52 protein-coding genes (1 of these 52 only partly in view) are annotated in these 56,724 nt (G+C 59.6%); 28 read left to right on the forward strand and 24 right to left on the reverse strand.

From position 1 onward, the window contains the following. Window positions 1-211: 211 nt before the first annotated feature. The 7 genes from dapB (at window position 212) to HMPREF2896_RS08430 (ending at window position 10,039) form a co-directional block, all read left to right on the forward strand. The gene (gene dapB, locus HMPREF2896_RS08400; RefSeq protein ID WP_070644986.1) at window positions 212-958 is read left to right on the forward strand and encodes a 4-hydroxy-tetrahydrodipicolinate reductase; all 747 of its coding nucleotides are present in this window, start codon (window positions 212-214) and stop codon (window positions 956-958) included. Continuing rightward, a complete protein-coding gene (thyX, locus tag HMPREF2896_RS08405) occupies window positions 958-1,707 on the forward strand; it encodes an FAD-dependent thymidylate synthase (RefSeq protein WP_070513046.1) in 750 nt (249 codons plus the stop codon). Before dapB ends, thyX begins: the two co-directional genes overlap by 1 nt. A 72-nt stretch (window positions 1,708-1,779) precedes the next feature. Further along, window positions 1,780-2,688 (forward strand): 4-hydroxy-tetrahydrodipicolinate synthase, encoded by a 909-nt coding sequence (dapA, locus tag HMPREF2896_RS08410; RefSeq protein ID WP_070719116.1) that lies wholly within the window; start codon window positions 1,780-1,782, stop codon window positions 2,686-2,688. Between the two features lie 2 nt (window positions 2,689-2,690). Continuing rightward, window positions 2,691-4,760 (forward strand): ribonuclease J, encoded by a 2,070-nt coding sequence (locus tag HMPREF2896_RS08415; protein WP_070719120.1) that lies wholly within the window; start codon window positions 2,691-2,693, stop codon window positions 4,758-4,760. Between the two features lie 43 nt (window positions 4,761-4,803). Continuing rightward, window positions 4,804-5,445, forward strand: coding sequence for a TIGR03085 family metal-binding protein (locus HMPREF2896_RS08420; protein ID WP_070719122.1), 642 nt, complete (start codon window positions 4,804-4,806; stop codon window positions 5,443-5,445). Between the two features lie 77 nt (window positions 5,446-5,522). Continuing rightward, the gene (locus HMPREF2896_RS08425; protein ID WP_070719125.1) at window positions 5,523-8,741 is read left to right on the forward strand and encodes a DNA translocase FtsK; all 3,219 of its coding nucleotides are present in this window, start codon (window positions 5,523-5,525) and stop codon (window positions 8,739-8,741) included. 179 nt (window positions 8,742-8,920) lie between these two features. After that, window positions 8,921-10,039 carry a TerC/Alx family metal homeostasis membrane protein gene (locus HMPREF2896_RS08430; protein ID WP_070644975.1) on the forward strand — a complete coding sequence of 373 codons (1,119 nt, stop codon included), beginning with the start codon at window positions 8,921-8,923 and terminating at the stop codon, window positions 10,037-10,039. Between the two features lie 17 nt (window positions 10,040-10,056). Here HMPREF2896_RS08430 and HMPREF2896_RS08435 read toward each other — a convergent pair whose 3' ends face one another. Next, window positions 10,057-10,347, reverse strand: a complete 291-nt coding sequence (locus tag HMPREF2896_RS08435) for a YciI family protein (RefSeq protein ID WP_010190299.1) — start codon at window positions 10,345-10,347, stop codon at window positions 10,057-10,059. A 47-nt stretch (window positions 10,348-10,394) separates the two neighbouring features. Between HMPREF2896_RS08435 and pgsA the strand changes: the two genes are divergently transcribed. The 4 genes from pgsA (at window position 10,395) to HMPREF2896_RS08455 (ending at window position 12,802) form a co-directional block, all read left to right on the forward strand. Continuing rightward, complete coding sequence (gene pgsA / locus HMPREF2896_RS08440) at window positions 10,395-10,985, forward strand: CDP-diacylglycerol--glycerol-3-phosphate 3-phosphatidyltransferase (protein ID WP_210386014.1); 591 nt, start codon at window positions 10,395-10,397, stop codon at window positions 10,983-10,985. After that, on the forward strand, window positions 10,982-11,467 hold the full coding sequence (locus HMPREF2896_RS08445) for a nicotinamide-nucleotide amidohydrolase family protein (RefSeq protein ID WP_070644971.1): 486 nt from the start codon (window positions 10,982-10,984) through the stop codon (window positions 11,465-11,467). The genes pgsA and HMPREF2896_RS08445 overlap by 4 nt, the downstream gene beginning before the upstream one ends. A gap of 45 nt (window positions 11,468-11,512) precedes the next feature. Continuing rightward, a complete protein-coding gene (locus HMPREF2896_RS08450) occupies window positions 11,513-11,860 on the forward strand; it encodes a helix-turn-helix domain-containing protein (RefSeq protein ID WP_049157573.1) in 348 nt (115 codons plus the stop codon). 105 nt (window positions 11,861-11,965) lie between these two features. Continuing rightward, a complete protein-coding gene (locus HMPREF2896_RS08455; protein WP_070446724.1) occupies window positions 11,966-12,802 on the forward strand; it encodes a PspA/IM30 family protein in 837 nt (278 codons plus the stop codon). A gap of 3 nt (window positions 12,803-12,805) precedes the next feature. On the opposite strand, the gene HMPREF2896_RS08460 is transcribed toward HMPREF2896_RS08455, so the two are convergent. From HMPREF2896_RS08460 to HMPREF2896_RS08470, 3 genes are read right to left on the reverse strand one after another with little or no spacing between them, the layout of a single operon-like run. Beyond that, complete coding sequence (locus HMPREF2896_RS08460) at window positions 12,806-13,420, reverse strand: energy-coupling factor transporter transmembrane component T family protein (protein ID WP_070446725.1); 615 nt, start codon at window positions 13,418-13,420, stop codon at window positions 12,806-12,808. A gap of 3 nt (window positions 13,421-13,423) precedes the next feature. Further along, window positions 13,424-14,116, reverse strand: coding sequence for an energy-coupling factor ABC transporter ATP-binding protein (locus HMPREF2896_RS08465; RefSeq protein WP_070719128.1), 693 nt, complete (start codon window positions 14,114-14,116; stop codon window positions 13,424-13,426). Window positions 14,117-14,121: 5 nt separating this feature from the next. Next, on the reverse strand, window positions 14,122-14,694 hold the full coding sequence (locus tag HMPREF2896_RS08470) for a biotin transporter BioY (RefSeq protein WP_070719129.1): 573 nt from the start codon (window positions 14,692-14,694) through the stop codon (window positions 14,122-14,124). Between the two features lie 228 nt (window positions 14,695-14,922). On the opposite strand from HMPREF2896_RS08470, the gene HMPREF2896_RS08475 reads away from it, so the two are divergent. The 6 genes from HMPREF2896_RS08475 (at window position 14,923) to HMPREF2896_RS08500 (ending at window position 20,667) form a co-directional block, all read left to right on the forward strand. Beyond that, on the forward strand, window positions 14,923-15,327 hold the full coding sequence (locus tag HMPREF2896_RS08475) for a hypothetical protein (RefSeq protein ID WP_070719132.1): 405 nt from the start codon (window positions 14,923-14,925) through the stop codon (window positions 15,325-15,327). A 267-nt stretch (window positions 15,328-15,594) separates the two neighbouring features. Beyond that, on the forward strand, window positions 15,595-16,728 hold the full coding sequence (gene recA, locus HMPREF2896_RS08480) for a recombinase RecA (protein ID WP_070446729.1): 1,134 nt from the start codon (window positions 15,595-15,597) through the stop codon (window positions 16,726-16,728). A gap of 9 nt (window positions 16,729-16,737) precedes the next feature. Beyond that, on the forward strand, window positions 16,738-17,337 hold the full coding sequence (recX, locus tag HMPREF2896_RS08485; RefSeq protein ID WP_070719134.1) for a recombination regulator RecX: 600 nt from the start codon (window positions 16,738-16,740) through the stop codon (window positions 17,335-17,337). 8 nt (window positions 17,338-17,345) lie between these two features. Next, complete coding sequence (gene miaB / locus HMPREF2896_RS08490; RefSeq protein WP_083311473.1) at window positions 17,346-18,896, forward strand: tRNA (N6-isopentenyl adenosine(37)-C2)-methylthiotransferase MiaB; 1,551 nt, start codon at window positions 17,346-17,348, stop codon at window positions 18,894-18,896. Window positions 18,897-18,917: 21 nt separating this feature from the next. Further along, window positions 18,918-19,550 (forward strand): Rv2732c family membrane protein, encoded by a 633-nt coding sequence (locus HMPREF2896_RS08495; protein WP_070719138.1) that lies wholly within the window; start codon window positions 18,918-18,920, stop codon window positions 19,548-19,550. A gap of 28 nt (window positions 19,551-19,578) precedes the next feature. After that, window positions 19,579-20,667, forward strand: coding sequence for an alkene reductase (locus tag HMPREF2896_RS08500; RefSeq protein WP_070719140.1), 1,089 nt, complete (start codon window positions 19,579-19,581; stop codon window positions 20,665-20,667). On the opposite strand, the gene HMPREF2896_RS08505 is transcribed toward HMPREF2896_RS08500, so the two are convergent. Next, window positions 20,649-21,725: a GNAT family N-acetyltransferase gene (locus HMPREF2896_RS08505; RefSeq protein WP_070644959.1), complete on the reverse strand. Its 1,077-nt coding sequence runs from the start codon at window positions 21,723-21,725 to the stop codon at window positions 20,649-20,651. The genes HMPREF2896_RS08500 and HMPREF2896_RS08505 overlap by 19 nt on opposite strands. A 15-nt stretch (window positions 21,726-21,740) precedes the next feature. Continuing rightward, the gene (locus tag HMPREF2896_RS08510) at window positions 21,741-23,057 is read right to left on the reverse strand and encodes a DUF349 domain-containing protein (RefSeq protein ID WP_070644957.1); all 1,317 of its coding nucleotides are present in this window, start codon (window positions 23,055-23,057) and stop codon (window positions 21,741-21,743) included. 131 nt (window positions 23,058-23,188) lie between these two features. On the opposite strand from HMPREF2896_RS08510, the gene HMPREF2896_RS08515 reads away from it, so the two are divergent. The 3 genes from HMPREF2896_RS08515 to dapF are packed head-to-tail and all read left to right on the forward strand — an operon-like array spanning window position 23,189 to window position 25,595. Next, a complete protein-coding gene (locus tag HMPREF2896_RS08515; RefSeq protein WP_070719142.1) occupies window positions 23,189-23,821 on the forward strand; it encodes a hypothetical protein in 633 nt (210 codons plus the stop codon). Beyond that, window positions 23,821-24,747: a tRNA (adenosine(37)-N6)-dimethylallyltransferase MiaA gene (gene miaA / locus HMPREF2896_RS08520; RefSeq protein ID WP_070446946.1), complete on the forward strand. Its 927-nt coding sequence runs from the start codon at window positions 23,821-23,823 to the stop codon at window positions 24,745-24,747. The genes HMPREF2896_RS08515 and miaA overlap by 1 nt, the downstream gene beginning before the upstream one ends. Window positions 24,748-24,758: 11 nt before the next feature. After that, window positions 24,759-25,595, forward strand: coding sequence for a diaminopimelate epimerase (gene dapF / locus HMPREF2896_RS08525; RefSeq protein WP_070719144.1), 837 nt, complete (start codon window positions 24,759-24,761; stop codon window positions 25,593-25,595). Between the two features lie 18 nt (window positions 25,596-25,613). On the opposite strand, the gene HMPREF2896_RS08530 is transcribed toward dapF, so the two are convergent. Together HMPREF2896_RS08530 and HMPREF2896_RS08535 are read right to left on the reverse strand one after the other, a co-directional pair. Then, a complete protein-coding gene (locus HMPREF2896_RS08530) occupies window positions 25,614-26,147 on the reverse strand; it encodes a hypothetical protein (RefSeq protein WP_070446737.1) in 534 nt (177 codons plus the stop codon). Window positions 26,148-26,167: 20 nt separating this feature from the next. Then, window positions 26,168-26,950, reverse strand: coding sequence for a hypothetical protein (locus HMPREF2896_RS08535; protein WP_070719146.1), 783 nt, complete (start codon window positions 26,948-26,950; stop codon window positions 26,168-26,170). A 122-nt stretch (window positions 26,951-27,072) separates the two neighbouring features. Here HMPREF2896_RS08535 and hflX point away from each other — a divergent pair, with 122 nt between their 5' ends. Then, complete coding sequence (gene hflX / locus HMPREF2896_RS08540) at window positions 27,073-28,551, forward strand: GTPase HflX (RefSeq protein WP_070446739.1); 1,479 nt, start codon at window positions 27,073-27,075, stop codon at window positions 28,549-28,551. A gap of 34 nt (window positions 28,552-28,585) precedes the next feature. Continuing rightward, window positions 28,586-29,866, forward strand: coding sequence for a uracil-xanthine permease family protein (locus HMPREF2896_RS08545; RefSeq protein ID WP_070711315.1), 1,281 nt, complete (start codon window positions 28,586-28,588; stop codon window positions 29,864-29,866). Between the two features lie 98 nt (window positions 29,867-29,964). Here the strand turns inward: HMPREF2896_RS08545 and HMPREF2896_RS08550 are convergent, their stop codons facing one another. The 4 genes from HMPREF2896_RS08550 to HMPREF2896_RS08565 form a co-directional block, all read right to left on the reverse strand. Then, window positions 29,965-30,243 carry a hypothetical protein gene (locus HMPREF2896_RS08550; RefSeq protein WP_070719148.1) on the reverse strand — a complete coding sequence of 93 codons (279 nt, stop codon included), beginning with the start codon at window positions 30,241-30,243 and terminating at the stop codon, window positions 29,965-29,967. 193 nt (window positions 30,244-30,436) lie between these two features. Beyond that, entirely contained in the window at window positions 30,437-30,706 is a 270-nt protein-coding gene (locus tag HMPREF2896_RS08555; protein ID WP_010190265.1) for an HPr family phosphocarrier protein, read from the reverse strand. 58 nt (window positions 30,707-30,764) lie between these two features. Then, window positions 30,765-32,849, reverse strand: a complete 2,085-nt coding sequence (locus tag HMPREF2896_RS08560) for a PTS fructose transporter subunit IIABC (protein ID WP_070719150.1) — start codon at window positions 32,847-32,849, stop codon at window positions 30,765-30,767. 23 nt (window positions 32,850-32,872) lie between these two features. Then, window positions 32,873-33,844: a 1-phosphofructokinase family hexose kinase gene (locus HMPREF2896_RS08565; RefSeq protein ID WP_070719152.1), complete on the reverse strand. Its 972-nt coding sequence runs from the start codon at window positions 33,842-33,844 to the stop codon at window positions 32,873-32,875. Window positions 33,845-34,082: 238 nt separating this feature from the next. Here HMPREF2896_RS08565 and ptsP point away from each other — a divergent pair, with 238 nt between their 5' ends. Then, a complete protein-coding gene (ptsP, locus tag HMPREF2896_RS08570; protein ID WP_070719154.1) occupies window positions 34,083-35,777 on the forward strand; it encodes a phosphoenolpyruvate--protein phosphotransferase in 1,695 nt (564 codons plus the stop codon). Between the two features lie 82 nt (window positions 35,778-35,859). Here ptsP and HMPREF2896_RS08575 read toward each other — a convergent pair whose 3' ends face one another. Continuing rightward, the gene (locus HMPREF2896_RS08575) at window positions 35,860-36,642 is read right to left on the reverse strand and encodes a DeoR/GlpR family DNA-binding transcription regulator (protein WP_070446745.1); all 783 of its coding nucleotides are present in this window, start codon (window positions 36,640-36,642) and stop codon (window positions 35,860-35,862) included. Between the two features lie 367 nt (window positions 36,643-37,009). Beyond that, window positions 37,010-37,732, reverse strand: a complete 723-nt coding sequence (lexA, locus tag HMPREF2896_RS08580; RefSeq protein ID WP_070644943.1) for a transcriptional repressor LexA — start codon at window positions 37,730-37,732, stop codon at window positions 37,010-37,012. 750 nt (window positions 37,733-38,482) lie between these two features. Here lexA and nrdR point away from each other — a divergent pair. Next, a complete protein-coding gene (gene nrdR, locus HMPREF2896_RS08585) occupies window positions 38,483-38,941 on the forward strand; it encodes a transcriptional regulator NrdR (RefSeq protein ID WP_010190258.1) in 459 nt (152 codons plus the stop codon). Here nrdR and hrpA read toward each other — a convergent pair. Then, complete coding sequence (gene hrpA / locus HMPREF2896_RS08590; RefSeq protein ID WP_070719156.1) at window positions 38,938-42,813, reverse strand: ATP-dependent RNA helicase HrpA; 3,876 nt, start codon at window positions 42,811-42,813, stop codon at window positions 38,938-38,940. The genes nrdR and hrpA overlap by 4 nt on opposite strands. Before the next feature lie 108 nt (window positions 42,814-42,921). Here hrpA and HMPREF2896_RS08595 point away from each other — a divergent pair, with 108 nt between their 5' ends. After that, on the forward strand, window positions 42,922-43,989 hold the full coding sequence (locus tag HMPREF2896_RS08595; RefSeq protein WP_070719157.1) for a hypothetical protein: 1,068 nt from the start codon (window positions 42,922-42,924) through the stop codon (window positions 43,987-43,989). Between the two features lie 106 nt (window positions 43,990-44,095). On the opposite strand, the gene HMPREF2896_RS08600 is transcribed toward HMPREF2896_RS08595, so the two are convergent. Next, entirely contained in the window at window positions 44,096-45,055 is a 960-nt protein-coding gene (locus HMPREF2896_RS08600; RefSeq protein WP_070644939.1) for a hydrogen peroxide-inducible genes activator, read from the reverse strand. 173 nt (window positions 45,056-45,228) lie between these two features. Between HMPREF2896_RS08600 and HMPREF2896_RS08605 the strand changes: the two genes are divergently transcribed. Together HMPREF2896_RS08605 and HMPREF2896_RS08610 are read left to right on the forward strand one after the other, a co-directional pair. Continuing rightward, window positions 45,229-45,822: a peroxiredoxin gene (locus HMPREF2896_RS08605; RefSeq protein WP_010190254.1), complete on the forward strand. Its 594-nt coding sequence runs from the start codon at window positions 45,229-45,231 to the stop codon at window positions 45,820-45,822. 44 nt (window positions 45,823-45,866) lie between these two features. Further along, a complete protein-coding gene (locus HMPREF2896_RS08610) occupies window positions 45,867-46,400 on the forward strand; it encodes an alkylhydroperoxidase, AhpD family (protein WP_070446750.1) in 534 nt (177 codons plus the stop codon). A gap of 128 nt (window positions 46,401-46,528) precedes the next feature. Here HMPREF2896_RS08610 and HMPREF2896_RS08615 read toward each other — a convergent pair whose 3' ends face one another. The 5 genes from HMPREF2896_RS08615 to HMPREF2896_RS08635 form a co-directional block, all read right to left on the reverse strand. Further along, entirely contained in the window at window positions 46,529-47,239 is a 711-nt protein-coding gene (locus HMPREF2896_RS08615) for a VIT1/CCC1 transporter family protein (RefSeq protein ID WP_070719158.1), read from the reverse strand. A gap of 142 nt (window positions 47,240-47,381) precedes the next feature. Next, window positions 47,382-47,759 (reverse strand): hypothetical protein, encoded by a 378-nt coding sequence (locus HMPREF2896_RS08620; protein ID WP_070446752.1) that lies wholly within the window; start codon window positions 47,757-47,759, stop codon window positions 47,382-47,384. Window positions 47,760-47,787: 28 nt separating this feature from the next. After that, window positions 47,788-48,813: a PTS sugar transporter subunit IIC gene (locus HMPREF2896_RS08625; protein WP_371325889.1), complete on the reverse strand. Its 1,026-nt coding sequence runs from the start codon at window positions 48,811-48,813 to the stop codon at window positions 47,788-47,790. A 181-nt stretch (window positions 48,814-48,994) separates the two neighbouring features. Next, window positions 48,995-51,568: a DEAD/DEAH box helicase gene (locus HMPREF2896_RS08630; protein ID WP_070719163.1), complete on the reverse strand. Its 2,574-nt coding sequence runs from the start codon at window positions 51,566-51,568 to the stop codon at window positions 48,995-48,997. Between the two features lie 102 nt (window positions 51,569-51,670). Further along, window positions 51,671-52,690: a PAC2 family protein gene (locus HMPREF2896_RS08635; RefSeq protein ID WP_070446755.1), complete on the reverse strand. Its 1,020-nt coding sequence runs from the start codon at window positions 52,688-52,690 to the stop codon at window positions 51,671-51,673. A 352-nt stretch (window positions 52,691-53,042) separates the two neighbouring features. On the opposite strand from HMPREF2896_RS08635, the gene HMPREF2896_RS08640 reads away from it, so the two are divergent. Beyond that, the gene (locus HMPREF2896_RS08640; RefSeq protein WP_070719165.1) at window positions 53,043-54,191 is read left to right on the forward strand and encodes a DUF4192 domain-containing protein; all 1,149 of its coding nucleotides are present in this window, start codon (window positions 53,043-53,045) and stop codon (window positions 54,189-54,191) included. Here the strand turns inward: HMPREF2896_RS08640 and galE are convergent. The 3 genes from galE to HMPREF2896_RS08655 form a co-directional block, all read right to left on the reverse strand. Next, window positions 54,148-55,131, reverse strand: a complete 984-nt coding sequence (gene galE, locus HMPREF2896_RS08645) for a UDP-glucose 4-epimerase GalE (protein ID WP_070719166.1) — start codon at window positions 55,129-55,131, stop codon at window positions 54,148-54,150. The two genes, HMPREF2896_RS08640 and galE, sit on opposite strands and share 44 nt — an antisense overlap. 4 nt (window positions 55,132-55,135) lie before the next feature. Continuing rightward, entirely contained in the window at window positions 55,136-55,816 is a 681-nt protein-coding gene (locus tag HMPREF2896_RS08650; protein ID WP_070446758.1) for a metal-dependent transcriptional regulator, read from the reverse strand. A gap of 287 nt (window positions 55,817-56,103) precedes the next feature. Next, window positions 56,104-56,724, reverse strand: partial view of a sigma-70 family RNA polymerase sigma factor gene (locus HMPREF2896_RS08655; protein ID WP_046648202.1) — the 3' portion only. 375 nt of this gene lie beyond the right edge of the window; only the last 621 of its 996 coding nucleotides appear in the window; its start codon lies beyond the right edge, outside the window — the gene reads right to left on this strand; it ends in the stop codon at window positions 56,104-56,106.

Here is a 56,724-nt window from a genome sequence, read left to right on the forward strand (position 1 = left end):
CATGTCAAGTTGTCACTATAAACGGGGGTAGTCACCATGGGTTAGCCAGGACATTCGATGCCGAATGATTTGAGTGGTGTCGCCTGTGTCCGCAACGAAAGGAAGAAGATGCGTATTAAAGGCAGCCTTTTGAGCCCTGTCTGAAACCTCGCCGGTGTCAGGGATAGACTGGGCACAGTTAACCGCACGAACACGTATGAAGGGATTGTCAATGACTATCAAGGTAGGCGTCTTGGGGGCTAAAGGGCGCGTGGGCCAAGCAATCGTGGAAGGCGTTAATGCGGCAGAGGATTTGGAGCTAGTTGCTTCCATCGACCGCGAGACCCCGTTGGAGAAGCTGGTTGAATCTGGTGCCGAGGTCGCCGTCGACTTCACCCAGCCGGCATCGGTCATGGATAATCTAGAGTTTTGCATCGCACATGGCATCCACGCTGTTGTGGGGACCACGGGATTCGATTCAGAACGCCTAGCCAAGGTGGAGGAGTGGACTAAGAAAGAGGGCGCCGGCAACGTTCTCATCGCCCCGAACTTCGCTATTTCAGCTGTACTGACCATGGTGTTTGCCGCACAGGCGGCGAAGTTCTTTGACAGTGCCGAGGTAGTCGAATACCACCACCCGAACAAGCTCGATGCACCTTCCGGTACTGCGGTCCATACTGCGCAGGGCATTGCAAAGGCTCGCCAGGAGGCAGGCTTGGACGCTATGCCGGACAAGACCGAGCAGTCTCTCGATGGAGCGCGCGGCGCAGACGTCGATGGTGTTCACGTCCACGCAGTCCGTATGCAGGGAATGGTGGCTCATGAAGAAGTTATCTTCGGCACTCAAGGCCAGTCCTTGACCATCCGTCAGGATTCCTATGACCGCTCTTCCTTTACCCCCGGTGTTCTGCTGGGTGTACGAGAAATTGCATCCCACCCAGGCTTGACCGTGGGACTTGAGAAGTACTTGGGGCTGTAATGGCAAAAGTCTCTGAGCTTGATGTCCAGCTCATTGCGGCAACCGCTTTCCATGCGCCGCGAGGAGTGGACTGGGAGGTTGATGAGGGGGCGTCGGAAAGCGAGGCTCTAGTCGAATTTGCCGGGCGCGCCTGTTATGAGTCCTTCGACAAGCCGAATCCCCGTACCGCCTCAAATCAGGCCTATCTGCACCACATTCTGGAGGTAGGCCACGATGCATTGCTGGAGCATGCCACGGCGACGCTCTATATACGGGGACTGTCGCGGTCGGCGTCGCATGAGCTGGTTCGCCACCGTCATTTCTCCTTCTCGCAGCTCTCGCAGCGCTTTGTGCATTCCGAGGAAGCAGAGGTAGTTCTGCCCAAATTCATTGCGGAGGATGAACAGCTCACGCGGTTGACCTTGCAGGCGGCCGACGAAGCCAGGTTTGTCTACGAGGAGCTCCTTGACGCTCTCGAGTCCAAGTTGGAAGAGGAGCCAAATGCATTGCTGCGCAAGAAACAGGCTCGACAAGCAGCGCGTGCGGTATTACCCAATCTCACGGAATCCCGCATCGTCGTGACGGGAAACTATCGTGCGTGGCGCCACTTTATTGGCGCGCGGGCGACTGAACAGGCCGATACAGAGATGCGCCAGCTCGCCGTCACGTGTTTAAAGCTCTTGCGGGAGCAATCGCCGGTGCTTTTCGACGACTTCCATATCACCACCCTTGCTGACGGTACCGAAATGGCCTCGAGTCCCTACGCTTAAAGCACTCAGTAGGAGACTCGCGCACGACCCCGATGCGGCCAATGGGGGCGAAAGCAGGTAATCTTGACGCCTATGAGCACAGGTATGACAGCACAGGCAGGCGTCGACACCTTCGGACGCGTAGGCGTAGCTATGGTCACTCCATTTGACCAGGACGACGGCTTGGACGTGTCCGCTGGTCGTCGCCTAGCAGCTCATTTGGTTGATAGCGGCGTAGATTCGCTCATTTTGTCTGGGACCACGGGCGAATCACCGACGACGTCGTTGGATGAGAAACTGGAGCTGTTCGCAGCTGTAAAGGAAGAGGTAGGCGGCCGCGCTAAGTTGTGCGCTGGTGCGGGAACTAATAACACCGCCACCAGTATTGAGGCAGCGCGTGCTTTCGCTGATGCGGGAGCAGACAGCCTTCTGGTCGTGACCCCGTATTACTCCAAGCCTTCCCAGGCTGGTGTGTACGCGCACTTTAGCGCTGTGGCTGACGCCGTGGACCTCCCAATTTGTCTGTACGACATTCCTGGCCGCTCGGGCATTCCGATTGAGACGGAGACCCTTCTTCGCCTCGCGGAGGTGCCGAACATCAAGGCTGTTAAGGACGCCAAGGGCGACCTTGTAGCAGCCGCACCGCTTATCCAGGAAACCGGTTTGGCATGGTACTCCGGAGATGACGGACTGAACTTGCCGTGGCTGGCCCTCGGTGCTTCGGGCGTTATTTCCGTGATTGGCCATATTGCTCCGCGGGCCCTGGCTGATCTCTGCGTAGCCTTCGATGAAGGCGATATTGCACGTGCACGAGAGATTAACGCGAAAACTTTGTCCCCGCTCGTCGAGGCACAAGGTCGCCTCGGAGGAGTAACTCTTGTTAAAGCTGCCCTGCGCCTGCAGGGTATTGAAGTTGGAGAACCTCGTCTCCCAGTTACCGCGGCTGACGCGGAGGAGATCGAGGCTCTCCGCCACGATTTGGAAAAGGCTGGAGTCCTTTAAGAATGACTGAATCCCGTAATCGCTCCCGCAAGGTAACCCGTAAGGCGGGTCCGCCTTCGGAGACTGAGACCGCCTCGAATGAGGCGGCTTCGCCGGTTTTCCAAGCGCCGAACGAATCGGCTGCTTCCGGCGCCACCTCTAAGGAATCTGGAAACTCTGACGACGGCAACCGTCGTTCCCGTTCTCGTGGTTCCCGTGGCGGCCGTGGTCGCGGCCGCGGCGGCAACAACAACCACAACAACGGCAATAGCAACAACGGTGGTCGTAACAACCGTAACCGCAACAACAACCGCGGTCGCCGCAATGTGCCCAAGTCCATGCAGGGCGCGGACTTGACTAAGCGTCTGCCAGAGCCGCCGAAGCAGCAGAAGGATTCGCTGCGTATTTATGCTCTGGGCGGTATTTCTGAGATCGGTCGAAACATGACCGTCTTCGAGTACCAGGACGAAATGCTCATCATCGACTGTGGTGTGCTCTTCCCGTCCTCCGGTGAGCCGGGCGTGGACCTGATTCTCCCGGACTTTGGCCCGATTGAGAAGAAGATTCACAAGGTCAAGGCGCTCGTCGTCACCCACGCACACGAGGACCACATCGGTGCGATTCCGTGGCTGCTGAAGCTGCGCCCGGATATCCCGATCGTGGCTTCGCGTTTCACCATTGCGCTGATCGCGGCCAAGTGTAAGGAGCACCGCCAGAAGCCGAAGTTCGTAGAGGTCAACGAGAAGTCCGATGTGAACTACGGTCCGTTCCGCTGCCGTTTCTGGGCAGTGAACCACTCCGTCCCGGATGCGCTTGGCGTCATGCTGGGTACCCCGGCCGGCAACATCATCCACACCGGTGATATCAAGCTGGACCAGACCCCACTGGATAATCGTCCGACGGATCTGCCGGCCCTGTCGCGTTACGGCGATGAGGGCGTGGACCTCATGCTGTGTGACTCCACCAACGCCAACATTCCGGGTGTGTCCGCCTCTGAGGGCGACATTCCGGCAACATTTAAGCGGCTGGTGTCTGGGGCCAAGCAGCGCGTGATCATCGCCACCTTCGCCTCCAATGTTTACCGCGTGCAGGCGGCTATCGACGCCGCCGTGGCCGCCGGCCGCAAGGTTGCCTTCAACGGTCGCTCCATGATGCGCAACATGGAAATTGCGGAGAAGATGGGCTTCCTCAAGGTGCCGCGCGGCACCATTATCCCGATCGATGAGGCAGCCAAGATGGCTCCGCACAAGGTGCTGCTCATCACCACCGGTACCCAGGGTGAGCCGATGGCGGCGCTGTCCCGCATGGCACGCCGCGAGCACCGCCAGATCACGGTTCGCGATGGTGACCTCATCATCTTCTCCTCCTCCCTGATTCCGGGTAACGAGGAAGCCGTGTTTGGCGTTATCAACATGCTCTCTCAGATTGGTGCTGAAGTCATCACCAACAAGGAAGCTAAGGTTCACGCCTCCGGCCACGGCTACGGGGGCGAGCTGCTCTTCCTTTACAACGCTGCCCGCCCGAAGAACGCGATGCCGGTGCACGGTGAGTGGCGCCACCTCCGCGCGAACAAGGAGCTGGCTATTTCCACCGGTGTGGCCCGCGACCGCGTGGTCTTGACTCAGAACGGTGTTGTCGTCGATCTGCGCAACGGCCGCGCTGAAGTTGTCGGCCAGATCCCTGTGGGCAACCTCTACGTCGATGGTGTGTCGATGGGTGATGTCGACGCAGATACCCTGGCGGACCGCACCAACCTGGGTGCTGGCGGCGTTGTTTCCATCACCTGCGTCATTGATAACCGCACCTCGCGCCTGCTCGAGCACCCGACGGTGTCCACAACGGGCTTCTCCGACGATGACCGCGGAATCGTGCCCGAGGTGGCTGAGATGGTGGAGAACACCATGAATGACCTCGCAGCGGAGGGTGAGAACGATACCTACCGCATGGTGCAGAAGCTGCGCCGCAAGGTGTCGAAGCTCATGGATTCCAAGTACAAGCGCGAGCCGGTGATTCTGCCGACCATTGTGCCGACGAACTCGGATATCTTGCTGCCTGACGACGACGAAGTTCACGCTTCCCGTGAATCGCTCTAGGCTTTAGGCCAACAGCGCCCCAGCGTTCCCGTCTTTGGTGGGTATGCTGGGGCGCATGTCGTTTTCCTCAAGCGAGCGCGCCAAAATGGTGGCGTTATTTCATGAACTTGGTCCCGACGCACCGACGTTGTGCGTGGGCTGGTCGGCCCATGACCTCATAACGCATTTGTGGGTTCGTGAGAACCGCCCTGATGCTGCGATCGGGGCTTTTATCCCGGCACTGTCTTCTCATGCTGATGACATCGCTAGGAAGATTCGTGCGCAGAAGGCATATGAGGAGCTTGTTGATTCCTGGGGTAGGGGAGCGGGCAGACTGAATCCTTTGCGCTATGCGGACTCGGTGTTCAATGCTGCGGAACACTTTGTCCATCATGAGGATCTTCGCCGCGCCAATGGTCACACTGAACCGCGGGATTTGTCACGAGCCGCACACGCCGAGCTTCGTGCGCCGTTGAAACTACTAGGCACACGGCTGTTATCACGTTCTCGCCGTCCTGTCGTGCTGGAACCACAGGGCTTTCCACCGATCGTGGCCGCGGATAAGCGGCACGTTTCGGAGCAAGGCGATGCAGTGGTGCGGGTGCGTGGCACCGTGGCCGAATTGCTTTTGTGGGCTTTCGGCCGCGAGGCCGCGCGGGTTGAGATCGAGGGCGATACCTCCGCCATCGTTAGGTCAAGCCTGTAGGCTGAACTGCGAAAATTCTTTAGCATGCGCGTGTGGCGCATGTGGTTAATGGTGCGTTTGCTACTAGAGTGGCAGGCATGTCTGTCAAGAACGCTCCGTCTCGCGCCTCCGGTCGAGGTCGCACCGTAAATCGGGCGCGGCCGTCGGGCCGCACAAGCTACTCGCTGACGTCTGCAACCCGCGCTGCCGAGTCCTCCGAGGAGAGGACCGGCAGCGCCTTTCGTGCCGTTGGCCGCGGACTCGGCAGCGTTTTTGGCGCCACCGCCAAGGGCATGGGAAGCATGGCGCGGGGAGTCGGGCATGGCCTCGCTGGGCTTAAGCCAGCTGAAGCGGGAAGCCGGGACGAGGATCTCTACGATTCTGCTTATGATGCGCCCCATGATGAGGGGGCAATTGATGATTACGACGAGTTGAGGGAGCCAGGGGAAATTTCTGGACGCGCGAAGAATAAAAAAACTAGCAAGAGGGCAGAGGGCGCTGCTTCGTCGAAGAGCAAGGTGACCCGGGCCCATGACGTCGACGGTGATATGCCGACGACCGTTATGGAGCGCCCTACTCGCATGGAGAAGAGCATTCGTGTCTCTAATCCAGATGCGGTTGCGCTCGTGCTGATTGGTGTGGCCATCATCCTTGCCTGTGCAACGTGGTTCCAAGTCGCCGGCATTATCGGTGAATACCTCACCAATGCTGTTCGCTACGTCATTGGTGCTGGCGCCTATGTCCTTCCCGTGGCATTGATTGCGGTTGCCATCGCGCTCATGATGGACCTGTCCGGTCCTGCGGGCCATTTCAAGCCGCGCGTCGTGGGTGGCACCGCCCTCATCGTGGTGTGCATGCTCAGCCTCATTCATATTTTCGCTGGGCTCCCGAAGCTGACCTGGAAGGACAATGCCGCCGGAGAGGCCGGTGGTGGCATCGGGTATCTAGTAGGCGAGCTATTGGTAGCGGCCTTCTCCAGCTATGTGGCGGTGCCACTGCTTTTCCTGCTCATCGTGTACGGAGCGCTCAATATCACTGGCATCACCCTGCGCGAGGCATATGACTTCGTGGCCGCCCAGTTTTCCGCGCTCCTCGGCGGACTCCGCGATCGGAAGAACCGCTCAGATGAGGAGCTGCTTGACGACGCCCCCGCGGACGATTACGGCTACGCCAGCGAGGACATCGACGCCATCGCCGAAGGGCGCGAGCGTCCCGCACGCCCGGCGTATACTCCGCGCCCGCGCCCGAAGCTGACACCGAAGCAGCCCCCGAGGCAGATGCCGGATGAGAATGCCACGGTTTCCTTTGACTCCGCGGCACAGCCAGTATCCCAGGAGCCGGTACAGCACGGCCGCCCAAGCTTTGATAGCCGAGTCGATGACACAGATGAGATCCCTGTCGTGTCGGAACCGGAACCTGCTCCGCAGTCGGAGCAGACGGCGGCACCGCAGCCAGTATCCAAACCAGCACCGAAAAAGCGTCCCCGCGTGGACGTCGGTGGTGCCGCCGGTGCAGCACTGGGAGCGGCGGCTGCCGAGGCGTCGGCAAGCGCAGCGTCGGCTGGCTCAGCGGGAGAGGACGTGGTCTCCGCCGCTCATTCCGAGGCAGTGCGCATGTTCCAGGAACGATCCGGACGTGATGCGCGAACGGGTGCCAAGATTGAGGATGAAGCCCAGAGCGTAGCCGAAGAAACACCCGCAGCTCCGAGTGGTGCGGAAGACACTGCCCTGGGCGGCGGCTACGATGTGCCGACGACGGACCTGCTCACCGCCGGCAAACCTGCGAAGGCACGCACGGAGGCTAACGATCGCATCATCGAGGCCATCACCGAGGTCTTTGAAGAATTCAAGGTCGATGCCCAGGTAACCGGTTTTAGTCGTGGTCCGACAGTCACGCGCTATGAGATCGAGCTGGGCCCTGGCGTCAAGGTCTCGAAGATTACAAACCTGCAGTCCAACCTGGCCTACGCCGTCGCGACGGATAACCTGCGCCTGCTCACCCCGATTCCGGGCAAGTCCGCAGTTGGCATTGAGGTGCCCAATGCGGACCGAGAGATGGTGCGTCTGCGCGATGTCTTGGATTCCCCGGCACTGCGCGCCGACCATGACCCCATGCTGATTGGCTTGGGCAAGGATATCGAAGGCGAGTACACCTCCTTCTCCGTGAAGAAGATGCCGCACCTGCTCGTGGCCGGCGCAACCGGTTCGGGTAAATCGGCGTTCGTGAACTCCATGCTGGTCTCGCTGTTGACCCGCGCGACGCCGGAAGACGTCCGCCTCATCCTCGTCGACCCGAAGATGGTGGAGCTCACACCGTACGAAGGTATCCCGCACCTCATCACTCCCATCATCACGCAGCCGAAGAAGGCTGCGGCGGCCCTGCAGTGGCTGGTGGAGGAGATGGAGCAGCGCTACATGGATATGCAGGCTGCCCGCGTGCGCAAGATCGAGGACTTCAACCGGAAGGTCCGCAGCGGCGAATACCAGGCTCCTGCCGGCTCCCAGCGAGAGATGCGCCCGTACCCGTACATCGTGTGTGTCGTGGACGAGCTCGCAGACCTCATGATGACAGCCCCGAAGGAGATCGAGGACTCTATCGTCCGCATCACCCAGAAGGCGCGCGCAGCCGGCATTCACCTTGTGCTCGCAACGCAGCGCCCGTCCGTGGACGTGGTGACCGGTCTTATTAAGACCAACGTTCCTTCTCGTCTGGCTTTTGCGACGTCCTCGCTTACGGACTCTCGAGTCATCCTGGATCAGGGTGGAGCCGAGAAACTCATTGGTATGGGCGATGGCCTCTTCATCCCGCAGGGCGGCCGCCCAGTGCGTATGCAGGGTGCGTTCGTCTCCGACGAGGAGGTGCAGGCGGTTGTCGACGCCGCGAAGGCACAGGGCTCGCCGAACTACACCGAAGGCGTGACGGACGATAAGGCCTCGGAGGCGAAGAAGGAGATCGACGAGGAGATCGGCAAGGATATGGACGACCTCTTGGAGGCCGTCGACCTTGTGGTCACTTCCCAGCTGGGTTCGACGTCGATGCTCCAGCGCAAGCTGCGCATCGGCTTTGCCAAGGCCGGTCGACTCATGGACCTCATGGAGTCGCGCGGTGTGGTCGGGCCTTCCGAAGGCTCCAAGGCCCGTGAGGTATTGGTCAAGCCGGAGGAGCTCGACACCATCATCTGGATGATCAAGGGCGCTGACCCAGCAGAGGCCCCGAAGGAGGTCCAAGACGCTGAAGATGCCGGCGGGGTAGATGACGCTGAAGCCGATACCCGCACCGTAGAAATCTCCGCTAACCCCTCCACAGGTGCGTTCTAAGCTCCGTGTAGGATAGGACGAGTCTTGGAGGGGAGTACCCCAATCCACGGCGTCGATCGTCAACACGGCAACTGCGGTACAGTTCCCGGTCGCGCCGGCTAGCGGGACTGTGCATAGAGCCTGCTAGCGGGGGAGACCTCCGGTCTTTATTGTCGCGTCGACCGGAGGGATAACTCATTATGCATGTGCCACTATGGGTCTGGGCCATCACCATCGCGGTGATCTTGGGCTTTTTTGTTTTCGATTTCTATAGCCACGTCCGCTCACCCCACGAGCCCAGCATCAAGGAATCCGGTGGGTGGACACTGTTCTACATGGCCGTCGCCGTTGTCTTTGGCGGAGTTGTATGGGTGCTGTGGGACAGTGAACATGCGGCACAGTTCTACACCGGTTGGGTGACGGAACAGGCGTTGAGCGTGGATAACCTGTTCGTGTTCTCGCTCGTCATGGGCTCCTTCAAGATTCCCCGCAGGTATCAGCAGAAGGTCCTGCTCATCGGTATCGTCCTAGCGCTGGTTTTCCGCCTTGTCTTCATCTTGATGGGCGCGGCCATTATTGCGGCATGGTCGGATGTCTTCTACCTGTTTGCCATCTTCCTTATTTACACCGCAGTCAAGCTGCTCATCGATGAGATCAACGGGACGCCCGAGACCGACCCCAACGACATGCTGGTAGTCAAGTGGCTGCGCAAAGTGGTCCATGTGACCCCGCGCTACCACGGTGACAAGCTCACCCACCGTGAGGAATCCGGTGAGAAGAAGGGCAAATTCGCCCTGACGCCGCTTTTCGTTGCTTTGGCGGCTATCGGGCTGATCGACGTCATGTTTGCCTTCGACTCCATCCCAGCTATCTACGGCATTACCTCGGAGCCTTTCCTCGTCTTCACCACCAATGCCTTCGCTCTCATGGGGCTGCGCCAAATGTTCTTCCTCATTGATGGCCTGTTGGACCGCCTGGTCTACCTGCCTTATGGCCTGGGTATTATCTTGCTGTTCATTGGTGTCAAGCTGCTCTTCCACGCTCTGCACGAGAACAACTTGCCCTTCATCAATGGAGGTGAGAATGTCAGCGCAGTACCGGAGATTACGACCCTTGTGTCGCTACTGGTCATCGTCGGCGTCCTCCTGGTTACGGTGTTGCTGTCAGTGTGGAAGGACAAACGCGACCAAGCCCAGGGTGGCGTGGTGGTTTCTCACAACCACTATGATTGGGACGATTTTGGCAACAAGATCGTACGCAACAAGGAGGGCGAGCTCGTCGGCAAGGCGGACGAACTTCCCAAGTCCGAGCTGCCTTAAACTCGGGCTGCGGGGATTTAGAAGGAATTAATAACGGGATTCCACTCGCGGAAAGCGCGCCCAGTAACAGCGCCTTCGGTGTAGAAGGGATCCTGGTCCATGAGGGCGATGACATCGGCCACCTTTACGGACTCATCCTCAAATTGCAGGACGATGAGCGCCCCGCCCTTGGAATCGGTGTAGGGGCCAGAGCCACAGATCTGGCCCTTGTCGTGGAGTGCGCCGATGAATTCGCGGTGCTTCGGGCGAACCTCAGCAATAACCGGGTTAGATGGATTGTATTCATAGGAAACTGCGAAATACTTCATACCGACCATGGTAGTGCTCGCCCGAGGGGCAGGCAGGCCACGGTAGGATGAAGAGCGTGAATGATTCTCAGGCTGCGCACAAGCAATCTCAAACTACGGATGTTAACCCCGAGGTCTCCAATTGGAACCTGCCCAACATCCTGACCAGTTTGCGCATCCTCTTTATCCCCCTGTTTGCCTGGCTGGTGCTCGCCGGCCATGAATGGTGGGCTTTCCTCTGCTTCGCGCTCTTGATGCTCACGGATAAGTTGGATGGCGATATTGCACGCGCGCGGGGACTCATCACTAACTTTGGCAAGATTGCGGACCCGATCGCGGATAAAGCCCTGATGACCGCGGCCCTCGTGTGCCTCAATATCACCGGGGCTTTGCCGGTGTGGATCACCGTGCTGATTCTGTTTCGCGAATTCGGCATTACGATTTGGCGCTTCTTCTTGCTGCGTCAAGGGAAGGTGGTGCCGGCTTCCCAAGGTGGAAAGCTCAAGACAGCGTTGCAGACTGTGGCGGTGGCGTTGTATCTTTGTCCGCTGCCAGGGTGGATGGACCTTCCGAGCCTCCTCGTTATGTTGGCCGCCGCCTTCGTTACCGTCCTGACCGGCATCCAGTACCTCATTGATGGCCATAGGGAGAACCAATGAGCATCGAGGCGCAACTAGTATCCACGCTCAGCGAACGCGGTGAAACTGTGGCGTTCTGTGAGTCCCTTACTGCTGGTCTAGCCGCTGCGACTGTGGCGTGCATCCCGGGAGCCTCGGCGGTGCTGCGGGGTGGGCTGGTGACGTATGCGACAGAGGTCAAGGCTCATTTTCTCAACACCACCGTGGAAGAACTTGAGGAGCAAGGCGTGGTGTCTGCTGCGACTGCTGCGCAGATGGCTGAGGCGGCGGTCGTTGAAACGCGTGCAGATTGGGGGGTAGGGCTGACTGGTGTAGCCGGGCCGGACCTCCAGGAAGGCAAACCCGCGGGCACGGTGTACGTGGGGTTATGCGGGAGGGGTGGCGGGGGCGTCGCCAAGCGCGGCGTCCTTTATGAGCTTCCTGCTGAGGGGCGCAACGCGATTCGTTTCGCTGCCGTTGAGGCGGCATTGAGTCTTCTCCTATCAACTCTTGAAGAAAATTAGTTGATTGTGGGAACAAGTACGACTGCTGAGCCGTTGTACGGGGTGATGAACACTTCAGTTGCACTACTCGATAAACCCACCCAGTCCCCGGCGCGGTCGACGCGGACTCCTGAACCGCTGCTGCGTGAGGCCCTCGGATTAACGCTTCGCGCCTTCCGCGCGGATAAAGGCGTGACCCTCCGCGAACTCGCCGGTGTGGCGCGTGTTTCCCCGGGATATCTTTCGGAGCTGGAGCGTGGCCGCAAGGAGGTTTCCTCCGAGCTGCTGGCCTCTGTCTGCCATGCACTCGATGTCAGCGTCTCCGATGTCCTCATTGAGGCGGCCGGCTACATGGCGTTGCCGTCGATGGATGAGGAACTTGCATCCACTGCGCCAGCTGCATCCGAGTTATAGAACTGCGGCGTAGCTCTCCTTGCTTCGCTAATATTAGGCAGGCAGAGAATACTCTGATTACCCATTTATCCACACAACGAACTGCTGAGAAAGGCACCTTCTGTTATGGCGAATCCATTCGTAAAGGCCTGGAAGTACTTGATGGCTCTCTTTGACTCGAAGATCGAAGAGAACGCTGATCCGAAGGTGCAGATCGAGCAGGCGATCGAGGACGCGCAGCGCCAGCACCAGGAGCTATCCCAGCAGGCCGCTGCGGTGATTGGTAATCAGCGTCAGCTGGAGATGCAGCTCAACCGTCGTCTTAGTGAGATTGAAAAGCTGCAGCAAAACACCCGCAACGCTCTCAGCTTGGCGGACAAGGCCCGTGCTGAGGGTGACGTGCAGAAGGCTACCGAGTATGAGAACGCAGCGGAAGCCTTTGCCGCCCAGCTGGTAACCGCGGAGGAGTCTGTTGAAGACACCAAGAAGCTGCATGATCAGGCACTGCAGCAGGCGGAGCAGGCTAAGAAGGCCGTCGAGCGCAATGGCATGGCTTTGCGTGAGAAGGTTAACGAGCGCTCGAAGTTGCTGTCCCAGCTCGAGCAGGCCAAGATGCAGGAGAAGGTCTCCGACTCCCTTAACTCGATGAACGAGCTCACCGCGAATGGCAACACGCCTTCCCTAGATGCCGTGCGCGATAAGATTGAGCGCCGCTACTCCAAGGCTTTGGGTCAGGCGGAGCTCGCGGAGAACTCTGTGTCGAACCGAATGCATGAGATTGAGCAGGCCGGTGTGCAGCTGGCTGGCCACTCCCGTCTTGAGCAGATTCGCGCCGAGATGAACAATCCGAAGGCTGTAGAGGGCAACTCCCAGCAGGCAATCGGTTCGGCTGAAGCTAAGGCTCAGCCGAACGTGCAGGATGATGCCGTCCAGGCTCGCCTGCGTGAGCTGCGCGGTGAATAAAGTTTAGTCTCCGACGCCGCGCGCTTGCAGGGCCTCGCCCATGGCGCGTGCGCGACGGATCGAGCGAATGATAACCGGGGTGCCAAAGGCGGTTAGTGATGCCGTGGCACCCCGGGCTTTTCGTGCGTCCAGCACCTCGACGACCGTTCCTAGCATCAGGGGAAGTAAACGAATGGTCAGGGACATCGCTAGCGTGATGTTCTCAACGGGGACCCCGAGGCGCCCCAGAGGAGCCAGGGCGCGATCCAGGGAGTCCATCATCTCCGAGACCTTTGTGGTGAGTGTTAGCAGCACCGCCGCGCTAATGGCGGCGTAGATGGTGAGGAACATGATGGCAGCCGCCGTCAGGTCTTTCTGCCACCACTGGAACGCGGCGAGCGCGAGGAGAAGGTAGAGCGGCGGTGCGAGTTGGCCAAACGCAACGCGGAAAGGAACTCGGGCAATAGGGAAGAGGCCAAGGGGGAGAGCCAGGCTCACCGCCGCCCAAGGGATCGTGTGCACCGCCAGCGATGTTACGAGAATGAAGGCGATGAGTAGTAGGAACTTCACCGCGGCGGGGATGCGGTGAATGATGGTATCGGCGTCGACATAGAAGCCGAGTGGGATGTTCTTGGGCATGAGTTAGAGCGGGCGGGATTCCATAAGGTTCGTGTAGAAGGGGATGACCTCCTCGGGTGCTCCATCGGCAACGACGCTGTGGTTGTCTATGCACAGAACGCGGTCGAAATCGGAGAGGAAGTCTAGATCGTGAGTGACGACGATGAGCTGTTGTTCCAGACGTGCGAACTCGCGGCGAATGCGGTCGCGGTTGCGCAGGTCGAGCAGGGTGGTTGGCTCGTCAGCGATGATGATGGTCGGTTCGATGACCAGTACTGAGGCCAGTGCAAGGAGCTGTTTCTGCCCACCTGAGAGCGTGTGCGGAGACTGCTCTGCTAAGGGGCCTAGGCCGAAGCGTTCGAGGGCGGCGTCGACACGCTTGGTACGTTCTTCCCGAGACAACTTGAGACGACGCAGGGAGAACTCCACGTCATCGCGTACCTGCGGCATGACGATCTGGTTCTCGGCATCAGAAAAGACGAAACCCACGCGGCGTCGGATTTCCTTGCCGTGCTTGGCGACGTCCAGGTTGTCCACCACTACCTGACCGCTGGTGGGGTCACCGAGTCCGTTGATGAGCCGAACGAGCGTGGACTTGCCGCCACCATTGGCACCGATAATGCCGATGCGCTGTTCGCTCAAGCAAAGTGAAATGTCTTTGAGTACGGGGGTTTCGTCGAAGGTGACGGAAACATTGCGGAAATCGATCTGCGGCACGGGAGCTACTTCGCTTGGGCGCGTCGACCCATCAGATCGGGGAATGCTGCATGAACACCGACCGCGATAATGACCATGACGGCGACCTTGATGAGATCGGGGATGATGAATGGGCCTTGGGCAATGATGGCAGCCCCGAAGGACATGTCAGAGCGGAACATTAGGCCCAGGCTTCCACAGAAATATTGCACAGCTAAGCCAACAAGACCAGCAATGGCGAGGATGGCGGTCATGCCTCCCTTGTCGCGCGGCGCCCGGTAGGCGATAAGACCGGTGATGGCCGGAGCGACCACATATCCAACGAGGTAGCCCACCGTGGGGCCGGCGATAGCACTTAACGCGCTGCGCCCGCCAGCCAGGATGGGAAGACCAACGAGGCCGAGAGCTATGAAAAGCAGACCCACGAAGAGGCCGCGCCGGCCGCCGAGAACCAGGCCGGCCAGGATGATAACGGCATTTTGGAGAACGATGGGCACACCCGCGGTGGGGGTGGGGATGGAGACGAAAGCAAAGACTATGATGAGCGCGGTGAAGACCGCGACGTACGCGATGTCAGCCGCGACGGAATTCTTTTTCATGGGCCAAAGTTTATCCAGCGGGGTAACGGTGCAGCAAATGAGCCCTTTTGAACACCGTTCAAGCATGGGCTTTGGATCCCACGATCACCCCGAACGGGGTACCCTCGGGGCATGGCAGATAGGCAGGGACAAGCACGGTTTAACGATGTGATGCACCTAAGCGTGCGCGGGGGTGCAATAACACTTCTCTCCGGCTTGGTCATAGGTAGTCTGACTGGATGTTCGTTGATGAATTCCGCGAATGTCATTGAAAATATCGATAGGGCAGCCGGGGTGAAGGAGGGGGATCCTGGCAGCGTGGACATGCAGATCGGTGACATCTTTGATTCCGAGTATGAACGGGTGATCTTAATTTGCCCCGGTGCTTCCGAAAAAGATGTCCTAGCGGCGAGCGAAGGTACCTGGCAGGGCGGTAGTGATGAGGACGATGAGTGGGTGCCGCCTGCTGCGGGGCAGGTTGAGCTCTACCGGGATGTGCAAAGGCCCGGGTATTCCTCATTCATGAGCAGTAGGGCTGACCTTGACGAGCTAGACATGTGTGGTCAACTAGGGGAGGAGGTGGCCGTTCTTCCAGCTTCTGAGAAGGTGACTTTCTCTCGGCAGGAGCAGGGTGGCCCGTGGGTGCTCCAGTAACGGACTTGGCGCCCTGGACACGCGTCACGGCAGAATGGCCAATCGAACACTTGTGTGTGTATTGTGGGGACGTGGTCCGGTGAGCGCGTTAAGGTGCTTTCGTGGCTTGTGGTGAGGGTGAAAGGCTAATTGAGTCAAAGCCTGGGAACCAAAGTCACGAGGCGGCAGTCTAACTAGGTGCCACCTTTAATTAACACTCAAGCATTAACACGCACGTATTAACGAGCAAGAATGCACAACAACTGACGCACGATAGTGAGGAAATGAATGGCTACGAAGAAGAAGTCCTCGACGGCGAACAAGGGCGATGATCGTCAAAAGGCCCTTGATGCCGCAATGGCGATGATTGAGAAGGATTTTGGTAAGGGCGCCGTCATGCGTTTGGGCGATGATGACCGCCCGCCAATCCAAGCCATTTCCTCCGGCAACACAGCTATCGATATCGCATTAGGCGTCGGCGGTTTCCCGCGTGGGCGTATCGTGGAGATTTATGGCCCGGAATCCTCGGGTAAGACCACCGTTGCGCTGCACGCCATTGCATCGGCGCAGAAAACTGGTGGCATCGCCGCATTTATCGATGCTGAGCACGCTCTCGATCCGGAGTATGCACGCCTGCTCGGCGTGGATACGGACAACCTGTTGGTTTCCCAGCCAGATACCGGTGAGCAAGCTTTGGAAATCGCCGATATGCTGGTGCGTTCCGGTGCCATTGACATCATTGTCATTGACTCGGTCGCGGCGCTGACACCGAAGGCTGAGATTGAGGGCGAGATGGGAGATAGCCACGTTGGCCTTCAGGCGCGCCTCATGTCCCAAGCGCTGCGCAAGATGACCGGTGCTCTGTACAACTCGGGCACCACCGCCATCTTCATCAACCAGCTGCGTGAAAAGATCGGCGTAATGTTTGGCTCGCCGGAAACCACGACGGGTGGTAAGGCGCTGAAATTTTACGCCTCGGTGCGTTGCGATATTCGCCGAATCCAGACCCTGAAGGATGGTCAGGATGCCATTGGTAACCGCACCAAGCTCAAGGTTGTGAAGAACAAGGTTTCCCCGCCGTTCAAGATCGCTGAGTTCGACATCATGTACGGCGAGGGCATTTCGCGCGAGTCTTCCATCATTGACTTGGGCGTCGAACACGGCTTCATCAAGAAGTCTGGCTCGTGGTTTACCTATGAGGGCGACCAGCTGGGCCAAGGCAAGGAAAAGGCCCGTAACTTCCTCAAGGACAATCCAGATCTCGCGGATGAGATTGAAAAGAAGATCTTCGTCAAACTCGGCGTTGGTGCCGCCGCTGCCGAAGCGGGCGAGGATGTAGCGATGGACGTGCCGGGCGCGGACGATCCGCTGACGGATGAGGCTGTGGATCTCGTACCGAACGTCGATTTCGACGACGACTAATCGGAATCAATGCCACAACCTTCACCAGAGAAGCTCGAAAAGCTGCGTCGCGCTCTCGAAGCCTACGAGTCGGGTGACGTCGGCGGGCAACTCATTGACGCGGAAGCCGAAGCGGCGAAGGCACCCGTGCGTTCCCGTGCGCTAGGTCTACTGGATCAGCGGGCGCGTTCCCGCAAGGAGCTGCGTGACCGGCTCGTCGCTGCGGACTTTGAGCCAGAGGTCGTTGACACTGTCGTCGATGATTTAGCAGGGGCAGGGCTTGTTGATGATGAAGCCTTTGCCAAGGAGTGGGTGCGTCAGCGTCACGCCCGGCGAGGAAAATCGGCCCGGGCCCTCAACCTCGAATTGAAGGAGAAGGGCGTCGAGGCTGCCGACCGTGCCATAGCTTTAGAGCAGGTCACTGAAGAATCTGAAGAGGTTGTCGCCCGCCAGGTAGCTGAGAAGAAGGCGCGAACCCTCAAGAGGGTTCCCGCTGACCGGCATGAGAGGGACAAGTTCTTGCGTCGCATCGTTGGCACGCTCGCGCGGCGCGGCTATAACCAGGAACTCGTTATGCGTATCTCCATTGAGGTCTTGGACGCACGCATTGCTGAACTTAAGGCATTATGAGTAGTCGGATGGGCCAGTTAGAATGTCCCCCCGTGAACTCCCCCGTAATTAATTCCCAGCCCCGCACCTATGAGGTGCGGACTTTCGGCTGCCAAATGAACGTTCATGACTCAGAGCGCATCTCCGGCCTGCTTGAGGAAGCCGGCTATTCGGCGGCACCGGAGGGCACTGAGCCTGACCTCATCGTTTTCAATACTTGCGCCGTGCGCGAGAACGCCGATAAGCGCCTGTACGGCACGTTGGGTGCGTTAAAGAAGACGAAGGAAAACCACCCGGGCATGCAAATCGCGGTGGGTGGCTGCTTGGCGCAGAAGGATAAGGACATAGTCCTTGACCATGCGCCGTGGGTAGACGCTGTTTTCGGAACCCACAACATGGCTGCCCTGCCGGCATTGCTGGAGCGTGCCCGCCACAACGATGAGGCCCAGGTCGAGATCGTCGACGCCCTGGAGGCCTTCCCGTCCGTGCTGCCGGCAAAGCGCGAATCCGCTTATGCCGGGTGGGTATCGGTATCCGTGGGCTGCAATAACACCTGTACCTTCTGCATTGTTCCTTCGCTGCGCGGCAAGGAAGAAGACCGCCGCCCAGGCGATATCCTCGCAGAGGTTCAAGCACTGGTGGACCAGGGCGTGTCCGAGGTGACCTTGTTGGGGCAAAACGTCAACGCCTATGGTGTCAACTTCGCCGACCCGGATCTGCCGCGGGACCGCTTCGCTTTCTCCAAGCTGCTGCGGGAAGTGGGCAAGATTGAGGGCCTTGAGCGCCTCCGCTTTACCTCCCCACACCCTGCCGAGTTTACGTCCGATGTTATCGATGCCATGGCGGAGACCCCAGCGGTGTGCCCACAGCTGCACATGCCGCTTCAGTCTGGTTCGGACAAGGTGCTCAAGGACATGCGCCGTTCCTATCGCACGAAGAAGTTCCTGGGCATTCTCGATGAAGTGCGAGAGAAGATGCCGCATGCTGCCATTACGACGGATATAATTGTGGGCTTCCCTGGCGAGACAGAGGAAGACTTCGAGGCCACTCTAGAGGTGGTGCGCCGCGCCCGCTTCGCGTCCGCCTTTACCTTCCAGTACTCGCCGCGCCCAGGCACCCCGGCTGCGGAAATGGAGAATCAGATACCGAAAGAGGTCGTGCAGGAGCGCTTCGAGCGCTTGCTAGCGCTGCAAGACTCCATCCAGGCTGAGGAAAACGCGAAGCTCGTCGGTTCCGATGTGGAGCTTCTGGTTCAGGCGGAAGGTGGTCGTAAGTCCGCCGAGACTCACCGCCTTACCGGCCGTGCCCGCGACGGTCGCCTCGTTCACTTCGCTCCCGTCGATCCTGCGGGCAAGGACATTTCCGCGGAGATTCGTCCCGGTGATGTCGTGCACACCACCGTGACGGGTGCGGGCTCCTTCTTCCTGGTTGCTGACTCCGGCGTCAGCGAGCACCGCCGCACGAAGGCCGGCGATATGTCGGCGGCAGGGCAGACACCTACGACGGCTCCGATTGGGGTGGGGCTGGGGCTGCCGGGCGTCGGCAAGCCCAGCGCGCCGGCTGATTCTTGCGGCTGTTAGAAGAGAGTAGGCTCCGGTTCTATGAGTGATGACTTGAAGCAGGTGCGCGACGCCGTCGCGGCAGAGAAGCGTGCAGCGAGGACCATTGAACTGGGAAAGCACAAATACGCGCTCATCGTATCCGTCCTGGCGTGGGTAGCGTACCTGGTGCTTCCTTATGCTGGCGAGGCTCGCGGATGGGAAGCGCTCTTCGTCGGAGGAACCGTTGAGGGAGTCCGGATCTCGCTTATGGAGACCGTCAGCGCCTGGCTAGCGTTGGGTGGCGTGGGTATTCTGACCACGGCCACACTCCTCACGCGGCGGACGTCTGTAGCTCTCGCCGCATGGATGATGGTGACCATCTCCTTTTTCGTCAACTTATGGGGCTTCTGGTACCGCGGCGGCGCCGCTGAGGGTGCTTCCATCGGCATGTACGTGGGTGCTATCTCGACGTTGGTGGCCTTTCTTGTGTACTGCCAAGTTGCGTTGCGCCGCAACCCTGAGCAGCTAGCCGCCGCTGAGCGTGTCCGTGAAGTCTCGGGGCAGCTTGACCACGTGGGTGTCTTGCAAAACGAAGCCGCGACTGAGCTGCCAGCGGAGCAGAACCCGCTGCTTATCGACGACCGCCGCGCACGCGCCGTCTCACGCCACCGCCGTCAGCAGGGCGAGGAATAAGCGCTACGAGATTCGTGTTGTGGAGTGCATGACTACACTCTTCGGCTCACTTGAATTGGGACGGCTAACCCTGCCAAACCGCGTGACCATGGCAGCTTTGACCCGCTCACGTGCAGGCCGTGACGGTGTCCCCACACATGTGCACGAGACGTACTACACGCAGCGCGCTTCCATGGGCCTTATCGTGACAGAGGGCGTATTCCCCTCGGTGACGAGCCGCGCCTTTCCTGGCCAGCCCGGTGTCGAAACTCCAGAGCAGATTGCCGGGTGGCGTCGCGTGACGGAGTCCGTCCATGAGGCCGGCGGACGCATTTTCATGCAGGTAATGAATGGCGGGCGCCTGTCTCATGTCAGTCTCCTCGAAGGGGCACAGCCGGTAGCGCCCTCCGCAGTGGCCTCGGGGACTGCGGTCAGAGATTTTGAGTCCCGCAAAGAGTGCCCGGTTCCCCGAGCCCTCGACGTTGAAGAGCTACCTCGCATCATCGGAGAGTTCCGTCAGGCCGCTCGCAACGCCATCGACGCAGGGATGGATGGCGTAGAGATCCATGGCGCCAATGGCTACCTTCTGCATCAATTCCTTTCCCCGAGCTCCAATCACCGAGAGGATGCTTATGGTGGAAGCCCAGAGAATCGCTATCGCCTCGTGGAGGAAATCCTCCGTGCTGTGGCCGAGGAGATCGGTGCAGACCGTCTCGCACTGCGGCTGTCGCCACAACACAATATTCAGGGCATCGAGGAAACTGACGCCGCGGATGTGCTTGCCACGTATGGAGGGCTGCTCCGTGCAAGTGAAGACCTCGGTCTGGCCTATGTTTCCTTCCTCCACGCAGAGCCTACCGGTGAGCTCATTACTGAGCTGAGCACCCTTGCACGCGCTAACGGGCGCACCCGCGTCATCCTGAATTCGGGATTTGGCCAGGTCACCCAGCGCGCCGAAGCCGAGGAGCTGGTTCAGCATGGTGATGCGGTGGCCGTGGGCCGCTTGGCCATCTCGAACCCGGACCTCGTTCGCCGCTGGCAGGAGCAGCTTCCAATCACCGCGCCGGACGAAGGAACGTTTTACACAGGTGGGGAGCGCGGCTACACCGATTATCCGCTCTACACGGTGAGCTCGTAGGCGCTGCTGGCGGAGATGATATGCGCGCCGAGGCGCGCGTAGAGCGCATTCATCGCTGGATCAGCTTGGGCCACAGAACAGTACGCCCGGCGAACGGTGGGCCAGTGGTGCGTCACCGCGTACTGAGCATGCTGCTTGGCGCGCGTGGCCAGTCCGCGCCGGCGGTAGGCGCGGTCGGTGACTGTGAGAGTCCACTCGCACACTTCAGGGTCTGCATCGCCGTGGCGCGACAGCTCCGTGAGTGCGACGACTCGACCGCGCTCGAGAATGCCGACGAGCAACGTGTGAGCCTTCCGGGAGCGTAGCCGGGCGTAAGCTTCGTTGAGGCGCTGCCGCGTCCACACGATGGGCTCAACGCTCAAGTCACCGTACACGGCGTCGGCGGAGGCAATGGTGAGCAAGCGGAGGACATCATCCAGAAGCTCTTTCGGGATGTCATAGTCCGGCCACACCTGCGCACCGAGCACCGGGGCAGTGGGCTGGATGTCGACGTACATCTGACGCTCGGCGTGCTTCTGGCGAAACCCCAGTTCGAGGTAGGCCTGCGACATTGGATCGTAGGTATGGTCCGCGTCCGGTGGATACAGCATGCCAACCTGGGCATTCTTGCGGCCCAGTTGGCGGGTAAGCCGGAGTGCCTCGCGGGCGAGGGCTCGCGTAACGTCGAGAGCCTCTGGCTCTAGTTCCTCCCCAGGCAAGGGCAAGAGATCCGCGGCGAGAACGCATTCGATATCGGCGTTGTCCGTTTCCTCCAAGAGAGGAAGTGAGATATGGATGAAACCGTCGAAGTCGATTTCTGGGCTGGGCTCGGCTGCTGAAATGACCGGCAGCCCCAGTTCTCCTGCAGTGCCCATAGCAGTGGTAGTGAGCCCGAAAAGGTAAGTCACGGACTCTGCGGAGCCTTGCAAGCGCTGGAGCACACGGCGTGGAGAGCCACTGGCCGCGGGATCACCGCTGGCTTCCTGTGCGGCAAGGTTAGCGTCGAAGACAAAGCTGCGGAGGCAATCCGCCGGCTCAGCGTGTGCCGAGCCCGGCGGGGCGACTATCTGAACGAACACTCAGACTGGGAGCCGCTACTTATCGTTGACAGCAGCCGCAGCGGCATCCGCGAACTCCTGCCATTGCTGCGCCTGGGCGCGCAGTTCCTCTGCCTTTTTGGCATTGCCCTTGGCGTCTGCGGCCTCCGCCTGTGCAGTGAATTCATCCACCTTGGCTTGGAACTGGGCCACGCGGGCTTGGGCCTCTGGGTCCGTCCGGCGCCATTGTGAATCCTCGGCGTCGCTCACGCGCTTTTCCAACGCCGAGATCTTAGACTCGTATTCGCGCACCTGCTTGCGCGGGACGAAACCAATCTCTTCCCACTTTTCCTGCAGCTCCCGCAGCTTGGCCTTTGCAGCGTCGATGGACTTGGATGGATCAATCTGGGAGTCATATTCCGCAATGAGCGCGTCCTTGGCGGCGGCGTTTTCTGCGAATTGCTTATCCCGTTCGTCGTTGACCGCGTTGCGGGCGTTGAAGAAGTGGTCCTGCGCGGCACGGAAGCGGGCCCAGAGTTTATCGTCGATCTCGCGGGGAGCGCGGCCAGCGGCCTTCCACTCCGTCATGAGGTCACGGTAAGCACGCGCCGTTTCACCCCAGTTGGTGGATTCCTTAATAGCCTCCGCGCGCTCCACTAGCTCTTCCTTCTTGGCGCGGGCTGCAGCGCGGTTGCGATCGAGCTCGGCGAAATGCGAGCCCCGACGACGGTTAAAGGAATCGCGGGCGCGGGAATAGCGCTTCCACAGTGCATCATCCGTCTGACGGTCGATGCCACGAATCTGCTTCCACTCCTCGAGGATGGCGCGAATGCGGTCGCCGGCGGCCTTCCACTCCGTCGAGTTGGCGGCGATGTCCTCGGCCTCGGCCGCCAGCTTTTCCTTCTTGGCGATTGCCTCTTCGCGGCGGCGAGCCTTGTTAGCCTGCGCCTGCTCGCCGGCCTCCACGGAATGCTCAATGACGGTGCTCAGGCGCTTGTCCAAGGCGGCAATATCACCAATCACTGCCTGCGTGGGCAGGGAGTCCCGGAGCTCTGCCGCGGTTGATTTGATCGACGCTGCATCGTCCGGATGCGCCTGCAGGCGGGATTCCAGCAGCTCGATTTCGGTAGACAGATCGTCGTAGCGGGCGCCAAAGTGCGCCAAGCCTTCTTCTGGGGTGCCTGCCTGCCATTCGCCGATCTTGCGTTCACCTTCGGGCGACTTCACAAAGACCGAACCATCAGCATCAACGCGGCCCCATTTAGCGGGATCATTCTTTGCCGGCTGCACCGGTCGTGCGGCGGGGGCGGAAGCCGACGGGCCGGGACGAGCGCCCTTGCGGGGCATGGCTCCAGGAGAAGGAATAGCGGACATGGTAGGAAACCACCTTCGGTACTATCGCGCCGCGCGACACGGCTGCCAAAACTTATGTGACACAACACTACCGTTTCCGCCGTGCAGCCGCGTGTTAACCCCGAAAAACAAACCTTATAGGATGGGAGTTGATGCAGAATCTCATGGTTATGCCAGCCTCCCCGGCTCTGGCGGAAGAACTCTCTCCCGGCGATGACGCTTCGCGCGCGCTGCTCGGCGCGGCCTGCGAGCTCGCTCGCGATGCCGCACGCATAAGCGGCGGAGGCCCTCTCAAGGTAGATATCGTGGGATCGCGTGATACTCGGTGGAGCACCGAGCATACGGGAAGCTTGCGAGCATGGGGAGCGCCGCAGGTCGACGTCGGCGGAGGCAACTTTCTGCCAGAAATCATGGCCCGCTACGTGCTTTGTCGCGCGCTTGCCCACACACCCGATGAACCAGGCTTCGTGGTGGAAGATTCCCGCGCTGAACTCGGTGAGGTCCATCCCGCCCGCCTGACCGTTGTCTGTGTTGATGGCTCAGCAGGCCTGACCAAACGCGCGCCACTAGCCCTCGTCGACGGCGCACGGGATGCCCACCTGTGGTGCGAAAGCGTTCTTGCCGGCGGGGAAGCACACTGCGACGAGGCACGTCTGCGGTCCGCAGGTGTGCTCGAGACGAACCTCTGGGCACAGCTGGCAGGCGTGCACCCACGGCACGCGGAGCTTCGGGCAGCGGATTCAACCCTCGGGGTAGGGCGCTATGTGGCGGGGTGGCAGTGCTGATGACTCATACTCACCCGCACGCACCAACCCCCATTGCAGTGGTTGGCCCGACGGCCTCCGGAAAGTCGGCTCTCGGCGTAGCTCTTGCACACGAGCTTGACGGGGAAGTTGTCAACGTTGATTCGATGCAGCTCTACCGTGGCATGGACATCGGCACCGCCAAGCTAACGATGGAGGAACGCGAAGGTATCCCACACCATCAGCTCGATGTGTGGGACGTGACGGAAACGGCGTCGGTAGCACGCTATCAGTCCGCTGCCATCGCGGATATCGAGAGTATTCGAGCGCGTGGCAAGACTCCGATCTTGGTGGGCGGCTCCATGCTTTATGTCCAATCACTCGTGGATGATTGGCAATTCCCGCCCACTGATCCGCAGGTGCGCGCTCGCTGGGAAGCCCGGCGCCAAGAGATTGGTACCGATGCCTTGCACGCAGAGCTTGCCAGCGTGGACCCGGCAGCCGCGGCCATCATTGAAGATAAGGACCCGCGCCGTACCGTGCGCGCGCTGGAAGTCATCGAGCTTACAGGCAAGCCTTTCAAAGCCAGCCAGCCACCGAAGAACGCCCCGCCCCGGTGGGGCACGAGAATCCTCGGGTTGCGCACGGAAGCCAGCTGGTTGAACCCGCGCATCGAGCTGCGTAGCCGCCTCATGTTCGACAAGGGGCTGGTGGAGGAAGTGGAGAGCCTCCAAATCCGCGGCTTGAAGGCTGAGTCCACAGCCGGGCGGGCGATTGGCTATGCCCAAGTTCTCCAAGCACAGCGCGGAGAGCTGACATGGGAGGAGGCAGTGGAGCGCACTATCACCGGAACCCGCCGCTATGTGCGCCGCCAGCGCGCCTGGTTCAACCGCGATAAACGGATCCACTGGTTGGATGCCGCGGCTGACACGACCACGCAGGCTTTGCGTGTCCTCGAAGGGCGTTAGACTCTACAGCTATGAACTTTGCTAAAGGCCACGGAACTGAGAACGATTTCGTCATTGTGGAGGGAACCGAGCCGCTACCGCCGGAAAAGGTGGCGGCACTGTGTGACCGTCGAGCCGGAATCGGCGCCGACGGTGTACTGCGCGTCATCCGCGCTGGTGAACTGCTCGCTTCTGGAGAAATCGATGAGCTCGCGCCGGGTATTAACGCCGATGACTGGTTCATGGACTACCGCAACGCGGATGGCTCCGTGGCGGAAATGTGTGGCAACGGCACCCGCGTCTTCGCGCATTGGGTCCGTTCCCGTGGGTTGGTGGAAGAAGACACCTTCACCGTGGGCACGCGCGCCGGCGCCAAGCAGGTTACCGTGCACTCTTTCAGCGAGACTGAGGCCGAAGTTAGCGTGGAGATGGGACCAGCACAGGTGCTCGGTGTCTCCACGGCTGCGATGGCGGGGGAGAGCTTCGCCGGGCTAGGAGTGGACGTGGGAAACCCCCATTTGGCGGCTGTAATCCCGGGGCTTAGCGCAGAGGCCTTGGCTGGAAAGCGCCTTGAGCAGTCTGTCTTTGACACTGATTTTTTCCCGGCAGGCGTCAACGTAGAGCTGGTGACACCTTTGCGCGATGGTGTGATTCACATGCGCGTCTTCGAGCGCGGCTCGGGGGAGACTCGCTCGTGCGGCACCGGAACGGTGGCGGCAGCGTGCGCCGCGCTTGCCGATGCCTCCCAGGTCACCGGCCACGTCCGCGTCATTGTTCCGGGCGGCGAGGTAGAGGTGGACATCACCGAAGACGGCTCCACGCTGACGGGGCCTTCGCGCATCGTGGCAACTGGTGAAACTTCACTATAGGGCTTTTCGGGACGGCGTTTAGCGTCCGTCCTCTTTTTTGTAGTTGGTGCCCAAGGCCAAGGCGGCGCGGCGGGCCGCGAGCCAGGCTTCTTTGAGTTCTGCGGCGCGCTCGTCGGCCACTTTAAGCAGGGATTCCAGCTCACTGGTTTCAACGTGCGGTGAGTTCACCCGCGCATCGAGGCGGCGTAAGAAGCGTTGCGCACCATGCATCTCGTAGTGGAACGCTTCGATGACGGGGTTTGCGCAGTCGACGTCGACAAGCGCGGGGCGGTGCAATGTTCGGTCGGCTAAGGACTCCGCGTCATCGCTCGTAGCAAACGTGGCATAGTCCTCGAGGACACCCGTGATGTCCTCCACCGTGAGCGCAATGGAAGCCCGCAGTGCCGCATGCTCCGAGGCGTTGGGGCGGGCATCGGCGAAAAGCCACAGCGCGCCGCAGACGAAAGCAGCGAGGATGACTCCCGGCAGCTTCAGCGTCACAATCAACACCGCAGCGGTAACTGCGGCGAGAAGCAGCGCTAGACCGCGACGCTGAGATGCGGAAAAAATCATGGTGACAACTCTCCGAGACCTTAGTGGCCTCCGCAGCCTCCAGAGCCACAAGCGCAGCCGCCTTCGCCGCCACAACCACCGGTGGGCAGCGCAATCGAGGCCGTCAACATCGCCGAACCCGCAAGAACGGAATCCTTCGGTGGCAGCTCACCAAAGCTCTCCGGCAGACACAGATCGAAGGGGAAGGTGCCATCCATGACGAGGTGCATGAAGCGCTTACCTGTGAGCTGGTTGTGGCGCCACTCGGATTCCATGACCCGTGCGGAAAAAGTGCAGCCCGGCGTGGGGGATTCGGAACCGGAACCGGCCGCAACAATTGCCGCGCCAGTGGATTCAAACGTGGCTGGGTAGGCACCCTTCTCGGCTTCGTAGGCTTCAGTGCTGTCGAAGGCGGTGACGTCGAGGCCCATCGCGGTGAGCTCTACCTGTTGCCACTGCTGGGTGTCCTCATCTGCCAAGAGCGGGCCCTGCGCCAGGTTCGCCGTTGCTTGCGCGAGAACGTTTCCGAAAGGATCGATGATGTCCAGGTAAGCCAAGACATCGTTGATCATAGAGACGTGAGCGAATCCTTGGGTGACGCCCTCGAAGCCGATAAAGGTGGCGAAAGGTTCGATGGCAAGGATATTGAGTTGCGCCCCGGAAGGATCCGAGAACTGAATGAGTTGTCCTCCGCGAACCTCCCCGGTGACTGCCAGCTGGTTGGTGGAAATGGCGGCTTCGACGGCGTCCTGCCAGCGCTCGTAGTTGAGGCCAATGGCCTGCATCTCTGGGTGGGTGGTCTCTTTGACGGTCATGCGGCCCATTGTATCTGGCGCCGCGATGACTCAAAAATGTTGTCGGTGAGCCTTGCCGCCGGGATCGGCACAAGGTCGTGTGCAACGGAGATTCCCTGTTAAGAGGCGTGACGTGCAAGAATAGAAAACATATGACACAAGAAACCCATGATGATCTCCTCGCGCAGGCTTTTGGTGAGCCCGCGCCCATGCCACAGGTGCCGTCCACCGGTGATTTCGACCTCGCGGAGCGCAATGCCTTCCGGCGAGTGAACCGTAAGACCACAATCCGCTCAGAAGACAGCACCGACATCTACGAGGTGGAGTACCGCAAGCTCCGCCTTGAGCAAGTGATCTTGGTGGGCGTGTGGACCGAAGGCACCGTGGCCGAGGTTGAGGCCACGATGGCGGAGCTTGTCGCGTTGACGGAGACCGCGGGTGCAGAGGTCATCGAAGCCCTGTATCAGAAGCGCGACAAGCCGGATCCTGGAACCTATATCGGTTCCGGCAAGGTGAAAGAGCTCAAGGATATCGTGACTGCCACCGGCGCGGATACCGTGGTATGCGACGGCGAACTTACCCCGGGCCAGCTCACGGCATTAGAACGAGCGCTCAACACCAAGGTTATCGACCGCACCATGCTCATCTTGGACATCTTCGCGCAGCACGCCAAGTCCAAGGAAGGTAAGGTCCAAGTCTCGCTCGCACAGCTGGAGTACCTCTACACCCATACACGCGGTTGGGGCGGTAACCTCTCGCGCCAGGCGGGTGGCCGAGCCGGATCCAACGGCGGTGTCGGCTTGCGCGGACCCGGTGAAACCAAGATTGAGACGGATCGTCGCCGCATCCGCACGCAGATGGCGCTGCTGCGCAAGGAACTTAAAGGGATGAAGACGGAACGCGAGATCAAGCGCTCGCGCCGCGCATCCTCAACGATTGCGCAGATCGCTATTGCTGGCTACACCAACGCTGGCAAGTCTTCGCTCATCAACGCGATGACGGGCGCTGGCGTGCTGGTGGAGGACGCGCTGTTCGCTACCTTGGATCCCACTACGCGCCGCGCCGAGCTGGCCGATGGCCGTCAGGTCGTCTTCACCGATACCGTCGGCTTTGTGCGCCACCTGCCGACGCAGCTGGTGGAAGCCTTCAAATCCACCTTGGAGGAAGTCCTCGCAGCGGACTTGATGCTTCATGTGGTGGACGGCTCTGATCCTTTCCCGCTCAAGCAGATTGAAGCGGTCAACAAGGTCATCTATGACATTGTGAAGGACACCGGTGAGGAAGCCCCGCCGGAGATTATCGTCATTAATAAGATTGACCAGGCTGACCCCCTGGTACTCGCGGAGCTGCGCCACGCCCTCGACCGCGACAATGTCGTCTATGTCTCCGCCAAGACGGGGGAGGGCATCGATGAGCTCACTGCGCGTGTGGAGCTGTTCCTCAATTCCCAAGACGAGCACGTGCAGCTGCTCGTGCCGTTTACCCGCGGGGACGTGGTCGATCGCATCCATACCCAGGGCACCGTGCGCAGTGAGGAGTACACGGGTCAGGGCACGCTTGTCGACGTTCGCCTGCCCGCCTCTATTGCCGCCGAACTCAGGGAATTTCGCGTGGCCGGTGAGGACGCTTAGGTTTCAGTGCTCCCGTGAGCCATAATTATGGTTCGTGAGTAATTTTGGCTGGGCCGTCCACGGGGACGGAAAAACGATTAAGCCGGGCGCGGTCGTCGCACCCGAAGAACGATTGAGCTGGGGCCGCACTATCGGCATTGGCATGCAGCACGTCGTGGCCATGTTCGGCGCGACACTGCTGGTGCCCACCCTGACCGGATTCCCGGTCAATACGACGTTGCTGTTTTCAGGCCTGGGAACAATCCTATTCCTCCTGATTACCCGCAACCGCCTGCCTTCCTACCTGGGATCCTCTTTCGCGTTCATTGCGCCGCTGAGCGCCTCCCAGCAGTACGGCATTGGCGCACAGGCGGGTTCCGTCTTAGTGACTGGCCTGGTCCTGGTGGCGATTGGTTTCGCGGTGAAGGCGGCGGGCCGGAAGGTCCTTGACGCCGTCATGCCGCCGGCTGTGACCGGCGCCATCGTGGCACTGATTGGCCTTAACTTGGCGCCCAATGCTGCCACCAATTATTCGAGCCAGCCTCTAGTTGCCACGGTGACGCTGGCGGTCATCATCCTTGCCACCGTCGCCGGTCGCGGCATGGTGTCGCGCCTGTCGATTCTTATCGGCGTCGTCGTCGGCTGGGCTTTCGCGGCCGCTACAGGCAACCTTGGCGAAGGCGCTGTGGAGTCCATCCGCGAAGCAGCCTGGATTGGCTTCCCGCAGTTCCATGCGCCGGAGTTCCACGTTTCCGCCATCGCGGCAGCCCTGCCGGTGCTGGTTGTGCTGATTGCTGAGAACGTCGGTCACGTCAAGGCGGTCTCGGAGATGACCAAACGCGATCTCGATGATTTGGCCGGTGACGCTCTCATCGCTGATGGCCTGGCTACCTCCCTAGCCGGTGGGTTCGGCGGCTCCGGCACAACAACCTATGCGGAGAATATCGGCGTGATGGCCGCGACCCGCGTCTACTCCACGGCCGCCTACTGGGTAGCTGCTATCACAGCCATCGCTCTGGCCTTCATCCCGAAGTTTGGCGCGCTCATCTTTACCATCCCCACCGGCGTGCTGGGCGGCGCTTGCATTGTCCTCTACGGGCTCATCGGCATGCTCGGCGTGCGCATCTGGATGGACAACAAGGTCAACTTCAATAACCCGGTGAACCTCACTGCTGCGGCGGTGGCGCTCATCGCGGGTATTGGCAACCTCACCCTCGACGTCTTTGGCGTGACGCTTGAGGGCATTGCCTGGGGCTCTGTCGGCATCATCGTGCTCTACCCGGTGATGAAGAAGCTCTACGGCTCCATTGGTGAGGGCCGCGGCGCGAAGTACTAGACATACCCTCGCCGCCTGAACGGAGTAAAGGCACCATCTGGAGGCTTTGATTTAGAAAACCCCAGGTGAATGTGTGCAGAAGTCTGCATAAGGTGCTTTTACTTCGGTCCCTTTAGAGCTCTCCCCACGAACTCATCATTCAGCCAGACATCATCACTGTCGGAATGAGCCTGTGCGTAGTCCAGCAGCTCTTCCACCGTGTGTATGTATACCTCGTCGTCGGTATGAGTTGGCCACGAAATGGTTTCGGGGTTGGCGAAGTCTGCTTTTCCAATCGGATAATCTCCCGCTAATTGATCCGCCCAGAGGCGCGAGGCGACTCCGTGGTAGAGGGTTTCGGTATCGAGGTCGCCGCGGAACCGGGTCAACGCTCCCATGACCTCGTAGCCGACGTCTGGGGGGCGTTGTTGGCTGGCCAGTCATGTCTTTGACTCTACACAGTAGGTCACTTCAGTCGAGGGGAGAAGACGAGAGAAAGAGTCCGCGCAGACGAGGCGAATCAAAAAGCTCCCGCCACCCTCAGTACAAGAGGGAAGCGGGAGCTCTGCCGTTCTATAGACGGAAAGTGCTTTAGGAAGCGTCGAGGTCCTGCTCGATGAGACCGGCGATCTTCTCCACAGCGGCCTCGTTCTCAGAAGTCACGGTGACTTCGTCGCCCTGCTCGGCGCCGAGAGCCATGATCATGAGGGAGGAAGCAGCATCGGTCTCGTCCTCGTCCTCGTCACCGACGAGGGTCAGGAAGATGTCCTCGTCGAACTCAGCGGCGGCATCGGCAATGATGGAGGCCGGACGTGCGTGCAGTCCGACGGAGGAACCAACCTTGACGGTCTTAGAAGCCATGATAATAATCCTTTCGAATTACGGAGTTTCGTGCTTACAAGTGTACGCGGCTTAAGCGCTAGGCGGCGGCCTTGGCCTTGTCTGCCTTCGCAGCAGCCTCTTCCGCAGCCTTGTTAGGCCAGAATTGCTTCATCGCGATGACCGCAATGGCGGACACGATGACGCCGGCAAGGATAGCCACGAAGTATGCCCACGCAGGTTCGATAGCGAAGATAACAAAGATACCGCCGTGCGGGGCGCGAGACATGACGTCCAGGGACATCGACAGAGCACCTGTTACTGCGCCACCGAGCATCATCGACGGGATGACACGCAGCGGGTCGGCAGCAGCGAACGGGATAGCGCCCTCGGAGACGAAGGACAGCCCCAGCAGCCAGGCGGACTTACCGTTTTCCTGCTCCGCAGGCGTGAACAGGTTCTTGCGTACGAAGGTAGCGATGGACAGTGCGATCGGCGGAACCATGCCGGAGGCCATAACGGCGGCCATGATCTTCATGGAAGCCTCATCACCCGTGGACAGGCCAGCAGTAGCGAAGAGGTAAGCAGCCTTGTTGACCGGGCCACCCAAGTCGGAGCACATCATAAGTCCCAGGATGATGCCCAGAAGGACCGCGGAGGAACCGGACATAGAGGACAGCCAGTTCTGCAGGCCTTCCATGATGGCGGCCAGCGGTGCACCGAGCAGCAGGTACATGAGCAGGCCGGTAATCATCGTGGCGAGCAGCGGGATGATGACCACAGGCATGAGGGAGCCGATCCAGCGCGGGACCTTCCACTTGCCAATCCACATCGCAACAAAGCCAGCGATAAGGCCGGTGACCAGACCACCGATGAAGCCCGCACCGAGGGTGACCGCAATGGCACCACCGGCGAAGCCCGGCGCGATGCCCGGGCGGCCCGCCAGCGCGAAGGCAATGTAGCCGGAGAGCGCCGCGACGATGAATCCCATCGATGCTTGACCGATGGCGAAGAGCACGGCGCCGATGTACAGGGCGAACCCTGCCTTCTTGAAGGTCATCATTTCGCCATCAACCATGACGTCATGGCCCGGCAGGTTGGTCAACGAGTAATCGCTGGTAATGGCCTGCCAACCGTTGGCCATGTCGTAGCCACCGAAGAGGAAGCCCAAGGCCAAGAGGAGGCCACCGGCAGCGACGAAGGGCACCATGTAGGACACACCGGTCATGATGGCCTGCTGAATGCGCTTGCCCCAGCCCAGTCCTTCGCCTTCTTCTGCGGAACTAGAGGAGGCTGCGCCTGCCGTGCCTGCGACCTTGTGTGCGTTGGGGTTCTTGGACGCAGCGATAGCTTCATCGAGCATCACGCCCGGCTCGTTGATGGCGCGCTTGACGCCCGATTCAATAACGGGCTTTCCGGCGAAGCGCTCCCGGTCGCGAACACCGACATCGGTAGCGAAGATGACGGCGTCGGCAGCCGCGATGGTGTCTGTAGAAACAGCGGTGTTATTGGAGGATCCCTGGGTTTCTACGGTGAGCTCGACATCGTGGCGCTCCTCGGCGGTTTGGGTGAGGGCGTCGGCTGCCATGTATGTGTGGGCAATGCCGGTCGGGCATGCGGTCACGGCCACGATGCGGGTCTTCTGTGAATCCGCAGCCTTGCTCGCCGCAGGCGCTGCAGTCGCAGCTGCAGGTGCTGATTCGCTGGCCGTAGCCTTCTTCTTCGGTTTTTCGGCGTTAACCACGTCGAGTACCAGGGAGACGATTTCCTCCTTGGTCTGCGCGGTGCGCAGAGCCTCCAAGAAGTCCTTCTTCACCAGCGCGCGAGCCAGCTTGGAAAGGATCTTCAGGTGTGCTTTACCGCCACCTTCCGGGGCGGCGATGAGGAACACCAGGTGGGCGTCGCCATCGGGGCCGGAGAAGTCCACGCCGCGCGAGAGGCGGGCGAAGACCAAGGTGGGTTCCGACACAGCGGCGGAGCGGCAGTGTGGGATGGCAACGCCACCGGGGACACCGGTGCCAGCCTTTGCTTCACGCTCGATGGCGGGGCCAGTCAGTTCTTCCACGGAGGTGGCGCGGTCGGTGTCGTGGACAAGCGTGGCCAGGTTGGTAATGACTGATTCGATGCTGTCACCAAAGTCGGCGTCGAGCGCCACAAGATCGGTGGTGATGAGTTCTGATGACATCGGGTACGTACTCCTCAGTACTGCTAAAAGTCGGTGACGGCCTGAACCGTCGTGTGTTCGATATCTAGTTCTTCAGGGGTTGGTATCTGGGTTCCCGGGAGTGATGCGGCAGCCGAGCCGTAGGCCACCGCTTGGCGCAGGGCGTCCGAGTAGGAGGCACCCGAGCGGCGGGCGAGGATATAGCCGGAGAGCGAAGAATCACCGGCACCCACGGTAGAGCGCAGGGTAATCGGCGGGGGAGTAGCGGCCCACGCTTCATCGGCAGTGACCAGCACTGCGCCAGCGCCACCGAGGGTGACGAGAACCTCGGGGATGCCGCGCTTGACGACGACCCTCGCGGCCTTGACCACACCGCTAAAATCACCGTTCTCGGCGGCAGCTTCGAGGGCCTGACCATCCACGTTGGCTAGCTGGCCAAGCTCAAGACCATTCGGCTTGATGAGGTCGGGGCTGGCGGTTTCGAGGTTTTCTCCGAGAGCCACCATAGGGGCATCGGAGGTGTCGACGGCTACACGGATGGCGGGATTGGCTTCGCGCGCGACACAGATGAGCTGCGTGTACCAATCTGTAGGAACGCCTTGGGGAAGAGAGCCCGCCATGACGATCCACTCGGCGTCAGCGCAGTGTTCAGCAACGGCCTGTGCCACGTCTTGCTGAACTGAGTCATCCAGCGTGGGGCCGGGGCCGTTGAGTTTGGTCGTACGGCCATCCGGTTCGGTCAGGGTGGTATTGGTGCGCACCGCGCCATGCGTCGGCACGGCGTGTACGGGAATAGACGCGTCAGCGGCGAGGGCTAAGAACGGGTCTGAGGCCACAGCCGGTAGAAGGGCCAGACTGTCGACGTTAGCGAGCGTTACGGCGTGCGTAACGTTGACGCCTTTACCACCGGCAACGCTGGAGACAGACCCTGCGCGGTGTACAGCACCAGGCTCGAGTTCCTCGTTCAGGCGCACGGTGGCGTCGATGCTTGGGTTGGGGGTCAAGGTAAGGATCATTGTGGACAATGTCCCCTTTCGCGGAGTGCGTATATTGGGGGCAAACGCGCCTCGGCGGCTTAAACAAGAACTCCCGTGCGGATTGCCCGTGGTCAGCGTGAAAGTAATGTTGCTTAATGTTGATTATTGCCCGTTTGTGTCCGAATGTCAACGGCGTCACTGTGGTTTTCGTTGCATTTTTGACCGACTTGTGATGATCTGGATAGAGAAAAACATCGTCTCCGTAAGGAAATGTGTCATGGAAAACGCATCCCCATCCACCATTAAAGGCACCGGCGTCGTCGCCGGCGTTGCATACGCTGAGGCGGTGTGGGTTCGCCCACGCCCAGAACTGCCCACGGCTGGAGAAACCGTGGCGGAAGAGCAACGTGATGCTGAATACGATCGCTTCCTCGAAGCCGCCGACATCGTTGCCAGCAGGCTAGAACAGCGTGCCGCTGGTGCTGAAGGTCAGGCAGCAGAAGTTCTGGGCGCTACTGCTGGAATGGTCAAGGACCGAGGTTGGCACAAGGCAGTGCGCAAGGGCATTCGCAGCGGCAAGAACGCCGAATATGCAGTTGTTGGTGCCACAGACAGGTTTGTCACCATGTTTGAGGCCGCCGGCGGCGTAATGGCCGAGCGCACGACTGACCTCAAGGACGTGCGCGACCGCGTCATCGCACAACTGCGTGGTGAGCAAGAGCCGGGCCTGCCCATGGTTGAAGGGGAGGCGGTGCTGCTGGCGGATGACCTTGCACCGGCGGATACCGCAACCTTGGACACCACCCATATCAAGGCGCTTGTGACCGAGCTGGGCGGTCCCACCAGCCACACGGCAATTATCGCTCGTCAGCTCGACCTTCCGTGCATCGTGGCGGTCGGCGCTGAGCTGCGCACGATTGAGGCGGGAACCCAGATCTTCGTCGATGGCTCCGTGGGAACAGTGGCCCTTGGTGCGGATCGCGCTGCCTCGCTCAAGGTTGTAGAGGAATACCGCGAGAGGGCGGCACGAGTGGCCGAGTGGCGGGGTCCGGCCCAGACCAAGGATGGACACCGCGTGCAGTTGCTCGCCAATGTTGCCGACGGCAACGCAGCTCGCATCGCCTCTGATTCGCAGGCAGAAGGTATCGGTTTGTACCGTACAGAGCTGTCCTTCCTCTCCGCGAGCGAAGAGCCCACCGTGGAGGAGCAAGCGCGCATCTACGGCAAGGTTTTCAACGCTTTCCCGGACTCCAAGGTCGTTGTTCGAACACTCGATGCCGGTTCTGATAAGCCGATCTCCTATGCCACGTTAGACTCTGAGGAGAACCCCGCCTTGGGCGTCCGCGGCCTGCGCATCGCCCGCGATAACGAGGCACTTTTGACCCGTCAGCTCGATGCCATCGCGCAGGCCGCAGAAAAGCGTGCCGAAAGTGCCACGACGTGGGTTATGGCACCGATGGTGGCCACGGCAGTCGAGGCAAAGTGGTTCGCCGAACTCTGTCGCGAGCGTGGGCTCACGGCTGGTGCGATGATTGAGGTACCGGCTGCAGCCCTGATGGCGGATACTATCCTGCCGCACCTCGACTTCGTGTCCATCGGTACCAATGACTTGACGCAGTACACTATGGCCGCTGACCGCCTATCGCCCCAGCTGGCCTACTTGACTGATCCGTGGCAACCGGCCGTGTTGCGTTTGATCCAGCACACCTGCGTGGTCGGGCGCGATAATAATGTTCCGGTGGGCGTCTGCGGCGAAGCAGCAGCAGATCCCATGCTCGCCTGCGTGCTAACTGGCCTTGGTGTGACTTCACTGTCTGCGGCGTCGACTGCGGTCGCAGGTGTTGGCGCACAGCTTGCTGAGGTCACTCTTGAGCAATGCCAGAAGATGTCGGACGCAGCAGTAAACGCTGAGGGCCCAGCTGATGCCCGCGCCGCGGTGATTGACCTATTGGAGCAATTCCAAGCGTCCTAGATTATTGTGAATGCGCAGGAGGTGTGTGCCCCTCACCATGAAGGGGTGCACACCTCCTGAAACGATCTAGGGGCTAAAGCGCCTACTTCTCTGCAGCAATGATCACCTCAATGCCGTGCTCACGCAGCGCTTCAACGTAGGAAGCGGGCGCGCCGGCATCGGTGATAACGACATCAATTTCATCGAGGGACGCAAAGCTCACGAGGTAGTCATTGCCCAGCTTTGAAGAATCGCACAGTACGACGACGCGGTGCGCATTGGTGACGAAAGCGGACTTGATCGCAGCCTCTTGCGAGTCTGCCGTTGAGAGACCGTGATCAATGGTCAGTGCGTTGGTGCCGACAAAAGCCACGTCGGCACGCATGAGCGCCATGGTGCGAAGGGCGGTATCACCAACCACGGCCTGGGTAATTGCCCGTACTGTACCACCAAGGAGCTGGACTTCGGATACCCCGTTGCTGGCTAGCGAAAGGGCGATCGGCAGGCTGTTGGAGACGATGCTGAACTGACCTGCCGAATAGCGCTGGCCAATGAGATCGGCAAGCGCATTCGTCGTGGTGCCGGCGTCGAGGAAGATGCTGCCGCCATCGGGGAGCTGTTCCAGCGCAGCGCGCGCAATGGCCATCTTGGCGCCCGTGGCCGAGCGTTGACGGGTATCAAGGGTTAACTCCGCGGTTTGGAAGGATTGGGAGGCAACCGCACCACCATGGACTCGGTGCACGACTCCTTCCCGGTCCAAAACCGCGAGATCGCGGCGAATCGTCTCAGCGGTAACATCGAAGCGTTCAGAAAGTTCGGTGACATTGACACGGCCTTCGACGGCGGTCAATGAGGCAATTTGTCGGCGACGCTCTTCTGCGTACATAGTTCCTCCCGGTGAAGTCTGCCTGTGGTGGTCACTGCGCCCGCCGCGGAAAGGAAACGGGGCTGGGGCGTGTGAACGAAAAGAGCAACGAATGTTGCGGCGATGCTTCTATTGTCCCACTGAATGTGAAGAAAACGGAACGAAACAAAGAAAAACTCACATTGCGATTGCCGTCTTAGTGCAAAAATTCAGTTATAACCTGCACATATGCAAATGTGTGATGTCGGACGCTAAAGCGGTAGGAATCGGGCATGTACACACACAAGGGGGTAGAAAGAAACAATCCCCCGGCCCTTTACGCCCGCACCGAGTGGACTGGCACTGCGGGGTGGGTAGGGCCCTGGGGGTGGCTGCGAAGTGATGATTCCTAGAGCTTGCGGAAAACTGACACTACCTTGCCCATGATCTCAGCTTCGTCGCCCTTGATGGGGGAGTAGGCATCATTATGGGGGAGAAGCCAGACGCCGGAAGAGTCGCGGTGAAATTCCTTTACGGTAGCTTCTTCGCCGTCCAGGAGAGCGGCGACGAACTCGCCTTCCTCTGCGACGGATTGTGAGCGAATAATCACCCAATCGCCGTTGAGGATTCCGGCGTCCTGCATAGAATCGCCCACGACCTGCAGCATGTAAAGTTCGCCGCTGCCAAGGATTTCGCCCGGCATGGGGAAATAAGCGTCAACGTTTTCTTCGGCGGTAATTGGGGAACCTGCGGCAATGCGGCCGACAACAGGGATATAGTTCGGCGTCGCTGCGTCCTCAGGGATATCGGGGGTGGAAAGATCCGGAGACTTGTTTGCCTGGCTTGTCTTGCGGCCGGGCTTCTTCGAGTCTTCGGCACCGGGGAAGTGGCGGACATCAACGGCGCGCGGCTTGTTTGGATCGCGGCGCAGGAAGCCCTTCTCCTCAAGCTGCTTCAGCTGGTAGGCCACGGATGATGTGGACTGTAGGCCGGTGGCATCACCGATCTCACGAATGCTTGGCGGGTATCCGCGGAGCATTACGGCATCATGGATAACCTCCAGGATGCGGCGCTGGCGGGCGGACAGGGTGTCGAGGGAAGGGTGGTCGCTTCGCTTGGATTTGCGGGCCATTCTTTCTCCTAAAACTATTGCGATGTGCACATTCGTGGTTGAGGCTTTGGCGTGCCAGGCATGTATGGGACTGCCGGTGGTGCTTCCGCTTTCCTTTTTAGCACGACAGGAAAAAATGTTCGACTGGCGTCGCCGAATTGTGGACAAATTTTCGAGACGGTGCTATAAATCGAACATACACGCTAAATCGAACGGTTGGTCGATGGTGATGTTCGAAAGTGTCTACCTGGATTCTTATACTTCGGATATTGCGTCGATGGAGAAGGAAGAACTAGAAAGGAGCCGTCATGGCTATCGCTCTCAATAATGCCTCTGTACTGCGTAGGGATGTTCGTCGGAAGCCTCGCAATACGGCAGTGCTGGTCCCTCCGGCGGCAATTTGGGATCCTGTGCAGCGCCAGGTGCGAACCCATGAATTATCACCTACTTCTTCTCGTGGCTCGTCTGTTGTTCGAACGCTCTCTTCGGAGGGTAGAACACAGGGGCGCACGATCAGCTCGGCACCATCCTGTGTTTCTTCCCCGCGGAGTGTGTCGCGGAGCCGGCGTGGAGGGTCGAACGTAGGTAACTATGTTTTGGGCGCGGTCTTTGGCGCTGCAGTCTTTATTGGAACAGTGTGGGGTGGCCTCAGCATCGATAGTGAGGTTCCTAGTAACAATGGTGCTTCAGCTACCGCGGAGGCAGCTTCGCGCTAGAATTCCTTGGGCCGGGGAAGCAAGGCGCATCGGCGGAGAGGAAGGTTACGGCACTATGTATTGCCCGTTCTGTCACAATGAACAGTCACGAGTCATCGATTCGCGCGTGATTGATAGTGGAACCTCAATCCGGCGGCGTCGCGAATGCGCCGCATGTAAAGGCCGTTTTACCACGATCGAGAAGGCGGTCCTGTCGGTAGTCAAGCGCAATGGCTTGGCGGAGCCCTTCAGCCGCGACAAGCTGATTCGCGGCGTCAAACGCGCGTGCCAAGGGCGTGATGTAAGTGATGATGCTCTGAAGAAGCTTGCACAAGAAGTCGAGGAGACCGTGCGCAGTCATGGGTCCTCCCAAGTCAATGCCAACGACATCGGCCTTGCCATCTTGGAGCCTCTCCGCGATCTCGATGAGGTCGCCTACCTGCGCTTCGCCTCCGTATACAAGTCTTTCGAAAGCGCAGACGACTTCGAATCGGAAATCCGCCTGATGCGTCGGCGTGACCGCGATAGCTTCTAGCGCAATTTATCCGCGGCCTTTTGGATTCTCCGAACAGACACCGCATGAGCGGTTCCTAGGCGTTGCGCGAAGAGCGATACGCGCAACTCCTCGATCATCCACAAGATCTCCTTAACTTCACGCGTCTTCTCGCGGCCTGCAGGCAAGGAGCGCAAACGATTATTCAGGTAGGCCTTGGCCTCGTCGACATCTGCCTGGCGGTCAGCGTCGCGATCTGGATCCAGGTTCATATCATCAAGCCTGATACGTGCAGCCTGGATATAGCGCGGTAGGTGGCGCAAGTGCTGGATTCCATGCACGGTGATGGCGTGCGGTGGCAATAGGAAGTCGAGCTGAGCGCGAATATCATCGATTGCCGGCCCCTCCCAGTGCTTCAGCTCTGCGTTGAGGTTGGAGTACTCTGCCAACCCTGGGGCAATGGCCACCACCGCCTGACGCACACGCCCCGGGACCTCAGGCTTTACGGCGTTCAGCAAGGCGGTAAATTCCTCAGGAGTTCTTACGGGCCCTCCCTTGTCCATCATGATGTCGCGCACTGCGGCTACTCGTGCATCGTTGACCAACCCTTCGGCTCCGCCGTGTGGGTAGGAGTCGACAGCTACCCGCTGCTGTAGCGGTAAGCCCTTGACCATCTGTTGTGCACTCACGGAGATTTCCCGAAGCAACAAGGTGAGGGTGGCGGTGATCATGGAGGCGTCGGCAGCCGCTTTTGTCGGGTGCACCTTGAGAGCGACGCCTTCCTTCGTTGCTACGAGTGCTGGATAGGCGGTGACCTCGTGCCCATCAACGACAGTGGTTACCTCTTCATCGATAGCGCCCAGAGTGTCCTTTGACCATTCCTTGACGGCGGTGGATTCAGCTGCCCGGCCAACACGCGAGACGGAGGACGAGATATGCCCGGCTTGGCGTTGCACGAGCGCCTTCAAGTCTCGATCGGAATCGATGACCTTTCCTCGTTTGTCCACTGCCGCGTAGTTCATGCGCAGGTGCGGAGGGAGCTGGTCGGGGCGGAAATCCCCTGCGTTGATGCCTTGGCCGCCCATTTCTTGCAGAACAGCAGCGAGTTGCTCAGTGAGTGCGCCTTCATAGGGCACAAGCTTGGGCAGCGCTCGTTCAGCGAATTCGGGTGCTGGAACCACAGTGCGCCGAAGAGCCTTCGGGAGTGAGCGAATCAGCTCCGTTACCAGCTCTAGCCGCAGGCCGGGTACGAGCCAGTCGAAGCCCTCGGAGTCCAATCCCGCAAGGAGGGGGACAGGGACCATGAGCGTGACACCATCGAGGGGGTCACCGGGTTCAAATTTATAAGAGAGGTCGTAGTCGATGCTTCCCTTCAGCCATCGGTCGGGGAAAGCCTCTTCAGTAACAGTGTGGTCCTCTTCGAGGAGTGCTTCCGGGTCGAAGTCCAAAGAATGCTTGTTCTTCTGTTTCTTCCACCAAGAATCGAAGTGACGGGCAGTGGTGACAGACTCGGGGATTCTCTGGTCATAGAAGTCGAAGAGCGTGTCTTCATCCACCACGAGGCCGCGCCGACGGGCCTTCTCCTCATACTCGGAGGCCTCGGCAAGCTTGCGCTTGTTGTCGTGGAAGAAGTGATGGTGGGTGGTCCATTCGCCGTCGACAAGCGCATTGCGAATGAACATATCGCGTGCCGCCGCAGGATCGACGCGGTGGTAGGGCACCGACCGGTCTGCGACCACGGTGACGCCGTACAACGTCGAGCGTTGGGTAACGACCGCTGAGCCACGCTTCCGTGACCATGTTGGATCGGAATAGTTGTGTTTCAACAGATCCTTCGCCAGTTTTTCCACCCAGGCCGGGTCGATGGCGGCAACATCGCGTGCCCACAGTCGCGAGGTTTCCACCAGCTCGGCTGCCATGAGGAACTCCGGTGGCTTCTTTGCGAGCGCTGATCCCGGGAAAACAAGGAAGCGGGTATTGCGTGCGCCAATGAACTCCTTGGAGTTACCGTCACGTGCGCCGATGTTGGACAGCAGGCCAGAGAGCAACGACATGTGGATGTCATCGGGGCGCCGTTCGGTGCCCTCTTGAGCGTTCCATCCGAGCTGCTTGGTGACGTCCCGCAGCTGCCGCACCAGGTCGAACCACTCGCGGATGCGCATATAGTGCAGGAAATCGGCCTTCATCCGTTTGCGGAAAGCATTGCCGCTCATCTCCTCGCGCGCTTCTTGGACAAAGTCCCACAGGTTGAGCATTGCCATAAAGTCTGAAGACTTGTCTTTAAAACGAGCATGGGCTTGGTCAGCCTGCGCTTGCTTGTCGGTAGGCCGCTCGCGCACATCCTGGATTGTCATCGCGGCGACAATGACCATGACGTCGTGGAGGCATCCGGAGGTGTTGGCTTCAACGAGCATGCGGGCCATGCGCGGATCCACGGGAATGCGGGCAAGATTGCGTCCAATTCGGGTTAGTACCGGCAGCCCATCTTTTTCTTTGCCCTCGAGTGCGCCCAGTTCGTGGAGGAGGAGCAGACCATCGCGCACGGCCTTCGGTTCGGGGGATTGAACGAAGGGGAAGTCGGCGATATCACCGAGGCGCAACGAGATCATTTGCAGGATGACGCTGGCCAGGTTGGTGCGCAGGATTTCGGGGTCGGTGAATTCTGGCCGGGAGAGGAAGTCCTGTTCACTGTAGAGGCGGATGGCAATGCCATCGGCAACGCGACCACATCGGCCTGAGCGCTGGTTAGCGCTTGCTTGGGAGATCGGCTCAATGGGCAGTCTTTGCACCTTGGTGCGAGTGGAATAGCGCGAGATGCGCGCGGTGCCCGTGTCGACGACATAGCGAATGCCAGGCACCGTCAATGAGGTCTCAGCGATGTTGGTAGAGAGCACGATTCGGCGGCCGCGGTGCGAGCGGAAGACGCGATGTTGTTCCTGGTTGGACAGTCGTCCGAAGAGCGGAGTGACCTCCACGTTGCGCCAATGGCGCCCTTCGATGGCTTCCATGGCGTCGCGGATATCGCGCTCGCCCGGGAAGAAGCACAGAATGTCTCCTTCGCCTTCGGCCATGAGTTCTTCGATGGCTTCGCAGAGGGCGTCCAAGGGATCGAGGTCGATGGTCTTGCCACCTGATTCGACCTCGAGCGGGCGGTAGCGGATCTCCACGGGGTAGGTACGCCCCGATACCTCGATGATCGGCGCTGGTTCACCGTGAGCGTCAGCGAAGTGCTTGGCGAAGCGTTCCGGATCAATGGTGGCGGAGGTGATGATCACCTTTAGGTTGGGGCGCTTGGGCAGCAGCCTTTTGAGGTACCCGAGAAGGAAGTCAATGTTGAGCGAACGCTCGTGCGCCTCATCGATGATGATCGTGTCATAGGCGTTGAGGAAGCGGTCACGCTGCATTTCTGCCAGCAAGATGCCGTCCGTCATGAGTTTTACAGCGGTGGTGGAGGAGACTCGGTCATCGAAGCGGATGGCATAGCCGACTGAGTCCCCGATGGATTGGTCAAGCTCTTCTGCAATGCGCTCAGCAACCGTGCGCGCTGCCAAACGTCGTGGCTGAGTATGCCCAATGAGCCCTCGACGCCCGCGGCCGAGCTCCAAACAGATTTTGGGAATCTGGGTGGTCTTTCCCGAACCAGTCTCACCGGCGATGATGACTACCTGATGATTCTCGATAGCTTCAGCTATATCATCGCGGCGCCCAGTGACGGGAAGCTGTTCGGGGTAGGTAATGGGTGGTACATGCGCATCTATGGTGCGCACCTTGTCTTGGGCGGCTGCGATATCAGCTCCAATGGCATCCAGGGCCTTGGGGGAGCGGGCCTTGCGCAGGCGACGGCGGAAAGCGCGCTCATCACTCAAGGAAACCGAAGTGAGAGCGCCGTAAAGGTCTTCGCGAGTAGCAGTCATAATCGACCTAAAAGTCTACTCGGAAGGCTATTCGCTCACAGGTCGAGGTGGAGATATTGGTACCCTCGTGTTTATTGCGTGAACACTAATCAATGAAGGGTATGAATTATGACTAATCCTTTTGAATCGAATCCGGAGGATAACGGCTCCAACCGGGGCTTTGGCAGCAACCCGGCTCATAACTTCGGCGACTCCTCCGGAAACAACGGCGGACTTCCCAAATACGAGCCTACTTCTCACCCAGAAGATCAGGCTGGCTTCGGCCAGTCCAGCAGCTACGGCAATTATGGCGGCGGCGCCTACGGCTCCCAGTCCTATGGTGGGTACGAGGCTGGCCAGCCAGGCTACGCTGGTGCGGGCTATGGAAGCGACTCCAGCTACGAAGGCCCAGGCCCAGGCGCCGGCCCGGCCTACACCGGTCCGGTCAGCGCTATCGAAGCGATCAAATGGGGATTCAAAGCCGCGCTCAGTAACGCACTTTTGTGGGTGCTGGGCGCCGTCGTCGTGTTTGCTATTCAGTTTGTTCCACAAATTGGAATCAGCGTTGGTGCGCAGAACGCCGATGGGGCGGAGACCTCCGTCATGGTGGACCTCTTCTCCTTCGCGGTGTCCATCCTGTCCTTTGTCATTGCTCTGGTTGTTTATCGTTTGGCCTACCGTGAAATCGACAAGCCGAGCCCCACATGGGGCACCCTGTTCCAGGGTGTTCGATGGGTACCGCCGCTCGTGGTGAACATCGTCTTGGGCATTCTTGGTGCGATTGTCTTGGTGATCGTCATCGTCGGCCTGCTTATGGTGGGCCTCGGTGGTGTGGCAGGTGTGGACCTCCAGAACCCAGAGCAGCTCAGTGAAAATGATATTTTTGCACTCGTTGGCTCTATCTTCGGCGGAGTCATCATCGTCATGCTGATTGCGCTGTTCATTCAGCCCTTCTTCACTCTCATGCCGTGGTTGGCAGCCGATAGCTCCTCCGTTGGCGAGGCTTTCTCCCAGGGCCTGAAGCTGGGCAAGGAAAACTACGGTCACATCTTGCTGTTCATTGTCCTGTCCGGTCTGATGGCTTTCGCCTCCCTCATCACCCTGGGCTTGGCACTGATCATCATCGCGCCGGCACTGCAGCTGGCAACCGCACACCTGTGCCGCCAGTGCCAGGGTCGCTATGCTCCTGCAGCCTAAGGCTTAAGCTGTCGAATCGATACGCAACGCCGCCCCTGACTTCATGAGGTGAGTTAGGGGCGGCGTTGTCGTCTTCTTTAGCTCTGATGCTGGAGCTGGGGAACAGTTAGGAGGCCGTGAAAAGTGTCCGGGAACGCTCCGCGGCGTCGTGGAAGGCAGCGGTGACCAAGGTCCCGAAAGCGCTGAACTCATCGGCACGGGCAGCGGAAGAGCGGAAGACAAGCCCCACGTGCCGCTCCGCCGTGACAGAAGGGGCAAAGTGTGCGACGGAGAGCCGCGGATTCTGGCATTCCGTTGCCAGGGCGGACTCGGGGACGAGAGTGGCGCCGAGGTTTCCCATGACCAGCTGCAAGATAGTAGTCAGCGACGAGGCTCGAGTGACGGCATTGGTGGCTTCGGAGGGATTGACCTTCGCGCGGCGGCACAGGTCGAGGACTTGGTCGCGGAGACAGTGGCCGTCGTCAAGCAGGAGCAGATCAAGGTGCCCTAGATCCTCGAGCGTGAGATCCTTTCGACCCGCAAGTGGGTGCTCTGCCGGGGTGACTGCGGTGAAGGCCTCGCTGTAGAGAGGAATCTCCACCATTCCGGGGGCTTCGGTGGGCAGAGCAACAATGGCCAGGTCCAGGTTGCCCTCGCGCAGCTTGTCCAGCAGGTGCTGGGTCTGTTCCTCGACGAAGCGGGGTTCTAAATCGGGATAGGTCTCGCTGATGGACTGCAGTATCCCCGGCAAAATATAGGGCGCGATGGTGGGGATGATGCCGATAGTGAGGGGGCCGGTAAGCGTGCCGCTAGCGCCGCGCGCTTGGCTGAGGAAAGCATCGGAAGCTTCGAGTGCTGCCTTGGCATAAGGCAGTAGCGCTTCACCTGTGGACGTCACGATGACCTTGCGGGTCGAGCGTTCGATCAGCTGTACTCCCAAACCTTGCTCGAGTGCGACGAGGGCCTGGGAGAGCGAAGGTTGGGAGATATCGAGTTTGGCGGCTGCGGTTCCAAAGTGCTTGTTTTCCGCAATCGTGACGAAGGTGCGCAACTGGGCGAGGGTTGGGCGATACTCCTTATTGTTCATGCCTATAACTCTAACATCTCTAATTCGTGGAGCCTATTGACGTGCCAAGCCTTCCGTGGCATACTTAACAAGCGAGCGACTGCGTACCAGCCAAAAGGCAAAGTGGTGTGCGGTCGTAGAGATTTGCATCACTTTTGTGCATTGTTGTGACTATTGAAGGAGATGAGTCTTCTATGCCTATCTTGACCGTTGGTGAGAAGTTCCCGGAGTTCGAGCTGACCGCGCTGAAGGGTGGCGACCTCCACGACGTCAACGCTAACCAGCCGGAGGACTACTTCGAGCAGGTATCTCTGGACAAGTACCAGGGAATGTGGAAGGTCGTGTTCTTCTACCCGAAGGACTTCACCTTCGTCTGCCCGACTGAAATTGCGGCCTTTGGCAAGCTGAACGAGGAATTCCTGGACCGCGATACCCAGGTTCTTGGCGGCTCCACCGATAACGAGTTCGCGCACTTCAACTGGCGTGCAACCCACCCGGAGCTGAAGGAAGTTCCGTTCCCGATGTTCTCTGATATTCGCCACGACCTGATCCGTGCCCTCGGTGTGGAAAACGCCGACGGTGTTGCTGACCGCGCTACCTTCATCATCGACCCGGACGGTGTTATCCAGTTCGTGTCCGTGACTCCGGATGCTGTCGGCCGCAACGTAGATGAGGTTCTGCGCGTGCTGGACGCCCTGCAGTCTGAAGAGGTCTGTGCCTGCAACTGGGAGGCTAATGACCCGACCAAGAACATCGACAAGCTCGAGGTTGTTAAGTCCGCTCTATAAACCAGCACTAAGCACAACCGCCCAACCTTAAAGGAGTTAGATCAGTGTCCATCGAAAATCTGAAGTCCGCGCTTCCGGCATATGCCAAGGATCAGAAGCTCAACATTGGTTCCCTTACGCGTAGCACCGAGCTGAATGAGGAGCAGCTGTGGGGCAGCTTGGTTGCTGCCGCCGCTGCGACCCGCAATGACCTGGTGCTGTCGGAGATTCTTGAGGAAGCTCGCGAGCACCTCAGCGAGGAGGCAATTGACGCAGCTCTCGGCTCCGCCACGGTGATGGCTATGAACAACGTGGCCTACCGCGCGAAGAGCTGGTTGGGTGATGATTTTGCCCAGGTCAAGTTTGGTCTGCGCATGAATATCATTGCTAAGCCTGGCGTAGACAAGGCTACGTTCGAGCTGTGGAGCACCGTCGTCTCCGCCATCAACGGCTGCGAGCACTGCCTGTCCGCACACGCTAATACTCTCCTCGAGGAAGGCGTGACCAAGGAGCAGATTTGGGAAGGCATCAAGGTCGCTGGTGTGGTTGAGGCCGTTGCACAAGCGCTCCAGGCCGAAGCCGTACGCTCCGCTGAGTAAATGACTCAGTGCGCTTTCCCAAGCGCAGTTAAGCAGTCCCACTCACCGCTCGCACTGCGGTGAGTGGGACTTTGTGCATTGTCGGCTTGGGCCCGGACCTGGGGCAGAGGAAAGTGTCCTAGCATGGGCTAGCCGATGACCCCGCCGAAGGCTACGCCGATGCCATAGGTGATGGCTAAGCCGAGCGCACCACCGATAACCAGGCGGAAGACGGAGCGCGCGGCATCCGTGTCAGCGAGGCGTGCCGAAACGTAGCCCGTGATTGCCAGGGCGATCAGGGTAACAATGGCGACTGTTGCTGCAGCCATGCTCATGGGTGCGAGGAAGATTGATAACAGGGGGAGTGCGGCGCCGGCAAGGAAGGATACGGCCGACCACAACGCGGCGTGCCAAGGATTTGTCAGGTCTTCGCCATCAATGCCCATCTCCAGTCGAAGGTGTGCCTCGAGAAGTCTATCTTCGGCAGCGATCTCGCGGGCGGCAGTATCCGCGGTTTCGGTATGCATGCCGTAGCTGGCGAGCATAGAAACGAGCTCGGCATGCTCTTGCTCGGGGAGATCTGCCAGCTCGCGGGTCTCCTTGTCTATCATCATGCGCTCGGAGTCGCGTTGTGCCGAAACAGAGACATATTCTCCGAGTGCCATGGAGGCAGCGCCCGACACCGTTGCGGCTAGGCCGGCGGTGAGGATGGCGCTTGCCGACGCCCCAGAACCAACGACGCCAAGTAGAAGTGCCGCGACGGAGACGATGCCGTCGTTAGCCCCAAGTACACCTGCGCGAAGAGAGTTCAGACGAGCGTTGTGTGAGGCTCCGTGGGGTTCGTTGATATGTTGTGGCATTGCCAGCTCCTTGGATACCAGAATATGTGTGGCTCTCTAGTGCTTTCGCAGTTGTCTAGAGAACTTCTTATATTTCAGTATCGCCGCTGGTCAGGGCCTTGTAAAGCGTGTGTAGGCTTAGCTGAATGCAGAGAGTGAAGGCTTAGATTATAGTGCCGGTCCATTCACCGCATGCCGCACCGTCCACGGAAAGAGCCATGGTGAACACTTCTTCCGAGAGATTGAAATGAGCGGTGGGGAGGGTAACGGCCAACTCTTCCGGGGTGTACGTGTAGGGGTAATCAACCGGGCGGTGGGCATCCCTGGTGTCCTCACCGAAGGAAGAGATTTTCATCGACGTGAGCTGGTCTTGTTCGAAATGAGCGGTGAGCTCTAGATCGAGGGTGTGCAGGGTGAACACGGCGTCACGGTGGTGGGGCATTCCTCCAAGGAGCCAATGCACGGTGACGGCGTCTTCGTGCGTCTCAAAATGAACGCCTGCGAGGCGGATGCCGGTGGGTGGGGTGTTCTGTTCGTTCATAGCGGTCCCCACTGTACTCCCCGGATACCTACTTAAAGTCGAGAGAAAAGTACTCAGCCCTAGTCAGGTGCAGAACCTTTTCAAAGAGCCAGCAAAAGAGCAGCGCAAGGGCGAGGGGAAGGATGACATAAACGAAGGTAATAATCATCACGTTGCTGGCGCTCCAACCCCAGCCTTCGTAATTGAGGGCTGCCAGTGGGCCCATGAGGCCGGAGATGCCAAAGCCAGCAGAGATAGGGGTGCCGGAGATTCCTAAAGCGCCACCGACGCCGCCCAGCACGGCAGCGGAGCATATCACGGGCAGGAAGGTGACTGGCTTGGATAGCATGTTGGCCATTTGCACCTTCGGGGAACCCAAAACATGCAGGATAGAGGTGGCGAAGCCGTTGACGCGCCAGCCGGCAACGAGGAGTGTGAACCCAGCGGCGACGGCGCCCAGGTTCGCGGTACCGGAGGCGATGCCGTCAATGAAGATGGCAGTGGCAATGCCGACTGTGGAGACTGGAGAGACAATCATGATGGCGAAAAGGACGGCGAGGACAACACCCATGAGAACCGGCTGCAAAGTAGTTGCCCCATTGACCAAGTTGCCCAGCCAAAGAGTGAAGACCTTGACGATGGGGAAGGTGACAGCCCAACCGATGGTGCCCGCCACCAGCGTCACGATGGTGGATAGCAACAAAATAGAGTAATTTTTCAGCCTGTCGCCGATAAAGAGCAATAATCCCACTGCTATGGCTGCGGTAAGGCCTGAGTTGATAACAAGACCGGTGCCGTTGAGGAAGAAACCGCCTTCGGGATTAACAGTGGCCACGCCTGAGCCGCAGAAGGAAGCAATGCCGACCGCAGCAGTCTGGATGGGGGTCATCTTGAATTCGATGCCCACGAGGACACCAATCATTACCGGCAAGAGGCTTGCGGCTAAGCCCGTCAGTGCAATGACGGTGGCTGCGCCGGACCACAAGGGGAGTAGCGCCTTGGCTAATTCACCGAGCAGTGCTTGTGGGACGAGCGACACAACGACGGCGATGGAGATGCCGTTGAGGACCTTCATGGTGAAGGAGCCGGGGGTGAGGCGCTCGGCCGCAGGCGCTGCGCTGGCGTGAGGGATAGGGGAAAGCTTGCGTTCGTCTATCTGCTGTGGCGTACTCATTCCCCAATCATACGCATAATATGCGGTGTGTAGAAAATATTAATTCAGAAAGGGGGGTATTAATAGTCCCTGCTTATGCGCCCTAGTACTCCACGCGCAGCTCGGATAGCCGTACCTCCCCGGCTTCATCGGAGGCATCGAGATCTACGGTGCCAACGAGCTGATAGGAATTATCACCCTCTGGGTCCTTAAGGATCTGACGCACGGTCCACGACCGCGAGCCGCCAACGCCACGAGCGCCCGAACCTGCGTCGCCCTTGTCCAGGAGGAAGTATTCCTGGCCCCTAGCCGCTGGCCCAGTGTCAGTGTCATCGTAGTCATCGAAGTAGTCATCGAGGGCACGGCTAAAGTCAGGAATCTCCTCCAAGTAGTCCAACAGGTCTGCCAAGCGCTCTTCCTTCTCCAACGCAAAGAGTTGGGCAAGGCGGAAGAAGTAGTTGCGCACCATGATGCTGAAAGCCCGCTGATTCGCGGTCAAGGCGGTGGGATCCTCGACTCCGAAGGCCAACTCGCGGTCCAAATCTTCCTGGGAAATGGGGGAGTCCTCGCCAGCCATCTCAGCCCACTCGTCGACAAGCGAAGAATCGACTTGGCGGATAAGCTCCCCGAGCCAGACGATAATGTCCTCGAGTTCCTCTGTGAGGAACTCCGCAGGAATGGACTGCTTGAGCGTGCGCCAGGCATCGGTCAGGTAGCGCAAAATGACGCCTTCCGAGCGGGCCAGACCGTAGGTGGCGACGAGATCGGAAAAAGTCATGGCGCTCTCCAGCATGTCGCGCACTACAGACTTAGGCCGCAGCTCGAACTCCTTCGCCCATGGGTTGGTCTGGCAGAAGGTCTCATAGGACTGCTCGAGGAGCTCTTCCAGAGGCTTTGGCCACGTGATGTCTTCCACGATGGCCATGCGCTCGGTATAGTCCACGCCCTCGGCCTTGAGCGCCGCGATTTCCTCACCGCGCCGCTGCTTCTGTTGGGCAATGAGTACCTGGCGAGGATCATCCAGCACCGATTCAAAGACAGAGATGACGTCGAGTGCATAAGTATCCGATTCTGGATCTAATAAGGTGAGCGCTGCCAGCGCGAAGGGCCCTAAAGGCTGGTTGAGGGCGAAATCGCGCGGCATCTCTCGCACGACGTGGTAGGGACGGCCGTAGATATCGAGCCCCTTCGTAGACTTTTGCACTACGCCCGAATTGAGAAGTCCCCGGAACAGACTCAATGCCGTCAGGATGTCCTCGTTCTGGCGGGCACGCGTGTTGTGGCTGGTGCGCAGCAGGTGCTTGAGATGCTCGTAGCCGTTGCCGTGCCGGGCGAGCACGTTGAGCAACATGGAATTGGACACTCGGAATTGGGACGTTAGTTGCTCCGGTTCGGCGTCGATAAGCCGTGCGTAAGTCTGTTCCGACCACGACACTTCACCGTCGCGCGCAGACTTCTTTTTCAGCTTCTTGAGCCTTGCTGGGTCATCGCCCACACGGCGCCGCGCCTTGGCGTTCTCAATCTCATACTCCGGCGCCTGCACGACGACGGTGCCTTCCGTGTCATAACCGGCGCGGCCAGCGCGGCCGGCAATCTGGTGAAACTCGCGAGACTTCAGAATGCGCTGGCGGGTTCCATCATATTTGGCAAGGCCGGTCATCAGGACTGTGCGAATGGGGACGTTGATGCCCACGCCCAAAGTATCGGTGCCGCAAATAATCTTGAGAAGGCCCTTCTGGGCCAGGCGCTCAACCAAGCGCCGATATTTCGGCAACATACCAGCGTGGTGCACACCGATTCCCTTACGCAGAAGCTTAGAGAGGTCTTTGCCAAACGTCGTGGTGAAGCGGAAGCCCGCGAGCTCAGCTGCAATGGCCTCCTTCTCCTCCGGGGTGATGATCTTCGACAGGGAAGTCAACGCCTGCGCGCGCTCTGAGGCCTCGCGCTGGGAGAAGTGGACGACATAGACAGGGGCCTTGCCATCGGCGAGCAATTCTTCGATGGTTTCGTGGACCGCGGAAAAGACATAAGAGAAGTCGAGGGGCACTGGGCGAGTTGTTCCCGCTACCAGAGTCGTCGTACGGCCGGTACGCTCCGTCAAATCCTTCTCCAGCCAGGCGGTATCGCCCAAGGTGGCGGACATGAGCAAGAATTGGGCCTTCGGTAGCTCCAACAGCGGAACCTGCCAGGCCCAGCCGCGATCAGGCTCGGAGTAGTAATGGAACTCATCCATGATTACCTGATCAATGGCGGCTTCCGCGCCATCACGCAGCGCAATATTGGCCACAATCTCAGCCGTCGCGGCGATGATGGGAGCGGAGCCGTTGACCGTGGCATCACCGGTCATCATGCCGACGTTCTCGGGGCCGAAAATCTCGCAGAGCGCGAAGAATTTTTCGCTCACCAAGGCCTTGATGGGTGCGGTGTAGAAGCTGCGCTGGCCGCGCGCCAAAGCAATGAAGTGGGCGGCGTTGGCCACCATGGATTTGCCGGAACCAGTGGGAGTTGCCAGGATGACGTTATCCCCGGCAAGAATGCCGAGGGAGGCTTCTTCCTGCGCTGGGTAAAGCGAAATACCACGGCCAGAAGTCCAGGACAAAAATGTGTCCCAGATGGCCTCATCAACCATCGACTCGGGGACTTCGGCGAGATCGGGCAACATCTGAGAAAGGTTCACCCGTCCCACCTTAGGCGAAAAGCACCGCGGACTAGGCCTCCACCCCGGAGTCCCAGATGGCTGTCCTCGGTGCCTGTGTTCGTGCGGTAGATCTAACTGCGATTAGACGTCATCGTCCATATCCGAGCCGGGTCCTTGCTCCCGCCCATAGTTGTCTTCGCGGTCATCGATATCTTCGGAGAGGATATCCGGATTGTCGTCGAGGCCCGCCAGGAAAGCTTCAAAGTCTGCTCCGATCTCCTCACCAGTAGGCATGTGCTCTTCGCCAGGCATGATGGCCTGCGGGTGGCGGGAGCGGTAGCGCTCCATGTAGGCGTCGTACTGCTCCTCCAGCTGGTGGACCACGCCTGCAATTTCCTCAGAGTTGGTAACCTGCTCCTCCAACTGCTGGTTAACGCGAGTCACGTCTGCCTCCAAGCTGCCCAGTGGGATGTTGAGGCCAGCTGCGGTTGCCACCGAATCCAAAAGACGCAGCGTGGCCGACGGGTACGGGGAGGCGGCCAAGTAGTGCGGAACATGGGCGGTGTACCCGGCAACGCGGCGGCCCTTCTTGTCCAAGGCTCGCTCGATATACAGGGCGGCGGCGCCGGGGACCATCATGGTGGATTCCATGCGCACCATTGAGTTAAGGAGCTCCGGCGAATTGCCATGCGCTGTTACCACAGTGGGGCGGGTGTGCGGCACCGGCATGGGGGCCGAGTAGAGCATGATGGTGTTCTTGATATCGAATTTCTCCACCAAGTTCACTACCGCATCAGTAAAGGCCTCCCACCGCAAGTCCGGTTCAGGGCCCGAAAGAAGCAAGAATGGAGTGCCAGAGTTATCCCGCAGCACCTTGATACCCAAGTCAGTGTTCTCAATCTCCACCGTGCGGTCATGATCGATGGTGACGGCGGGGCGGCGCGAGCGGTAATCAATGAGCTCGTCATTGTTAAACGAGGCCAGCTGGCGGTTTTCCAAAGCGGCCTTGAGGTGATCGGCACTGGCTTCGACGGCTTGTCCGGCGTCGGCATAACCATTCATAGCAACGATCATCGTGGGGCCGTTGTCTGGAGTCGAATCATCCTTGATCACTGGAGCGGGATACTCCAGCTCATACATGCGGCGCTGTTCTTCCTGCATGGTAGTGACTCCTCCTTCTCATCGTGCGCTTCTTAACGAGCGTACGGACTTCATCAGCGTTCTGTGTCATGCAACGCTTAAGGCTTGCTGCCTATTCCCAGCTGAAATGGTGCTCCAAGGAGAACACAAACCCGGGAGGCTGCGTATGTGGGACTGCCTGCGGGAACTGGTGTTGATCGTACAAGCATGCCATATAGTCATTACTTCTTCCAGGCTTGCCTTTGCCAAGGTGTGGATAACCCAGTGGATTTCCATGGATTGAGTGGCAGTCCGGACTTGTTATCCACAGATATGCCGTGCGCGCCGGGGTATCCCTAGCGGTGGCTACCGTTGGTGGTTCAGGCTACAGGGTATGAACACTTTTTCAACGCACACAGACCGTACACCACCAATAACAACTCCAGGTCATCTTCTCGCTAACATCCCCGGCCTCTTAGGCTTCTATCCCACCGAATCAGTGGTGTTCATGGCCATCGACACCACTCCACGCGGCCCAGCCATGGGGCCGCTCGCTCGCGTCGACATCACGGATGCCCAAGGAGCGATCACAGACATCGCACTGCTACTAGCGGAGCATGCCCGCGAAGGTGTCTTTGCCTTCCTCATCTCGAAGCAGCCTCTCACCGAACTGCGGGAAGTGTCCCACTGGCTTTATAGCCTGGACCGTGCTGAGGATGGGGTGGAGATCGACGCCGCGTGGTATGCCCAGGAAATCACCCAGAATGCGCCTTATATATTGCTGCATGGAACCGTCAACGCGGACGGTAGCGGGCCGATGAAGAAGTGGGTTGAGGGGACTATACCGGCGCTAACCGACGCCCCCTCGATGCGCTCTTGCGTCGACCACAATGTGGTACCTGAGCTAAACCGGGAGGATTTCTTTTCCGTCTTTGCGCCGGGGAATAGCTACCTCGACGCTGAAGAAGCTAAAGTCTTAGCGCAGCAAGCTCGCGATTCGGCGACGCGATATCGCGAGCAGGTGGCCGTTGCGCACGGAAAGAAGCGCAGAGACCTGCTGGATCACTTTCTTGAGGATGCCCAGTGGGCGCTTGACCAAGTGGCATCGGTGGAAGAAGCAGAACAGGACAGCAAGCTACTGGAAACCTGCGCAGTGTGGCTCGCGACGACGTGGACGCGCGACCTCGTAGTAGATATCTGCGCGCAGGCAGGCGAATCCGGGGCGGACCTTCTCCTCGCAGCGGCCCGCACATTCAGCGGGGAGCTGCGGGCGAATGCGCTGACCCTTTTCGCATTAGCGCAGTTGGAGCAGGAGTGGGATATCCTTGCCGGACCAGCATTGCAGCTCGTCACGGAGGAGTTTCCCAGCCACCGCCTCGGGGCGCTGCTGTGCCAAGCGTACCGCCATGGCCTGCATGAAAAGGTACGTGATTCGATTCATACAGGGGCGCTCAAGGCTTATGACACCGCCCTAGGGGAGGAGCCTAAAGAAAAGACGCTTAGCGCCGAGCGGAGTGAGCCCGCTCGCCGAGCTGCCGGGTGAAATTCCAAGCATCCGTGACGATGGTCTTCAAGTCGGTGCGGCCTGGGTTCCATCCGAGCTCGGATTTAATCTTGTCTGAGGACGCCACGAGCGTCGCGGGGTCACCAGCGCGGCGCGGCGCAAGCTCTGCTGGGATGGGGTGTCCAGTGACTTCGCGGCAGGCCTCAATAACCTGCTTGACCGAGTAGCCGTCCCCGGAGCCCAGGTTGTAGATGCGGTGGGTGCCAGCGGCATTGCTCTCCAGCGCTAAGACATGGGCTTCGGCCAAGTCACGAATGTGGATGTAATCGCGCACTGCGGTGCCATCGGTGGTGTCGTAGTCATCGCCGAAGATGAAAATCTTTTCGCGATGTCCCAGCGCTACCTGCAGGACAAGGGGAATGAGGTGGGTTTCCACCTCGCGGTTCTCTCCGATATCGCCGTAGGCGCCGGCGACGTTGAAGTAGCGCAGGGAAGTCGCCCCCAAGCCATAGGCCTGGGCATAAGAAGTAATCATGTAGTCGATGGCAAGCTTCGATGCGCCATAAGGGTTCGTCGGCTGGGTGGGCATCGTCTCCGTGATCGGCACTTGCGCCGGCTCACCGTAGGTGGCAGCGGTTGAGGAAAAGACGAGGTTGGTGACCTCGAATTCACGCATAGCGTTGAGCAGCTTTAGAGTTGTGACCACGTTGTGCTGCCAATAGTCAGCCGGGGCCTCCACAGATTCGGCCACGAGGGAGCGGGCCGCGAAGTGCAAGACTCCTTCGAAACCGCCCTCAGATAACACCTCACGAGCGACATCGGCCACGTCGCCTTCGACAAGGCGCGCCTTCTCCGGGATGGCCTCGCGGTTGCCGGTAGAGAAATTGTCGATGATGGTGACATCGTGGCCTTTTTTAACGAGGACGGCCGCGCATACGCTGCCGACATAGCCGGCGCCGCCGGTAACTAACAGCTTCATCGGTTTAGTCCTCCTTGACGCGGATAGCGTGAGCAAGGTCGTCGACAAGCTCGACAGTGTGCCCTGATTTCGTTGTCAGCCTAATCGTCCCGCTCTCATTGACTACGGTGACGTGCGAGCCAACCTGGATTCCGCAGGCATACAGGTCGTGGAAGGTGGAATTATCAGCTTGCAAGACCTCATTGATTTGCACGATAGTGGCCTCGGTTTCTTGCCCCGTGGGAAGGTCGATGGCGCGCGTGCCCAAGTCGAGCTCTACCGGAGACATGCCCAGCTGTGCCAAACCGGGGATTGGGTTGCCGAATGGTGAGCGGGAGGAATCCTCCAGCACCGCGACGACTCGCTTTTCCACTTCTTCGCTCATGACGTGTTCCCACCGGCAGGCCTCGTCGTGGACCTTGTGGATATCAAGGCCAAGGACATCCGTGAGCAACCGCTCAGCCAAGCGGTGTTTGCGCATGACGTTGGTAGCTAATTCGCGGCCCTGCTGAGTGAGATCAAGGCTGCGGTCGGTGCGCACGTGAAGAAGTCCATCGCGCTCCATCCGGGCCACGGTCTGGGAGACGGTCGGTCCGGACTGCTCTAAACGCTCTGCAATTCGAGCACGCAGTGGGGTAATACCTTCCTCTTCGAGCTCGTAGATGGTTCGCAGATACATTTCCGTGGTGTCAACTAGGTCCCTCACGTGGGCTTACCTTTCTGCGTTGTCGGCGGTCCGTAGCCACATAGGTTTAGGCGCGGTAATAAAAGTGTATTAAGAGAATATCTTAAACAATAGCGCATTTTTCGAAAGCTGAGAGCGCGCAGCACTGTGCGTTCGACAGGGAGGAGAGGGGCGGGAATTAAAAACCGTGAGGACCACCGCGAGGAAAGAAAAAGCCACCGAGCAACGTCCTCTGCGGCCCAGCAGCACAAGTCAACTGGGCAGCAAAGGCATTCCTTAATGGCTAAGGCTGGGAAGTCAGCTAAGGCTTAGAGCGCGTACTCGCGGAGGCGGTCCGCACGGTTGCCCTCGCGCAACTTGGCCATCACCTCACGCTCGATTTGGCGAACGCGTTCACGAGAGAGGCCGAACTTGCGGCCAATCTGGTCGAGGGTGCGCGGGACACCATCGTCCAAGCCATAGCGCAGGCGGATGACATCCTGTTCGCGTTCCTCGAGGGAACCAATCACGGAGCGGATATCGGAGTGGCGCATGGAGGCCACCACAGCGGTCTCGGCATCCGTTGCCTCGGCATCCTCAATGAAGTCACCCAACGGGGCTTCCTCATCGGTACCGACCGGCATGTCCAAGGAAACAGGATCGCGGGACTGGCGCAGCAGCATCTCGATCTTGGACTCTTCGATTCCGGATTCCTCCGCGAGCTCCTCATTCGTGGCCTCGCGGCCCAAGGACTGGTACATCTCGCGCTTAATCCGGGAAAGCTTATTTACCTGCTCAACCAGGTGCACAGGGAGGCGGATAGTGCGGGACTGGTCAGCCATGCCGCGGGTAATGGCCTGGCGGATCCACCACGTTGCATACGTGGAGAACTTGAAGCCCTTGGCATAATCAAACTTCTCCATCGCACGAATCAGGCCCAAGTTACCTTC

The organism is Corynebacterium sp. HMSC069E04 (assembly GCF_001813175.1).
GTDB classification, from domain to species: Bacteria; Actinomycetota; Actinomycetes; order Mycobacteriales; family Mycobacteriaceae; genus Corynebacterium; species Corynebacterium aurimucosum.

Coding starts and splice junctions, on each gene's coding strand:
- pgsA (WP_210386014.1), top strand. CDS start 10,395: ATGAAGAGCGTGAATGATTCTCAGGCTGCGCACAAGCAATCTCAAACT.
- HMPREF2896_RS08640 (WP_070719165.1), top strand. CDS start 53,043: ATGAACACTTTTTCAACGCACACAGACCGTACACCACCAATAACAACT.
- HMPREF2896_RS08455 (WP_070446724.1), top strand. CDS start 11,966: ATGGCGAATCCATTCGTAAAGGCCTGGAAGTACTTGATGGCTCTCTTT.
- HMPREF2896_RS08430 (WP_070644975.1), top strand. CDS start 8,921: ATGCATGTGCCACTATGGGTCTGGGCCATCACCATCGCGGTGATCTTG.
- HMPREF2896_RS08475 (WP_070719132.1), top strand. CDS start 14,923: ATGAATTCCGCGAATGTCATTGAAAATATCGATAGGGCAGCCGGGGTG.
- HMPREF2896_RS08460 (WP_070446725.1), bottom strand. CDS start 13,420: ATGCCCAAGAACATCCCACTCGGCTTCTATGTCGACGCCGATACCATC.
- HMPREF2896_RS08565 (WP_070719152.1), bottom strand. CDS start 33,844: ATGATCCTTACCTTGACCCCCAACCCAAGCATCGACGCCACCGTGCGC.
- dapF (WP_070719144.1), top strand. CDS start 24,759: ATGAACTTTGCTAAAGGCCACGGAACTGAGAACGATTTCGTCATTGTG.
- HMPREF2896_RS08530 (WP_070446737.1), bottom strand. CDS start 26,147: ATGATTTTTTCCGCATCTCAGCGTCGCGGTCTAGCGCTGCTTCTCGCC.
- HMPREF2896_RS08450 (WP_049157573.1), top strand. CDS start 11,513: ATGAACACTTCAGTTGCACTACTCGATAAACCCACCCAGTCCCCGGCG.
- HMPREF2896_RS08595 (WP_070719157.1), top strand. CDS start 42,922: ATGACTAATCCTTTTGAATCGAATCCGGAGGATAACGGCTCCAACCGG.
- HMPREF2896_RS08615 (WP_070719158.1), bottom strand. CDS start 47,239: ATGCCACAACATATCAACGAACCCCACGGAGCCTCACACAACGCTCGT.
- hrpA (WP_070719156.1), bottom strand. CDS start 42,813: ATGACTGCTACTCGCGAAGACCTTTACGGCGCTCTCACTTCGGTTTCC.
- HMPREF2896_RS08635 (WP_070446755.1), bottom strand. CDS start 52,690: ATGCAGGAAGAACAGCGCCGCATGTATGAGCTGGAGTATCCCGCTCCA.
- nrdR (WP_010190258.1), top strand. CDS start 38,483: ATGTATTGCCCGTTCTGTCACAATGAACAGTCACGAGTCATCGATTCG.
- HMPREF2896_RS08560 (WP_070719150.1), bottom strand. CDS start 32,849: ATGTCATCAGAACTCATCACCACCGATCTTGTGGCGCTCGACGCCGAC.
- HMPREF2896_RS08470 (WP_070719129.1), bottom strand. CDS start 14,694: ATGAAAAAGAATTCCGTCGCGGCTGACATCGCGTACGTCGCGGTCTTC.
- HMPREF2896_RS08600 (WP_070644939.1), bottom strand. CDS start 45,055: ATGAACAATAAGGAGTATCGCCCAACCCTCGCCCAGTTGCGCACCTTC.
- HMPREF2896_RS08620 (WP_070446752.1), bottom strand. CDS start 47,759: ATGAACGAACAGAACACCCCACCCACCGGCATCCGCCTCGCAGGCGTT.
- HMPREF2896_RS08495 (WP_070719138.1), top strand. CDS start 18,918: ATGAGTGATGACTTGAAGCAGGTGCGCGACGCCGTCGCGGCAGAGAAG.
- HMPREF2896_RS08415 (WP_070719120.1), top strand. CDS start 2,691: ATGACTGAATCCCGTAATCGCTCCCGCAAGGTAACCCGTAAGGCGGGT.
- HMPREF2896_RS08510 (WP_070644957.1), bottom strand. CDS start 23,057: ATGTCCGCTATTCCTTCTCCTGGAGCCATGCCCCGCAAGGGCGCTCGT.
- lexA (WP_070644943.1), bottom strand. CDS start 37,732: ATGGCCCGCAAATCCAAGCGAAGCGACCACCCTTCCCTCGACACCCTG.
- recA (WP_070446729.1), top strand. CDS start 15,595: ATGGCTACGAAGAAGAAGTCCTCGACGGCGAACAAGGGCGATGATCGT.
- miaA (WP_070446946.1), top strand. CDS start 23,821: ATGACTCATACTCACCCGCACGCACCAACCCCCATTGCAGTGGTTGGC.
- HMPREF2896_RS08605 (WP_010190254.1), top strand. CDS start 45,229: ATGCCTATCTTGACCGTTGGTGAGAAGTTCCCGGAGTTCGAGCTGACC.
- HMPREF2896_RS08445 (WP_070644971.1), top strand. CDS start 10,982: ATGAGCATCGAGGCGCAACTAGTATCCACGCTCAGCGAACGCGGTGAA.
- HMPREF2896_RS08425 (WP_070719125.1), top strand. CDS start 5,523: ATGTCTGTCAAGAACGCTCCGTCTCGCGCCTCCGGTCGAGGTCGCACC.
- miaB (WP_083311473.1), top strand. CDS start 17,346: ATGGGCCAGTTAGAATGTCCCCCCGTGAACTCCCCCGTAATTAATTCC.
- HMPREF2896_RS08575 (WP_070446745.1), bottom strand. CDS start 36,642: ATGTACGCAGAAGAGCGTCGCCGACAAATTGCCTCATTGACCGCCGTC.
- HMPREF2896_RS08555 (WP_010190265.1), bottom strand. CDS start 30,706: ATGGCTTCTAAGACCGTCAAGGTTGGTTCCTCCGTCGGACTGCACGCA.
- HMPREF2896_RS08550 (WP_070719148.1), bottom strand. CDS start 30,243: ATGGGAGCGTTGACCCGGTTCCGCGGCGACCTCGATACCGAAACCCTC.
- hflX (WP_070446739.1), top strand. CDS start 27,073: ATGACACAAGAAACCCATGATGATCTCCTCGCGCAGGCTTTTGGTGAG.
- HMPREF2896_RS08535 (WP_070719146.1), bottom strand. CDS start 26,950: ATGGGCCGCATGACCGTCAAAGAGACCACCCACCCAGAGATGCAGGCC.
- HMPREF2896_RS08435 (WP_010190299.1), bottom strand. CDS start 10,347: ATGAAGTATTTCGCAGTTTCCTATGAATACAATCCATCTAACCCGGTT.
- HMPREF2896_RS08500 (WP_070719140.1), top strand. CDS start 19,579: ATGACTACACTCTTCGGCTCACTTGAATTGGGACGGCTAACCCTGCCA.
- ptsP (WP_070719154.1), top strand. CDS start 34,083: ATGGAAAACGCATCCCCATCCACCATTAAAGGCACCGGCGTCGTCGCC.
- galE (WP_070719166.1), bottom strand. CDS start 55,131: ATGAAGCTGTTAGTTACCGGCGGCGCCGGCTATGTCGGCAGCGTATGC.
- thyX (WP_070513046.1), top strand. CDS start 958: ATGGCAAAAGTCTCTGAGCTTGATGTCCAGCTCATTGCGGCAACCGCT.
- HMPREF2896_RS08420 (WP_070719122.1), top strand. CDS start 4,804: ATGCTGGGGCGCATGTCGTTTTCCTCAAGCGAGCGCGCCAAAATGGTG.
- recX (WP_070719134.1), top strand. CDS start 16,738: ATGCCACAACCTTCACCAGAGAAGCTCGAAAAGCTGCGTCGCGCTCTC.
- HMPREF2896_RS08515 (WP_070719142.1), top strand. CDS start 23,189: ATGCAGAATCTCATGGTTATGCCAGCCTCCCCGGCTCTGGCGGAAGAA.
- dapB (WP_070644986.1), top strand. CDS start 212: ATGACTATCAAGGTAGGCGTCTTGGGGGCTAAAGGGCGCGTGGGCCAA.
- HMPREF2896_RS08625 (WP_371325889.1), bottom strand. CDS start 48,813: ATGAAGGTCCTCAACGGCATCTCCATCGCCGTCGTTGTGTCGCTCGTC.
- dapA (WP_070719116.1), top strand. CDS start 1,780: ATGAGCACAGGTATGACAGCACAGGCAGGCGTCGACACCTTCGGACGC.